Annotated in this window: 49 protein-coding genes (1 of these 49 only partly in view); 30 read left to right on the forward strand and 19 right to left on the reverse strand. The window is 75.2% G+C overall.

What is annotated here, in order from left to right; translation table 11 throughout:
- Positions 1–525: 525 nt before the first annotated feature.
- Positions 526–2,295 carry an aminodeoxychorismate synthase component I gene (gene pabB, locus ACI79Y_RS13835; RefSeq protein WP_457159030.1) on the reverse strand — a complete coding sequence of 590 codons (1,770 nt, stop codon included), beginning with the start codon at positions 2,293–2,295 and terminating at the stop codon, positions 526–528.
- A gap of 130 nt (positions 2,296–2,425) precedes the next feature.
- Between pabB and ACI79Y_RS13840 the strand changes: the two genes are divergently transcribed.
- The 7 genes from ACI79Y_RS13840 to ACI79Y_RS13870 all read left to right on the forward strand — a co-directional run bounded on the left by ACI79Y_RS13840 (position 2,426) and on the right by ACI79Y_RS13870 (position 11,049).
- Entirely contained in the window at positions 2,426–3,640 is a 1,215-nt protein-coding gene (locus tag ACI79Y_RS13840) for an ROK family transcriptional regulator (RefSeq protein ID WP_457159031.1), read from the forward strand.
- A gap of 219 nt (positions 3,641–3,859) precedes the next feature.
- On the forward strand, positions 3,860–5,434 hold the full coding sequence (locus ACI79Y_RS13845; protein WP_457159032.1) for a sugar ABC transporter ATP-binding protein: 1,575 nt from the start codon (positions 3,860–3,862) through the stop codon (positions 5,432–5,434).
- Positions 5,434–6,600 (forward strand): ABC transporter permease, encoded by a 1,167-nt coding sequence (locus tag ACI79Y_RS13850; protein ID WP_457159033.1) that lies wholly within the window; start codon positions 5,434–5,436, stop codon positions 6,598–6,600. The genes ACI79Y_RS13845 and ACI79Y_RS13850 overlap by 1 nt, the downstream gene beginning before the upstream one ends.
- Before the next feature lie 96 nt (positions 6,601–6,696).
- Positions 6,697–7,752: a substrate-binding domain-containing protein gene (locus tag ACI79Y_RS13855; RefSeq protein WP_457159034.1), complete on the forward strand. Its 1,056-nt coding sequence runs from the start codon at positions 6,697–6,699 to the stop codon at positions 7,750–7,752.
- A gap of 70 nt (positions 7,753–7,822) precedes the next feature.
- Entirely contained in the window at positions 7,823–9,022 is a 1,200-nt protein-coding gene (locus ACI79Y_RS13860) for a Gfo/Idh/MocA family protein (protein WP_457159035.1), read from the forward strand.
- Entirely contained in the window at positions 9,022–10,029 is a 1,008-nt protein-coding gene (locus tag ACI79Y_RS13865) for a sugar phosphate isomerase/epimerase family protein (RefSeq protein WP_457159036.1), read from the forward strand. Before ACI79Y_RS13860 ends, ACI79Y_RS13865 begins: the two co-directional genes overlap by 1 nt.
- Positions 10,030–10,083: 54 nt before the next feature.
- The gene (locus tag ACI79Y_RS13870) at positions 10,084–11,049 is read left to right on the forward strand and encodes a threonine/serine dehydratase (RefSeq protein WP_457159037.1); all 966 of its coding nucleotides are present in this window, start codon (positions 10,084–10,086) and stop codon (positions 11,047–11,049) included.
- Between the two features lie 30 nt (positions 11,050–11,079).
- On the opposite strand, the gene ACI79Y_RS13875 is transcribed toward ACI79Y_RS13870, so the two are convergent.
- The gene (locus tag ACI79Y_RS13875; RefSeq protein WP_457159038.1) at positions 11,080–12,342 is read right to left on the reverse strand and encodes an FAD-binding protein; all 1,263 of its coding nucleotides are present in this window, start codon (positions 12,340–12,342) and stop codon (positions 11,080–11,082) included.
- Positions 12,343–12,879: 537 nt separating this feature from the next.
- Here ACI79Y_RS13875 and ACI79Y_RS13880 point away from each other — a divergent pair.
- Both ACI79Y_RS13880 and ACI79Y_RS13885 read left to right on the forward strand, forming a co-directional pair.
- The gene (locus tag ACI79Y_RS13880; protein ID WP_457159039.1) at positions 12,880–13,908 is read left to right on the forward strand and encodes an Atu2307/SP_0267 family LLM class monooxygenase; all 1,029 of its coding nucleotides are present in this window, start codon (positions 12,880–12,882) and stop codon (positions 13,906–13,908) included.
- Between the two features lie 87 nt (positions 13,909–13,995).
- Complete coding sequence (locus ACI79Y_RS13885; RefSeq protein ID WP_457159040.1) at positions 13,996–14,580, forward strand: hypothetical protein; 585 nt, start codon at positions 13,996–13,998, stop codon at positions 14,578–14,580.
- Positions 14,581–14,662: 82 nt separating this feature from the next.
- Here ACI79Y_RS13885 and ACI79Y_RS13890 read toward each other — a convergent pair whose 3' ends face one another.
- Positions 14,663–16,201 (reverse strand): ATP-dependent DNA ligase, encoded by a 1,539-nt coding sequence (locus ACI79Y_RS13890; protein ID WP_457159041.1) that lies wholly within the window; start codon positions 16,199–16,201, stop codon positions 14,663–14,665.
- A gap of 74 nt (positions 16,202–16,275) precedes the next feature.
- On the opposite strand from ACI79Y_RS13890, the gene ACI79Y_RS13895 reads away from it, so the two are divergent.
- From ACI79Y_RS13895 to ACI79Y_RS13905, 3 genes are read left to right on the forward strand one after another with little or no spacing between them, the layout of a single operon-like run.
- Complete coding sequence (locus tag ACI79Y_RS13895; protein ID WP_457159042.1) at positions 16,276–16,926, forward strand: class I SAM-dependent methyltransferase; 651 nt, start codon at positions 16,276–16,278, stop codon at positions 16,924–16,926.
- The gene (locus tag ACI79Y_RS13900; protein WP_457159043.1) at positions 16,923–17,498 is read left to right on the forward strand and encodes a hypothetical protein; all 576 of its coding nucleotides are present in this window, start codon (positions 16,923–16,925) and stop codon (positions 17,496–17,498) included. Before ACI79Y_RS13895 ends, ACI79Y_RS13900 begins: the two co-directional genes overlap by 4 nt.
- A complete protein-coding gene (locus tag ACI79Y_RS13905; RefSeq protein WP_457159044.1) occupies positions 17,495–17,872 on the forward strand; it encodes a DUF4267 domain-containing protein in 378 nt (125 codons plus the stop codon). The genes ACI79Y_RS13900 and ACI79Y_RS13905 overlap by 4 nt, the downstream gene beginning before the upstream one ends.
- A gap of 214 nt (positions 17,873–18,086) precedes the next feature.
- On the opposite strand, the gene ACI79Y_RS13910 is transcribed toward ACI79Y_RS13905, so the two are convergent.
- Positions 18,087–19,082 carry a helix-turn-helix transcriptional regulator gene (locus tag ACI79Y_RS13910; protein WP_457159045.1) on the reverse strand — a complete coding sequence of 332 codons (996 nt, stop codon included), beginning with the start codon at positions 19,080–19,082 and terminating at the stop codon, positions 18,087–18,089.
- 90 nt (positions 19,083–19,172) lie between these two features.
- On the opposite strand from ACI79Y_RS13910, the gene ACI79Y_RS13915 reads away from it, so the two are divergent.
- Positions 19,173–19,925: an alpha/beta fold hydrolase gene (locus ACI79Y_RS13915; protein WP_457159046.1), complete on the forward strand. Its 753-nt coding sequence runs from the start codon at positions 19,173–19,175 to the stop codon at positions 19,923–19,925.
- A 13-nt stretch (positions 19,926–19,938) separates the two neighbouring features.
- Here the strand turns inward: ACI79Y_RS13915 and ACI79Y_RS13920 are convergent, their stop codons facing one another.
- Positions 19,939–20,118, reverse strand: a complete 180-nt coding sequence (locus ACI79Y_RS13920; RefSeq protein ID WP_457159047.1) for a hypothetical protein — start codon at positions 20,116–20,118, stop codon at positions 19,939–19,941.
- Positions 20,115–20,267, reverse strand: a complete 153-nt coding sequence (locus tag ACI79Y_RS13925) for a hypothetical protein (protein WP_457075582.1) — start codon at positions 20,265–20,267, stop codon at positions 20,115–20,117. The genes ACI79Y_RS13920 and ACI79Y_RS13925 overlap by 4 nt, the downstream gene beginning before the upstream one ends.
- A 75-nt stretch (positions 20,268–20,342) precedes the next feature.
- Between ACI79Y_RS13925 and ACI79Y_RS13930 the strand changes: the two genes are divergently transcribed.
- From ACI79Y_RS13930 to ACI79Y_RS13940, 3 genes are all read left to right on the forward strand, one after another.
- The gene (locus ACI79Y_RS13930; RefSeq protein WP_457159048.1) at positions 20,343–21,995 is read left to right on the forward strand and encodes a bifunctional 3'-5' exonuclease/DNA polymerase; all 1,653 of its coding nucleotides are present in this window, start codon (positions 20,343–20,345) and stop codon (positions 21,993–21,995) included.
- 171 nt (positions 21,996–22,166) lie between these two features.
- Positions 22,167–23,270, forward strand: a complete 1,104-nt coding sequence (locus ACI79Y_RS13935; RefSeq protein ID WP_457159049.1) for a glycosyltransferase — start codon at positions 22,167–22,169, stop codon at positions 23,268–23,270.
- Positions 23,267–24,007 carry a GDSL-type esterase/lipase family protein gene (locus tag ACI79Y_RS13940; RefSeq protein ID WP_457159050.1) on the forward strand — a complete coding sequence of 247 codons (741 nt, stop codon included), beginning with the start codon at positions 23,267–23,269 and terminating at the stop codon, positions 24,005–24,007. Before ACI79Y_RS13935 ends, ACI79Y_RS13940 begins: the two co-directional genes overlap by 4 nt.
- Here ACI79Y_RS13940 and ACI79Y_RS13945 read toward each other — a convergent pair.
- Both ACI79Y_RS13945 and ACI79Y_RS13950 read right to left on the reverse strand, forming a co-directional pair.
- Positions 23,993–24,964, reverse strand: coding sequence for a patatin-like phospholipase family protein (locus ACI79Y_RS13945; protein WP_457159051.1), 972 nt, complete (start codon positions 24,962–24,964; stop codon positions 23,993–23,995). The two genes, ACI79Y_RS13940 and ACI79Y_RS13945, sit on opposite strands and share 15 nt — an antisense overlap.
- 195 nt (positions 24,965–25,159) lie before the next feature.
- Positions 25,160–25,378 (reverse strand): hypothetical protein, encoded by a 219-nt coding sequence (locus ACI79Y_RS13950; protein ID WP_457159052.1) that lies wholly within the window; start codon positions 25,376–25,378, stop codon positions 25,160–25,162.
- Positions 25,379–25,623: 245 nt separating this feature from the next.
- Between ACI79Y_RS13950 and ACI79Y_RS13955 the strand changes: the two genes are divergently transcribed.
- From ACI79Y_RS13955 to ACI79Y_RS13970, 4 genes are read left to right on the forward strand one after another with little or no spacing between them, the layout of a single operon-like run.
- Positions 25,624–28,092, forward strand: a complete 2,469-nt coding sequence (locus ACI79Y_RS13955) for a molybdopterin oxidoreductase family protein (protein ID WP_457159053.1) — start codon at positions 25,624–25,626, stop codon at positions 28,090–28,092.
- Positions 28,089–28,571 (forward strand): hypothetical protein, encoded by a 483-nt coding sequence (locus tag ACI79Y_RS13960; RefSeq protein WP_457159054.1) that lies wholly within the window; start codon positions 28,089–28,091, stop codon positions 28,569–28,571. The genes ACI79Y_RS13955 and ACI79Y_RS13960 overlap by 4 nt, the downstream gene beginning before the upstream one ends.
- Positions 28,571–29,254 carry a hypothetical protein gene (locus tag ACI79Y_RS13965; RefSeq protein WP_457159055.1) on the forward strand — a complete coding sequence of 228 codons (684 nt, stop codon included), beginning with the start codon at positions 28,571–28,573 and terminating at the stop codon, positions 29,252–29,254. The genes ACI79Y_RS13960 and ACI79Y_RS13965 overlap by 1 nt, the downstream gene beginning before the upstream one ends.
- Positions 29,255–29,288: 34 nt before the next feature.
- Positions 29,289–30,641 (forward strand): DUF2254 domain-containing protein, encoded by a 1,353-nt coding sequence (locus ACI79Y_RS13970; RefSeq protein ID WP_457159056.1) that lies wholly within the window; start codon positions 29,289–29,291, stop codon positions 30,639–30,641.
- Between the two features lie 28 nt (positions 30,642–30,669).
- On the opposite strand, the gene ACI79Y_RS13975 is transcribed toward ACI79Y_RS13970, so the two are convergent.
- On the reverse strand, positions 30,670–31,266 hold the full coding sequence (locus ACI79Y_RS13975) for a copper chaperone PCu(A)C (protein ID WP_457159057.1): 597 nt from the start codon (positions 31,264–31,266) through the stop codon (positions 30,670–30,672).
- A gap of 157 nt (positions 31,267–31,423) precedes the next feature.
- On the opposite strand from ACI79Y_RS13975, the gene ACI79Y_RS13980 reads away from it, so the two are divergent.
- Together ACI79Y_RS13980 and ACI79Y_RS13985 are read left to right on the forward strand one after the other, a co-directional pair.
- A complete protein-coding gene (locus tag ACI79Y_RS13980) occupies positions 31,424–32,971 on the forward strand; it encodes an LLM class flavin-dependent oxidoreductase (protein WP_457159058.1) in 1,548 nt (515 codons plus the stop codon).
- Between the two features lie 347 nt (positions 32,972–33,318).
- On the forward strand, positions 33,319–34,203 hold the full coding sequence (locus ACI79Y_RS13985; protein ID WP_457159059.1) for a hypothetical protein: 885 nt from the start codon (positions 33,319–33,321) through the stop codon (positions 34,201–34,203).
- A 318-nt stretch (positions 34,204–34,521) separates the two neighbouring features.
- On the opposite strand, the gene ACI79Y_RS13990 is transcribed toward ACI79Y_RS13985, so the two are convergent.
- The gene (locus ACI79Y_RS13990) at positions 34,522–34,815 is read right to left on the reverse strand and encodes a hypothetical protein (RefSeq protein ID WP_457159060.1); all 294 of its coding nucleotides are present in this window, start codon (positions 34,813–34,815) and stop codon (positions 34,522–34,524) included.
- Between the two features lie 112 nt (positions 34,816–34,927).
- Here ACI79Y_RS13990 and ACI79Y_RS13995 point away from each other — a divergent pair, with 112 nt between their 5' ends.
- Complete coding sequence (locus ACI79Y_RS13995) at positions 34,928–36,691, forward strand: DUF2207 domain-containing protein (protein WP_457159061.1); 1,764 nt, start codon at positions 34,928–34,930, stop codon at positions 36,689–36,691.
- Between the two features lie 38 nt (positions 36,692–36,729).
- Positions 36,730–38,193, forward strand: a complete 1,464-nt coding sequence (locus ACI79Y_RS14000) for a protein adenylyltransferase SelO (protein WP_457159062.1) — start codon at positions 36,730–36,732, stop codon at positions 38,191–38,193.
- A 4-nt stretch (positions 38,194–38,197) separates the two neighbouring features.
- On the opposite strand, the gene ACI79Y_RS14005 is transcribed toward ACI79Y_RS14000, so the two are convergent.
- Both ACI79Y_RS14005 and ACI79Y_RS14010 read right to left on the reverse strand, forming a co-directional pair.
- Positions 38,198–39,232, reverse strand: a complete 1,035-nt coding sequence (locus ACI79Y_RS14005; protein ID WP_457159063.1) for a 5-methyltetrahydropteroyltriglutamate--homocysteine methyltransferase — start codon at positions 39,230–39,232, stop codon at positions 38,198–38,200.
- Between the two features lie 42 nt (positions 39,233–39,274).
- A complete protein-coding gene (locus ACI79Y_RS14010; RefSeq protein WP_457159064.1) occupies positions 39,275–39,949 on the reverse strand; it encodes a M23 family metallopeptidase in 675 nt (224 codons plus the stop codon).
- Between the two features lie 162 nt (positions 39,950–40,111).
- Between ACI79Y_RS14010 and folP the strand changes: the two genes are divergently transcribed.
- Positions 40,112–40,984 (forward strand): dihydropteroate synthase, encoded by an 873-nt coding sequence (gene folP, locus ACI79Y_RS14015; RefSeq protein ID WP_457159065.1) that lies wholly within the window; start codon positions 40,112–40,114, stop codon positions 40,982–40,984.
- Positions 40,985–41,174: 190 nt separating this feature from the next.
- On the opposite strand, the gene ligM is transcribed toward folP, so the two are convergent.
- The 5 genes from ligM to ACI79Y_RS14040 form a co-directional block, all read right to left on the reverse strand.
- On the reverse strand, positions 41,175–42,572 hold the full coding sequence (ligM, locus tag ACI79Y_RS14020) for a vanillate/3-O-methylgallate O-demethylase (RefSeq protein WP_457081269.1): 1,398 nt from the start codon (positions 42,570–42,572) through the stop codon (positions 41,175–41,177).
- A gap of 85 nt (positions 42,573–42,657) precedes the next feature.
- Positions 42,658–43,524: a methylenetetrahydrofolate reductase gene (locus tag ACI79Y_RS14025; RefSeq protein ID WP_457159066.1), complete on the reverse strand. Its 867-nt coding sequence runs from the start codon at positions 43,522–43,524 to the stop codon at positions 42,658–42,660.
- Between the two features lie 201 nt (positions 43,525–43,725).
- Entirely contained in the window at positions 43,726–44,583 is an 858-nt protein-coding gene (gene folD, locus ACI79Y_RS14030) for a bifunctional methylenetetrahydrofolate dehydrogenase/methenyltetrahydrofolate cyclohydrolase FolD (protein WP_457159067.1), read from the reverse strand.
- Complete coding sequence (gene purU / locus ACI79Y_RS14035; RefSeq protein ID WP_457159068.1) at positions 44,583–45,491, reverse strand: formyltetrahydrofolate deformylase; 909 nt, start codon at positions 45,489–45,491, stop codon at positions 44,583–44,585. The genes folD and purU overlap by 1 nt, the downstream gene beginning before the upstream one ends.
- Positions 45,492–45,730: 239 nt before the next feature.
- A complete protein-coding gene (locus tag ACI79Y_RS14040; RefSeq protein WP_457159069.1) occupies positions 45,731–46,438 on the reverse strand; it encodes a class I SAM-dependent methyltransferase in 708 nt (235 codons plus the stop codon).
- Between the two features lie 178 nt (positions 46,439–46,616).
- Here ACI79Y_RS14040 and ACI79Y_RS14045 point away from each other — a divergent pair, with 178 nt between their 5' ends.
- Positions 46,617–47,894: a Na/Pi symporter gene (locus ACI79Y_RS14045; RefSeq protein WP_457159070.1), complete on the forward strand. Its 1,278-nt coding sequence runs from the start codon at positions 46,617–46,619 to the stop codon at positions 47,892–47,894.
- A 487-nt stretch (positions 47,895–48,381) separates the two neighbouring features.
- Positions 48,382–50,442 (forward strand): DEAD/DEAH box helicase, encoded by a 2,061-nt coding sequence (locus ACI79Y_RS14050; RefSeq protein ID WP_457159071.1) that lies wholly within the window; start codon positions 48,382–48,384, stop codon positions 50,440–50,442.
- Positions 50,443–50,829: 387 nt separating this feature from the next.
- On the opposite strand, the gene ACI79Y_RS14055 is transcribed toward ACI79Y_RS14050, so the two are convergent.
- Positions 50,830–51,033, reverse strand: a complete 204-nt coding sequence (locus ACI79Y_RS14055; protein WP_457076956.1) for a cold-shock protein — start codon at positions 51,031–51,033, stop codon at positions 50,830–50,832.
- Between the two features lie 791 nt (positions 51,034–51,824).
- Between ACI79Y_RS14055 and ACI79Y_RS14060 the strand changes: the two genes are divergently transcribed.
- The gene (locus tag ACI79Y_RS14060; RefSeq protein ID WP_457159072.1) at positions 51,825–52,532 is read left to right on the forward strand and encodes a GAP family protein; all 708 of its coding nucleotides are present in this window, start codon (positions 51,825–51,827) and stop codon (positions 52,530–52,532) included.
- A gap of 215 nt (positions 52,533–52,747) precedes the next feature.
- Here ACI79Y_RS14060 and ACI79Y_RS14065 read toward each other — a convergent pair whose 3' ends face one another.
- On the reverse strand, positions 52,748–53,350 hold the full coding sequence (locus ACI79Y_RS14065; protein ID WP_457159073.1) for a nitroreductase family protein: 603 nt from the start codon (positions 53,348–53,350) through the stop codon (positions 52,748–52,750).
- Positions 53,351–53,553: 203 nt separating this feature from the next.
- Between ACI79Y_RS14065 and ACI79Y_RS14070 the strand changes: the two genes are divergently transcribed.
- Both ACI79Y_RS14070 and ggt read left to right on the forward strand, forming a co-directional pair.
- The gene (locus ACI79Y_RS14070) at positions 53,554–55,113 is read left to right on the forward strand and encodes a phospholipase D-like domain-containing protein (RefSeq protein WP_457159074.1); all 1,560 of its coding nucleotides are present in this window, start codon (positions 53,554–53,556) and stop codon (positions 55,111–55,113) included.
- 148 nt (positions 55,114–55,261) lie between these two features.
- Positions 55,262–57,039 carry the 5' portion of a gamma-glutamyltransferase gene (gene ggt, locus ACI79Y_RS14075; RefSeq protein WP_457159075.1) on the forward strand. It continues 70 nt past the right edge of the window, so 1,778 of the gene's 1,848 nt are visible here — the first part of the coding sequence; the start codon lies at positions 55,262–55,264; its stop codon lies beyond the right edge, outside the window.

Below are 57,039 nucleotides of genomic sequence, written 5' to 3' on the forward strand. Positions count from 1 at the left end.
CCCCCCCCCCCCCCCCCCCCCCCCCCCCCCCCCCCCCCCCCCCCCCCCCCCCCCCCCCCCCCCCCCCCCCCCCCCCCCCCCCCCCCCCCCCCCCCCCCGTTCTCGACGCCGGCGGCACCGGATCAGAACTGGAGGACCGGCGATGCGGGCGTACTGCAGGGCGAGATGCCCCAGCCCGCCGATGCCGACGACCGCCACGGGCTCCGCCGGGGCCACCCCGGCCACCTTGCCCGCCTTGTAGGTGATTCCCCCGGCGCAGGTCAGCGGCGCGGCGTCGGTGCTGGAGACGCCCGCGGGCACCGGGGTGGCGAAGGCGGCCGAGACGACGGCGTACTCGGCCAGGGCACCGTCGACGGAGTAGCCGGAGTCCTGCTGGAACTCGGGGCGGTCCTGCAGCCGGAGGGGGGAACCGAGCTCGGTGCCGACTGGCGCTCTCCGTTCGGAGGTGAGTGGCTGTCGTCGCCCAGCCTGCTCAGCGGCGGGCAGCCCCGGAGAGCCGAACGCCCCGGACCCGCGGGCCGCTGGTCAGCTGCGGGACGTGGCGTCCACCAGCACCGCGGGGCGCCAGCCGCGCAGCGAGCTGACCAGCGCCAGCTCCTCGGCGCCGGCCAGGTCGGCGAGGCGCAGCACCCGCTCGCGCAGCACGCCGGCGTCCAGCAGCCGGCCGCGCTCCACCCCGGGCAGGCAGCCGACGTCGACCGGCGGGGTCCACCAGGTGCCCCCGATCCGCACTGCCAGCGACGCGACCGTCGTCTCGGTGACCTCGCCGCGCTCGTTGACCAGCACGACGTCGTCGGCCTCCGGGTGCCGCGCGGCCCGCGCGGTGTACACCTCGCGCCGGGTGGTCTTGTGCTGCAACCAGCGGCTGCCGGAGTCGACCGGTTCGGGGTCGACCACCAGTCGCACCGGCCCGGGCGCCGCCGTCGGGAGGTCGGCGAGCTCCACGGTGACCACCCCCGCCCGGTCCAGCAGCAGGCGGACCCGCGCCCCCGTGCTCCGCCCGGCCACGGCTCCGGCCACCGCGCCGCGCACCCGGTCCGGATCGCAGGCGAACCCGAGGAAGGCGGCCGAGTCGGCCAGCCGGGCCAGGTGCCGGTCCAGGTTGCGCACCGCACCGTCCTGGAACGCCATCGTCTCGATGAGGTGGTGCTCGCCGACCGGCTCGGTCAGCACCGCGGCCTTGGCCCGCACCTCGGCGCGCTCGGCGGCCGGGTCCGAGCCCCAGGTGATCCCGCCACCGACGCCGTAGACGGCCGCGCCGGTGCTCCGGTCGACCACCACCGTGCGGATGGCCACGTTGAACCGGGCGCGGAACGGGGCGCCGGGAGGAGCGACCAGGCCGACCGCACCGCAGTACACCCCGCGCGGGCCGGGCTCCAGCTCGGCGATCAGCTGCATGGTGCGCCGCTTGGGCGCCCCGGTCACCGAGCCGCAGGGGAACAGCGCCCGCAGCACGTCGACCAGCCCGACGTCGGCCCGGGTGCGCCCGGTGACCTCCGAGGTCAGCTGCCACACCGTGGGGTAGCGCTCCAGGGCGAAGAGCTCCGGCACCGCCACGCTGCCCACCTCGGCCACCTGGGCGACGTCGTTCCGCAGCAGGTCGACGATCATCAGGTTCTCCGCCTGCTCCTTGGCGCTGGCCCGCAGCGCGGCGGCCTGGACGGCGTCCTCGGCGGTGGTGCGGCCGCGGGCCGCGGTGCCCTTCATCGGCCGGGTCCGCAGCCGTGCGCCGTCCCACTCGAAGAACAGCTCGGGGCTGGCGCTGGCCACCACGAACCGGCCGAGGTCCAGGAACGCGTTGTGGGCGCCCCGCTGGGCGAGGGCGAGGTCGGCGTAGAGGCGCTCGGGGTCGCCGGCGTCGCGGGCGCGCAGCCGGTCGGTGAGGTTGCACTGGTAGGTCTCGCCGGCGGCGATGTGTTCGCGGACGGCGGCCACTGCGGCGGCGTGCTCGTCGTCGGTCCAGTCCGGCGCCCAGTGCACGGGCGGCCGCTCCCCGGGCGACGGCGCGACCGGCGGCACCTCCTCGGGCGCGCCGCCGAGTCCGAACCAGGCCAGCGGCAGCCCGTCGCCGGTGGACGGAGCCACGGGCAGCGCGCGGTCCAGGCCGGCCGCCGCCTCGTAGGCCAGGTAGCCGAACGCCCAGCTGCCGGCCGCCGTGGCGCGCTCCACCTCGGCCAGCACGCCGGGCACCTGGTCGGCGCGCTCGGCCACCAGCACCCGGTCGGGGGGCGGGCAGCGCAGCGCGGTGCCGGTGACCAGGTCGTCGAACCGGGCGCCCGGCGCGGTCGCGGTCACGGCTGCCCTCCTCCGACGACGACGGTGTCCCGGTGATCTTCGCCCACGGGCTCCCGTGGCCGGGACCGGGTGTGCCGAACCGGTCGCTCGGAGGAGTCGACCGCGGCTCCGGCGTGCGACGATGGCAGCCGTGGCGCACCCCTCTGCCTCGGCCGGCGCACTGCTGCGGCACGTGCGCGCCGGCCGGGCGCGGAGCCGGGCGGAGCTGGTCGCGCTCACCGGGGCGGCCCGCAACACGGTGAGCGCGCGCGTCGACCAGCTGATCGCCGCCAACCTGCTGGAGGAGGGCGGCCGCGGCTGGTCCACCGGCGGCCGGCCGCCCACCCTGCTCCGCTTCAACAGCCGCGCGGGGTGCGTGCTCGCCGTCGACCTCGGGGTCACCAGCGTCGACGTCGCGGTCACCGACCTGTCCGCGCAGATCCTGGCCACGGTGGGGCACCCCATCGACATCGGTGAGGGGCCCGGCCCGGTGCTGGCCGAGGTCGACCGGCTGGCCCAGCAGGTGCTCGCCGAGGCCGGCCTCACCACCGCCGACGTCTGCGCCATCGGCGTGGGCGTGCCCGGCCCGGTCGAGTTCTCCACCGGCCGGCCGGTGCACCCGCCGATCATGCCCGGCTGGCACGACTTCTCCATCCCCGGCGCCTTCGCCCGCTACGGCTGCCCGGTCTTCGCCGACAACGACGTCAACGTGATGGCGCTGGGCGAGATGGGCATCGCCGGGTCGGACGAGGACGTGCTGGTCGTCAAGGTGGGCACCGGCATCGGCTGCGGGATCGTCGTCGACGGCCAGGTCTACCGGGGTGCGCAGGGCAGCGCCGGGGACATCGGGCACATCTCGGTGCCCCCGCCCGGCGGACGTGCGGTGGTGTGCCGCTGCGGCAACGAGAACTGCCTGGAGGCGATCGCCGGCGGCGGGGCGCTGCTGCGCCACGCGGTCGCCGCGGGCCTGCCGGTGACCACCACCCGCGAGCTGGTGCAGCTGGCGGCGCACGGCGACGGGCCGGCGCTGGAGCTGGTGCGCAACGCCGGGCGGACGATCGGCACGGTGCTGGCCAGCCTGGTGAACTTCTTCAACCCGCACCGGATCGTGATGACCGGTGGCGTGGCCCAGGCCGGGCCGCCGTTGCTGGCCGGGATCCGCGAAGCGGTCTACGGCCGGTCCCTGCCGCTGGCCGCCCGCGCGCTGGAGATCACCGTCAGCGATGCGCCGGACCTCTCCGGTCGGCTGGGTGCGGCGCTGATGGCGATCGAGGGCTTCCTGGACGAGGAGTCCGTGTACCAGGGCACCCGCAGCGACCTCCCGGTCGCCGACGTGCCGGTGGCCGGCGCGCAGTCCGCCCGCTGACCGACCCGCTCGGCCACCCGCCCGGGGTGGTCCGCGGCTACGCCGACGCCGGGGTGGTTGCGGTTCGGTAACGCGGCACCGTTCCGCCGCACCTCTCCCTTGACCCTCCTGTGACGCCGGACATAGTCTGCCGCTGCGCGTACTTCTGTTCAATGATGAGCAAAAGTCAGGAGAGTCCTCGATGGCCGTCGTCCGGTTCCCCGCCCCGGGAGCGCCCGCGTGAGCGCGCCCGCCGCGCCACAGCAGCAGCAGCTCGGGACACCGCTCCTGGAGATGCGCGGCATCGTCAAGCAGTTCCCCGGCGTCCGGGCCCTGGACGGCGTCGACCTCGACGTCCGCGCCGGGGAGGTGCACTGCCTGCTCGGCCAGAACGGCGCCGGCAAGTCGACCCTGATCAAGGTGCTGGCTGGCGCCCACCAGCCCGACGAGGGCGAGATCCGCTGGGACGGCGAGCCGATCATCCTGGGCGACCCTCAGGCCGCGATGAGCCGGGGCATCGCGACGATCTACCAGGAGCTCGACCTGGTCGCCGGCCTGACCGTCGCCGACAACGTCTTCCTCGGCCGGGAGCGGTCCCGGCTGGGCCTCACCCGGCCGGCCCAGGCCAACCGGGCCGCCGGTGAGCTGCTCGCCCGGCTCGGGCACCCGGAGATCCGGCCCACCGCCGAGGTCGGCTCGCTGTCGGCGGCTGCCCAGCAGATGGTCAGCATGGCCCGCGCGCTGTCCCAGGACGCCCGGCTGATCGTCATGGACGAGCCCTCCGCGGTGCTCGACGGCGAGGAGGTCGACCACCTGTTCCAGGTCGTCCGCGACCTCACCGCCGACGGCGTCGCCGTCATCTACATCTCCCACCGGCTGGAGGAGATCCGCGAGGTCGGCGACCGGATCACCGTGCTCAAGGACGGCCGGACGGTGGCCACCGGGCTGCCGGCGCGGGAGACCTCCACCGGCGAGGTCATCACGCTGATGACCGGCCGCACGATCGAGTACGTCTTCCCGGAGCGCCGCGAGTCCGCCGGCCAGACCAACGAGCCGGTGCTGGAGGTGCGGGACCTGTCGCTCGCCGGCACGTTCAGCGGCGTCTCCTTCGACGTCCGGCCGGGGGAGGTGCTCGGCCTGGCCGGGCTCGTCGGCTCCGGCCGGTCGGAGATCCTCGAGACGATCTACGGCGCCCGGCGGGCCACCACCGGCACGGTGCACGTCGCCGGACGCCGGCTGCGGCCCGGCGACGTCGCGGCCGCCGTCGGCGCGGGGGTCGGGCTGGCGCCGGAGGAGCGCAAGAGCCAGGGCCTGCTGCTGGGGGAGCCGATCTACCGCAACATCACGCTGTCCAGCCTGGCCCGGTTCGCCCGCGGCGGGTTCCTGGGCGGAGGGCCGGAGCGGAAGGCCGCGCGCGACCAGGCCGAGGCGCTGGACCTGCGGCCGGTCGACGTCGACCGCGAGGTCCGCACCCTCTCCGGCGGCAACCAGCAGAAGGTCGTGCTGGCCCGCTGGCTGCTCCGGGACTGCAGGGTGCTGTTGCTCGACGAGCCCACCCGGGGCGTCGACGTCGGGGCGCGCTCGGAGATCTACGCGCTGATCCGGGCGCTGGCCGACCGCGGGGTCGCCGTGGTCGTCGTCTCCAGCGAGATCCCGGAGGTGCTCGGCCTCGCCGACGAGGTGCTGGTGGTGGCCGACGGCGCCGTCATCGCCCGCCGTCCGGCCGACGAGCTCGACGAGCACCAGGTGCTCGACATGGTCATGGAAGGAGCGGCCCCGACTGCGGGTGCCGCACGCGAAGGAGACGTGGCGTGATGAGCGAGACCACCACGGCGGCACCGCCGTCCGGCAGCGCGGCCGGCGCCGAGGACGGCGGCCGCGGCAAGGGTCCGGGCCTGCTCGCCGGCCCGCTGGGGCGCAACCTCGGGCTGGTCGTGGCCCTGGTGCTGCTCTGCGTCGTCGGTGCCGTCACCGCCCCCGGGCGCTTCGTCGACGTCGACAACGTGCTGACCATCCTGCGGCTGGCCGCCGTCGTCGGCGTGGTGAGCATCGGGATGACCTTCGTGATCATCGGCGGCGGGATCGACCTGTCGGTGGGGGCGCTGGTCGCGCTCTCCTCGGTCTGGGCCACGACGCTGGCCACCCAGGCGATGGCCGAGGACTTCCACTGGATCGTCATGGTGGGCACCGCCGTCCTGGTCGGCGCCGGCGCGGGACTGATCAACGGGATCGTCATCGCGTACGGGAAACTGGTCGCCTTCATCGCCACCCTGGCGATGCTCGCGGCCGCCCGGGGCCTGGCGGAGATCATCGCCAACCGGCGCACCCAGATCGTCCAGGACCGCGGCTTCATCGAGTTCTTCGGCGGCGACGTCCTCGGCGTCCCCACGCTGGTGATCGTCTTCGCCCTGGTCGCCGCGGCCGGCTGGGTGCTGCTCAACCGCACCACGTTCGGCCGGCGCACCTTCGCCGTCGGCGGCAACGCCGAGGCCGCCCGGCTGGCCGGCATCCGGGTGCAGCGGCACACGGTGTGGCTGTACGTGCTGTCCGGGGTCACCTGCGGCATCGCCGCGGTGATGCTGATGGCCCGGACGACGACCGGCAGCTCGACCCACGGCACGCAGCTCGAGCTCGACGCGATCGGCGCCGTCGTCATCGGCGGGACGCTGCTGGTGGGTGGGCGCGGCACCATCGTCGGCACCGTCCTGGGCGTGCTGATCTTCACCACGCTCGGCAACGTCTTCACGCTGAACAACCTGTCCAGCTCCGCGCAGGCGGTGGCCCGCGGCGTGATCATCGTGCTCGCCGTCCTGCTGCAGCAGCGGCTGGCCGCCGGTGGGGCCCGCCCCCGCAAGAAGGCCCGCGGGGGCGGTGCCGCGGCGCCCGGCAACCCGGCCGGCGCCCTGCCCGGCGGCTCGGCCGCCGCCGGTGGGCCGGCCGGCGCTCGCCCCGGCGACTCCAGCGGCCGCCCGCCGGCCTGACCCCACCCCACGACCACCGGCAGGCCACCCGGCCCGCCGGCGCACCACCCGACTCCCTGGCGGCACAGCCAGGGCGGCGATCTGCGAGGAGAGAACATGTCTGCAACGAAGCAGCGTCCGTACGGTCGCCTGCTGTCCACCGCCGTCTGCCTGGTCGGCGCCGGTGCCCTGGTGGCCGGCTGCACCAGCAACACCCCGGAGAGCTCCGGGTCCTCCGACGGCGGCAGCAACGTCGCCAGCTCGAACGACGAGACCGGCGAGACGGTCCGGATCGGCTTCTCCGCGCCGGCCGCCGACCACGGCTGGATGGCCGGCATCAGCAATGCCGCCCAGGCCGAGGCCGACCGGCACGAGGACGTCGACCTGATCGTCGCCGAGGGCACCAACGACGTCAGCGCGCAGATCGCCCAGGTCGAGACGTTCATCAACGAGGGCGTCGACGCGATCGTGCTCCTGCCCTTCGACGGCGCCGCGCTGACCCCGGTCGCGCTGCGGGCGATGGAGGCCGGCATCCCGGTGATCAACGTCGACCGGGAGTTCTCCAGCCCGTTCGCCGCCCGGGCCACCATCCTGGGCGACAACTACGGGATGGGCGTCTCCGCCGGCACCTACATCTGCTCCCGGCTGAGCGACCAGCCCGACGCCGTGGTCGCCGAGATCGCCGGCATCGACTCGCTGCCGCTCACCCAGGAGCGCAGCCAGGGCTTCGCCGACGCGCTCGCCGACTGCGGCCTGGACGTCGACAACCGGGTGGCCGCGGAGTTCACCGTCGAGTCCGGCGAGGAGGCGGCGGCGAACCTGCTGCAGGCCGCCCCGGAGATCGACGCGCTGTGGAACCACGACGACGACCAGGGCGTCGGCGTGCTGGCGGCGATCAACAACGCCGGTCGCGACGAGTTCTTCATGGTCGGCGGGGCCGGTTCGGCCAACGCGATGCGGGACATCCAGTCCGGTGACTCGGTGCTGGAGGCGACCGTCATCTACCCGGCGACCCAGGCCGCCGACGGCATCGCGCTGGCCCGACTCGTCGCGCAGGGCAAGAGCCTGTCCGACCTGGTGTCCCAGGAGGTGCCGCGGGAGATCGTGCTCAACGCGCCGGTGGTCACCAGCGAGAACGTCGACCAGTACATCGACGACGCGTTCGAGTCCTGACCGCATCCCCGGTGCCGCCGGTGACCACCTCCGGTCACCGGCGGCGCCGGTCCCATCCCTGGAGCCTGCAATGACCCACCCCGCCCGGGCGCCGTTGCGCGTCGGCCTCATCGGCTACGCCTTCATGGGCGCCGCCCACTCCCACGCCTGGCGCACCGCGCCACGCTTCTTCGACCTCCCGCTGGATCCTCAGCTGACCGTGCTCGCCGGCCGGGATGCCGCCCGCGTCGCCGAGGCCGCCGACACGCTCGGCTGGTCGTCGACCGAGACCGACTGGCACCGGCTCCTCGAACGCGACGACGTCGACCTGGTCGACATCTGCACCCCCGGCGACACCCACGCCGAGATGGCGATCGCCGCGCTTGCCGCCGGCAAGCACGTGCTGTGCGAGAAGCCGCTGGCCAACTCCGTGGCCGAGGCCGAGGCGATGGCCGCCGCGGCGGAGCGGGCCGCCGCCACCGGCGTCCGCGCCATGGTGGGCTTCACCTACCGCCGGGTGCCCGCGATCGCCTTCGCCCGACAGCTGGTCGCCGACGGGCGGCTGGGGGAGATCCGGCACGTGCGCGCCCAGTACCTGCAGGACTGGATCGCCGACCCCGCCGCCCCGATGTCGTGGCGGCTGCAGAAGGAGAAGGCCGGCTCCGGCGCGCTCGGCGACATCGGCGCGCACATCGTCGACCTCACCCAGTTCATCACCGGCGAGCGGCTCACCGGGGTCAGCGCCGTCCTCGAGACGTTCGTCCGCGAGCGCCCGCTGCCGGCCAGCACCGGGAAGCTGGGCGGGGTCGGCGGCCAGGGGATGGGTGAGGTGACCGTGGACGACGCCGCGGTGTTCCTCGGCCGCTTCACCGGCGGGGCGCTGGCCACCTTCGAGGCGACCCGGTTCGCGCTGGGCCGGAAGAACGCCATCCGGATCGAGGTCAACGGCTCGGCCGGCAGCCTGGCGTTCGACTTCGAGGACATGAACGTCCTGCACTTCTTCGACGGCGCCGACCCGGCCGAGACCGCCGGCTTCCGCCGGATCGTGGTCACCGAGCCCGGGCACCCCTACGTCGGCGCCTGGTGGCCGGCCGGGCACGGGCTGGGCTACGAGCACGGCTTCACCCACCAGGTCGTCGACCTGGTCAGCGCGCTGGCCGCCGGTGAGCAGCCCACGCCGTCGTTCGCCGACGGCCTGCAGGTGCAGCGGGTGCTCGCCGCCGTCGAGCAGAGCGCTGCCGACCGTTCCACCTGGACCGAGATCGCCACCGACCACCCGGGAGAGAACTGATGCCCCGTCCCGTCACCCTGTTCACCGGCCAGTGGGCCGACCTGCCGTTCGAGGAGGTGTGCCGCCTCGCCTCGGGCTGGGGGTACGACGGCCTGGAGATCGCCTGCTGGGGCGACCACCTCGACGTCGCCCGGGCCGCCGAGGACGAGTCCTACGCCCGGGGCCGGCTCGACCTGCTCGAGCAGCACGGGCTGCAGGTCTTCGCCATCTCCAACCACCTCAACGGCCAGGCGGTCTGCGACGACCCCATCGACGAGCGGCACCGCGGCATGGTGCACCCCCGGGTGTGGGGCGACGGCGACCCCGAGGGCGTGCGGCAGCGGGCGGCGGAGGAGATGAAGCTGACCGCCCGGGCTGCGCGGGCGCTGGGGGTCGACGTCGTCGTCGGCTTCACCGGCTCGAAGATCTGGAAGACCGTGGCGATGTTCCCGCCGGTGCCCGAGTCGATGATCGATGACGGCTACGCCGACTTCGCCGCCCGCTGGAACCCCGTCCTGGACGTGTTCGACTCCGTCGGCGTCCGGTTCGCGCACGAGGTGCACCCCTCGGAGATCGCCTACGACTACTGGACGACGGTGCGCACGCTGGAGGCGATCGGGCACCGCGAGGCCTTCGGGCTGAACTGGGACCCCAGCCACTTCGTCTGGCAGGACCTCGACCCGGTGGGCTTCCTCTGGGACTTCCGGGACCGGATCTACCACGTCGACTGCAAGGACGCGAAGCGCCAGGTGGGCAACGGCCGCAACGGCCGGATGGGCTCGCACCTGCCCTGGGCCGACCCGCGGCGCGGCTGGGACTTCGTCTCCACCGGCCACGGCGACGTGCCGTGGGAGGCGTGCTTCCGGATGCTCAACACCATCGGCTACACCGGTCCGATCTCGGTGGAGTGGGAGGACGCCGGGATGGACCGGCTGGTCGGCGCACCGGAGGCGCTGGGGTTCGTGCGCCGGCTGGCCTTCGACCCACCGGCGGCCGCCTTCGACTCGGCCTTCGCGAGCGGGAACTGAGCGTCCGTGCCCGGGTCCCGGCTGGGGCCCGGGCACGGTCCTAGCCTCGTCGGCGTGACCGCCGAGGAGACCGCCCTGCCCGCACCGCTCACCCGGGCGGAGGTCGAGGCGGCGGGCGTGCGGCTCGGTGGACGGGTGCGGCGCACCCCCACCGTCGAGTGGGAGGCGCCGCTGGCCGGGCGCCGGCTGCCGGTGGTGCTCAAGCTGGAGCAGCTGCAGCACACCGGGTCGTTCAAGGCCCGCGGCGCGTTCCACCGCCTCCTGGCCGCGCCCACGCTCCCTGAGCTGGTGGTCACCGCGTCCGGCGGCAACCACGGCCTGGCCGTCGCGCACGCCGCCCGCGAGCTCGGCGTCCCGGCGGAGGTCTACGTCCCGGAGACCGCCCCGCCGGTGAAGATCGCCGGCATCCGGCAGCGCGGTGCCACCACGGTGCTGGCCGGCGCCTCCTACGCCGAGGCCGCCGCGGCCAGCAGCGCCCGGGCCTCGGCGCCGGGCGCGCTGTACGTGCACGCCTACGACGATCGGGACGTCGTCGCCGGGCAGGGCACCGTCGCCCGCGAGCTGGCCGAGCAGGCCCCGGACCTGGACACCGTGCTGGTGGCCACCGGCGGCGGCGGGCTGATCGGCGGGATCGCGGCCTGGTATGCCGGCTCGGTCCGGGTCGTCTCGGTCGAGACGCAGGGGACCCCGACCATGTCGGCCGCGCTGGCCGCCGGGCACCCGGTCGACGTCGAGGTCTCCGGCCTGGCCTCGGACTCCCTGGGTGCCCGGCGGATCGGCGGGCACGGCTTCAGCACCGCCCTGGCCACCGGCGTGCGGTCGGTGCTCGTCGACGTCGACGCCGTCCGCGCCGCCCGACACCTGCTCTGGCAGGACCTGCACGTCGCCGCCGAGCCCGGCGGGGCGACCGCGCTCGCGGCCCTGGTCAGCGGCGCCTACGTGCCGACGGCGGGGGAGCGGGTCGGCGTCGTCGTCTGCGGCGCCAACGCCGACCCGGCCGATCTGGGCACCGGCGTCTGAGCCGGCCCGCGCGAGGTGCTCCCGGCCGGCTCAGCCGGCGACGTACCGCTCGAACCAGTCGTTGCGGAAGGCGCCTCGGGGGTCCAGCCGCTCGACCAGCGACACGAAGTCGCCGTGCCGCGGATAGCGGGCGGCGATCGTCGCGGCGTCGGCGAGGAAGAGCTTGCCCCAGTGCGGCCGGGGGCCGAACGGCTCCAGCGCCGCTTCCAGGTGCACCAGCAGTTCCTCGACGGCGGCCTGGTGGGGCAGCCAGGTGAAGTGCAGCGCGACGCTGGGCTCGTCGTGGGCGGTGCTCATCCAGAGGTCGTCGGCGGCGATGGTGCGGATCTCGCAGGTCTGCAGCAGCGGGCGGATCCGGTCGCCGAGCGAGCGCACCGCGTCGATCGCCGCCACCGCGTGCCGGTGCGGCACCAGGTACTCGGACTGGATCTCGTCGCCGTTGCTCGGGGTGAAGCCCATCCGGAAGTGCGGGAGCCGGTCCGACCACGGCCCGGGCACCCCCTGCTGCAGGGTCGCCGGGCCGGACGGCAGTCCGGGGATCGGGTGCCGCTCCCCGTCGGCCTCCGCTGCGCCGAACAGCTCGCCCGCCGGGCCCTCGCCGGCGTCGGTGCGGGACTTCACCCAGACCATGTCCACCGCGTCGCCGAAGAGGGTGAACAGGCTGACGCTGTACCCGGCCGACATCACCTCGTCGAACCGCTCGGCCAGGGTCGTCCAGGGCAGCCCCTCGAACACCCGCTGCCGCACCTCGAAGGCCGGCTCGACGTCGAGCGTCACCCGCGTCACCGCGCCCAGCGCCCCGAGGCCCACCACCATGCCGGCGAAGTCGGCGTGACCCCGTGCGACCTGCACCACCTCACCGGTCGAGGTGACCAGCTCCAGCCCGGCCACCGCCCCGGCCAGGTTGCGGTTGGCCACGCCCGAGCCGTGGGTGGCGGTGGCCACCGCGCCGGCCACCGAGATGTGGGGGAGCGAGGCCAGGTTGTGCAGCGCCAGGCCCTGCTCGTGCAGCACCTCGGTCAGCTGGCCGTAGCGGACGCCGCCATCGACGGTGATCGTGCGCCGGTCGGGCGAGACGACGACGCTGCCGGTCACCGCCTCCAGGGAGAGCAGCTCGGCGGAGTCGGCGACGTCGGTGAAGGAGTGCCGCGAGCCCAGCACCCGCACCCGGGGTGCGGCGGCCACGATCTCCTGCACCTGTTCGACGCTCGACGGGCGGTGCAGCCGGGTGGCGCGGTAGGTGTAGTTGCCGGCCCAGTTGCGGGCCGCGGTCAGTTCCGCCGTGTCGGTCACGCCCCAGTGTCCCGCAGCCCCGGGCCGGCCGCCCGGAGAGCGGTCGAGTGACGTGCACCCCCTCTGCCACCGTCGCGGCCGACACCGGGGAGGCGTCGCGCGGGACCCGGTCGAGGAGGTCACCGGCGTGCAGCGCGCGGTGCGGCACCGGGGGAGCGCGGGGGCGCCGTCGTCCTGCGGCGCCGGTACGCCGCGCCGGTCACCGACGTGTGGCGGGCGATCACCGACCCGGAGCGGTTGCGCCGCTGGTACATCGAGGTGGTCGAGGACCCCCGGACCTGAGAGGTGAGCCCGGAGGTGCAGCGGGCGGCGGCTGCGGCGATCGAGCACTGGGCCCTCGCCGTCGGGGACGCGGCGACGCCGAGGAGGTCGCCGGGCACGGTGCCGTGGGCCCGTGCCCGGTTCGCGCCCGACGTGGCGGCCGAGGGGAGCGTCCGGGAGGCTGACGCCCGGCCACGGAACGCTCGGTCTGGTTGACTGTGGTTGAACGTTGAACCTGATCGGTCCGGTCCGCGCCCCACCCACCTGGAGGACCCCGTGCACCTCGGCGTCGACAGCTTCGTCTCGGCCGTCACCGACCCCTCGACCGAGCGCCTCATCGGCCCCGAGGAGCGGTTGGAGCACCTGCTGGAGGAGATCGCCCTCGCCGACCGGGTGGGGCTGTACTCCTTCGGCATCGGTGAGCACCACCGCGCCGAGTACTACGACTCCGCGCCGCCGGTGATCCTCGCCGCCGCCGCGGCGCGCACCTCGCGGATCCGGCTGGGCAGCGCGGTCGCCGTGCTCAGCGCCGCCGACCCGGTGCGGGTGTTCCAGCAGTTCGCCACGCTCGACCTGATCGCCAAGGGGCGGATCGACCTGGTGGTCGGGCGCGGGTCGTTCACCGAGGCGTTCCCGCTGTTCGGGCTGAGCCTGGCCGACTACGACGAGCTGTTCGAGGAGAAGCTGGACCTGTTGCTGCGGATCCGCGACTCCGAGCACGTCACCTGGTCGGGCCGGCACCGCCCTGCGCTCACCGGGCAGGGCGTCTACCCCCGCCCGCTGCAGGACCCGCTGCCCATCTGGGTCGGCGTCGGCGGCACGCCGGAGTCCTTCGTCCGGGCCGGGCTGCTGGGGCTGCCGCTGATGGTGGCGATCATCGGCGGGGAACCCCGCCAGTTCGCGCCGCTGGTCGACCTCTACCGGCGGGCCGGTGCCCAGGCCGGGCACGCCCCCGAGACGCTGCAGGTGGGGCTCCACGTGTTCGGGTACGTCGCCGAGAGCACCCAGGCGGCCGCGGACACCATCTACCCCGGCTGGCACCAGATGTTCACCTCGGTCTCCCGTGAGCGCGGCTTCGCCCCGCCGACCCGCGCCCAGTTCGACGCCACCAGCGGCCCGAACGGCGCCTTCTTCATGGGCGACCCCGACACCGTGGCCGACAAGCTGGTGCGGGTCTCCGAGCAGCTGGGCGGGGTGCAGCGGATCTCGCTGCAGATGACCAACCCGCGGCTGGCGCACGCCGACCTGCTGCGCGGCATCGAGCTGCTGGGCACCGAGGTCGCGCCGAGGGTGGCCACGGCCTGACTGGTCGCGGTGTGTGCGCGGCCGGGTGCGGGTAGTCGACGGGGGTCTGAGCCCACGGACACCCGGCCGACAGAGGAGGCCGCACGCATGAGCACCAGCGACAACCACGTCCTCGCGCAAGCCGTCCACGACCTGGGCTCCGCGCTCTGGTTCGGGGGCACGGTGATGGGCGTCGCCGGCGTGAACAAGTCCGGCGCCGACCTGGAGCAGGGGATCGACCGGGTGCGGGTGGCCAGCGCCGCCTGGGGCCGGTTCGCGCCGGCGCAGTGGGCCGGCATCGGCGCCACCCTGGTCGCGGGGCTGCGGCTGACCCAGGTGGGCGGGCGCCGGGTGGCGCTGCAGAAGGGCTTCGGCACGGTGGGCGCGGTGAAGGCCGGCCTCGCCGTGGCCGGCGCGGGCGCCACCGCCTTCGCCGCCTACAGCGGAGCCCGGATCGGCCGGCTGGCCGAGGAGGCGGAGCGCCAGACGGGGTCCGTCGAGGTCAAGGACGCGACCATCCCCGCCGCCGGCACCCCGGCGGAGATCGCCACCTGGCAGCGGCGGCAGCGGATCACCCAGTTCGCGGTGCCGGTGCTGGCCGGGGCGAACATCGTCTGCAACTCCTGGCTGGTGCAGTCCTACCGGGCCGGTGCCACTCTCAAGGGCGTGACCAAGCGGCTGCTGCCCAGCTGAGCCCCCGACCCGACCGCGGCCACGGTGCGGGTCGACCCGCCCGCGGCAGGGCGGAGCCGCAGCTGACGGACGGCGCCGCGGCTCACCCTCCGGCGAGCAGGGCGCGGACCGCATCGAGGGTGTCCGCCTCGGCCGGCGTCTTGTCCGGGCGGTACCGCACCACCCGGGCGAAGCGCAGCGCGACGCCACCGGGGTAGCGGGAGCTGCGCTGGGCCCCGTCGACGGCGATCTCCACGACCAGCTCCGGGCGCAGGCGCACACCCCAGTCGGCCTGCTCCACGGCGGAGTCGGGGAAGGTGCGGGTCTGCCAGGCCAGCAGCTCGTCGGTCATCCCCTTGAACGTCTTGCCGACCATCACCGGCTCGCCGCCGTCGGGGTCGCGGGCGCCGAGGTGGATGTTGGACAGCGTGCCGGTGCGCCGCCCGTAGCCCCACTCGGCGCCGAGCACCACCAGGTCCAGGGTGTGCACCGGCTTCACCTTCTGCCAGGCGCGACCCCGGCGGCCGGCCGCGTAGGGCGCGTCCAGTGCCTTGACCACCACGCCCTCGTGGCCGTTCGCCAGGGCGTCGTCGAGCACCGCTGCGGCCTGCTCCGCGGTCGGCCGGCGCACCCCGGGCATCCGCAGCGGTGCGTGCTCGGGCGCGGCCAGCAGCCCGGCCAGCGCGTCGAGCCGCTCGGTCAGCGGTGCGTCGAGCAGGTCGCGGCCGTCCAGGTGCAGCAGATCGAAGAAGAACGGGCTCAGCAGCACGTCCGCCGGCCCCTCGCTGCCGAAGCGGCTCATCGTGTCCTGGAAGGCGCGCGGCCGGCCGTCGTCGTCCAGCGCCAGCGTCTCGCCGTCCAGCACGCAGGCCCGGCACGGCAGCGCGCGCACCCGGTCGACCAGCTCGGGCACCCCGTCGGTGACCTCGCGGAGCGTGCGGGTCCACACCCGCACCCGGTCGCCGTCGCGGTGCACCTGGATGCGCGCGCCGTCGAGCTTGAACTCCACGGTGACCTCGCTGCCGAGGTCGGTCAGCGCGGCGTCCAGCGACGAGCCGGGGCTGGCCAGCATCGGCCGCACCGGGCGGCCGACCCGCAGCTGCTCCGCGTCCAGCGCCGTCACCCCGCCGGTCAGCGCCGCGGCCGCCGTGCCCGGCAGGCTGCCCGACAGCATGAACGCCCGGCGCACGCTCGCGCCCGGGACGTCGGCCGCGGCGGCGATCGCGTCGAGCACGACGCCCTCCAGCGCGCCCTGCCGCAGCTCGCCGGTGAGGAGCCGGACCAGGAACTGCTGCTCGTCCGCGGTCGCCGCACCCAGCAACGCGCTCAGGGTCGCGTCCCGTCGCGCCGCGGAGCCGGTGCCCGACGTCGTCGCGAGCCCCTCCAGCGCGGCGTCGACGTCGCCGACGCCGAGCGATGGCGCCTCCGCCGGGTTCCCGGCCAGCCGGGACAGGGTCCGCCAGCCGACGCCGAGCCGGCCCTGGCGGGGCTCCCCGGCCAGCCACGCGGTGACCGCGCCGACCTCGCCGGCGTCTGCCCGCCGCAGCAGGTCGGCGATCACGGTGGCCTTGGCGGTGCGCGACCGGGTGGCCGCGACGGCGGCGGAGACGGCGACGACGTCGGCGAGCAGCACGCCGGCCATGGTGGCAGCCGGCCGGGGTGAGGCGCCCGGACACCGCACGGTTGTGCCCGCGGTCTCGCGGGCACCACCGGACCGTGCCCGAGACGCCTGGTCCTGCTGACTCCCGAGCCCCGGGGGTGCCGCCGACGTTCGTCGACGGCACCCGGCTGTGGGTGGACGCCCGGCTGCGGGCCCTCGTGCAGCGCCGCGCGGAGGCCGCGATCCTCCACCGGCTGGGCGGGGACGTGCCCGGTGGCCGGGCCCTGGAGCTGGGCACCGGCCGGCGCGGCACCGGCCTGCGGCTGGCGGTGGAGCGCTTCGGCGCCGAGCACGTCACCGGCATCGAGCTCTTCCCGGCCTCGGTGCAGGCCTCCCGCACGGCGACCCGCGACCTCGGCGACCGGGTCACCGTGCAGCAGGGCGACGCCACCGCGCTGACCCTGGACGACGCCTCCGTCGACGCGGTGTTCGGCTACCACGTGCTGCACCACGTCGGCCCGTGGCGCGACGTCGTCCGGGAGGCGGCCCGGGTGCTGCGCCCGGGCGGGCGCTTCTACTCCTGCGAGATGACCGCCCGGCTCATCGACAGCCGGCCGCTGCGCGCCGTCTCCCGGCACCCGGCCGACGGCGACCGCCCCACCCCGGAGGCGGTCGCGAGCGCCTGTCGGGACGCCGGACTCACCGTCGTCGCACAGGAGACGAGGCTGGCCGGCTGCTGGACCGGGCTGGTCGCGGCCCGCTCGTGACCGGCCCGGAGGCCCGCCCCGCCGCCACGCTGGGTGCCGCGCTGCGGCTGCTCGGCCGGCGGTGGCGGGCCGCCTACCTGGCTGCGCTCATCGCGGCGTCGGTGAACGCCGTCCCCGACGTGCTGCGGCAGGTGCTCGTCTGGGACGACCCGCGCTACGCCGCCGCCCTCGCCGTCGACGTCGTCGGCTTCACCACCGCGCTGATCGCCCAGCTGTGGGTCACCGGCGCGGTCGCCGGGCTGCCGGACGGCGGCCCGCTGCGGACCGGGGGTGCGCTGCACCGGGGCGCCGTGCTGGCCGTGCGGGCGGTGCGCCGGGCACCCGGCACGGTGCTGGCCGGAGTCGCCGCCGGGGGCGCGGTCTCCGCGCTGCTCACCATCCCGGCCTCGGTGGCCGCACTGGGGCTGGACCGGGTGATCGGGCCACTGGACTCCCCGGGCGTCGTGCCGTTCGCCGTCGCCACCGTCAGCGACTGGGTGGCCAGCACCGCCACCCTGCCCTTCCTGGCCCTCGTGCTCGTGCTGCTGGGTGCCGGTTGGCCGGGCCAGCGACCGGGCACCAGCCGGTCATGACTCGCGACTGGGACGTCACCCGCAAGACCATCGGCTCGCTGTCGGTGTGGCTGGGCACCGGCGCGCTGTTCGCGCCCCGGGCGATCGCCGGCGTGCTCGGCGTCCGCGAGCAGGCGGCCCGGAGCGACGTCGCGCTGCCGCTGCTGGTCCGCCTCATCGCCGCCCGGAACATCGCCATGGGCGCCGCGCTGCTCGTCACCCCGGCGCCGCAGGCCCGCCGGACCACGGAGGTGACCCTGCTGCTCACCGCGCTCGACGCCGCCGCGGTGCTGGTGGCCCGCCGCGGACGGGACGTGGCGAACCGCAGCGCCGGGCTGTCGCTGCTCGTGCTGTCGCTCGCGGCGGCAGGCGCGGTGCGCTGGCACCGCCGCTGACGGCGGCAGCCGGGAACCGCTAGGGCGTGTCTCTCACGTGCGGGTCCAGGCAAGGACGGCGGCCAGAACGACGGCGCCGCGCGGCCAGCACCGACAGGGCAGCGATGAGGACCGTCGCGATCCGGGTCTCCCTCCCGCCCTCGGTGGCGTCAGGTCGAGGGCTTGGGCCTCGGCGCGTTGTGCGGGGGCCCCGCTGTGCGGGCGGGTGGTGTCCTCAAGGACTCTGCGGCGTCACTGTGGTGGCGGCGACGGCGCCGCGCACCGCGCTGACTCGGAGGCGGTCGGACAGGGCGAGGACCTCGTCGCGCAGGGCGTCCGGGGTGATCACCTCGAAGTCCCAGCCGAGCCCGGCCAACATGCGGGCCATGCCGTCGAGGTGCTCGGCGCGCGTCTCGAGGAGCACACCGTCGACGTGCTCGCTCAGCCGTCCCGCGCTCCGGGGCAGTCGCTCGCCCGCATCCGCAAGGGTGGTCCGCAGCAAGACGGAGACTTCGTGCGACCACCTGACCGCCGCGATGCCCGACACGACCCGCGTCCTGGCGTCGAAGTCAGCGGGCACGACGTAGGAGCCGTCGTGCTGCTTGACTGAGGCGATGCGGTCCAAGCGGAAGGTCCGCACGTCATCACGGCCGTGGTCGTGTCCGGTGACGTACCACCGGCCGGAGTGGAACACCAAGCCGTAGACATCGAGCTCACGCTGCGACTCCCGCCCGTCCCAGGCGGTGTACGCGATCACGACGGTGCGCCGCGCTTGCGCAGCCGAGGCGAGACCAAGCAGCGTGTCGGCGCCGGCGGGAGCGGTGGCGCGCACCGGGGTCGTGAACTGTGCGGTCGAAAGCAGGCTGTCGAGCCGCTGGCCCAGGGCCCGCGGCAGTACACGCGACACCTTGGCCAGTGCGCTCGCCGTCGCGGCGTGGTCGGTGGTGGCAAGCCCCGCGCGTTCCGCGGCCCTGAGCCCCAGGACCACGGCGACGGCCTCGTCGTCGGTGAGCATGAGCGGCGGCAGCTTGTAGCCCGGTGAGAGCCGGTAGCCGCCGTACCTGCCCCGCTGCGCCTCGACGGGGATGCCGAGGTCGGCGAGGTGCTCGGCATAACGCCGCACCGTGCGCTCGTCGACCCCAAGCCGAGCAGCGAGATCGCCGACGGTGCGCTGCCCGCCCGTCTGGAGCAGCTCCAGCATGGCCAGCACGCGAGCGGTCGGGCGGGTCACGGCCCTCCTCGGCGCTGCTGGGGAAGAACTGCGATGCAGACCCGGCATACCGGGCGGAACCTGTCCACAAGCCAACCTAGCGTCGTGGCCATGAACACCGCCACCTACGTCCTCGTCCCCGGCTTCTGGCTCGGCGCCTGGGTCTGGCGCCCCGTCGCAGACTCGCTGCGTGAGCGCGGCCACGTCGTGCACGCCGTCGACCTCTCAGGAATGGGCGAGCGCGCCCACCTCGCCTCGCCCGAGACCGACCTGACGACCCACATCGACGACGTCGTGCACCTGCTCGAGCAGCGGAACCTGCACGACGTCGTGCTCGTCGGCCACAGCTACGGCGCCCTCGTGACGACCGGTGCGGCGGACCGCGTGCCTGAGCGCGTGGCGCGCCTGGTCTACGTCGACTCGGGGCCCCTGCCGGACGGCATGGCACAGGCCGACTTCGAGGGACCCGACGCGCGCGCGGCCAACGATGATCTGGTCATGACACACGGCGAGGGCTGGAAGCTCCCGCCGCCGCCCTGGGCCGTACTCGCCGCCGAGGTGGCCGAGGTCGACGACGCTGCCGTCGCCGCGCTGGTCGAAGGCTCGCAGCCGCAGCCCTGGCTCACCGCCACCCAACCGGTCGCGCTCACCGGCGCCTGGGAGCGGCTGCCACGGACGGGTGTGCTGTGCAGCTTCAGCCTTGAGCAACTGCAGCAGATGGCGCCACACGCACCGGTGTTCGCGCACATGGTCGACGGCGACTGGACTTACGTCGAGCTTCCGACGTGGCACTGGCCGATGATGAGCCGACCGGCGGAACTCGCCAAGGTGCTGGAGTCGGTCAGCCGCCTGGCACCAACCTGATGGCCGGGTACACCTAGGCGGGCACGCCGTCCGGGTCGTCCGGCCCCTCGGGATCGACGGTGGGCTCGACCGGCAGGTCCGGCTCGGGTGGGGCCGGGGGCAGGTCCTCGGGGGTGTCCGGCAGCAGCGGACCGGGGTCGTCCGGCATCGGCGCGTTCGGGTCCAGCGGCGGGTACTCCGGGTCGGCGGTCACAGCAGCCGGTCCAGGTCGTCGGGGCCGGGGCCCGTGCCGCCGGAGTCACGCAGCGGGGAGGTCTCGGGCAGGTCGTCGTCCGGCGGCTCGGTGGCCACCGGACCCTCGGCGTACAGGGTGTCGGGGTCCCTCGGGTCGATCTCGGTCATCCGCCTGCCCTACCCGGCCGACGCGCCCTGACGCACGGTGGCGCCGTTGTCGGACCCCTCGGCGAGACTGGGCGGGTGGAGCGGCTCCTGCTGGTGCGGCGGGGCGGGGACGTCGAGGTGCAGGCGCAGGCCGGCGGCGAGACGCAGGTGACCCGGCTGCCGGCCGCGGAGCTGCCCGGCTTCATCGCCGAGCGAGACGAGGGTGGGCCGGTCCGCTGGGTGTGGGACGACACCACCCGCTGGTACCCGGCGTTGCTGGACGCCGGCGTGCGGGTGGCGCGCTGCACCGACCTGCGGCTGTGCCACGCCGTGCTCCGGCGCTCCCCGTTCGTCGACCAGGCACTGCTGGCCGGCCCGGACACCGCGGGCTGGGACGCGCTCCAGCCGGTCGTCGCCGCCGACCCCGCGCTCTTCCCCCTCGCCGACCCCGCCGACGCGCTCGACCCGGCGGCCGAGGACGGGCGGCAGCGGGCCGCGCTGGCGGCCGCCGCCCAGCGCGGCCGGCTGGGGCTGCTGCTCGCCGCGGAGTCCTCCGGCGCGCTGGTCGCCGCGGAGATGACGCACGCCGGCCTGCCCTGGCGGACGGACCTGCACGAGCGGCTGCTGACCGACCTGCTCGGTCCCCGGCCCCCGGCAGGTCAGCGTCCGGCGGTGCTGGAGCGGCTGGCCGCCGAGATCCGCAGCGCACTGCGGGCGTCGGAGCTCAACCCCGACTCCCCGGGCGGGCTGCTCCGGGCGCTGCAGACCGCCGGGCTGCCGGTCGAGGACACCCGCTCCTGGACCCTCGAGCAGCTCGACCACCCCGCCGTTCCCGCCGTGCTGGAGTACAAGAAGCTGTCCCGGCTGCTGGCCGCGAACGGCTGGAACTGGCTGCACACCTGGGTCCGCGGCAACCGGTTCCGGTCGGTCTTCGTGCCCGGCGGGGTGGTCACCGGGCGCTGGGCGTCCAACGGCGGCGGCGCCCTGTCGGTGCCCACCCAGATCCGCCCGGCGGCGGTCGCCGACGAGGGCTGGCGGTTCGTCGTCGCCGACGTCGCCCAGCTGGAGCCGCGGGTCCTGGCCGGGATGAGCCGGGACGCCGCGATGGCCCAGGCGGCGCGGTCGGCCGACCTGTACGCCGGCATGGTCGCCGACGGCACGGTGGTCACCCGGGCCGAGGCGAAGGTCGGCATGCTGGGGGCGATGTACGGCGGCACCCGCGGGGAGAGCGGGCGGATGATGCCGCGGCTGACCCGCCGCTACCCGCGGGCGATCGGGCTGGTCGAGGAGGCCGCCCGGGCGGGCGAGCGTGGCGAGGCGGTGCACACCCTGCTCGGCCGCGGCGCGCCGCTGCCCACCGGCTCGTGGGCGGAGCAGGCGGCCGACCTGGGGGAGCCGCCGGAACCGGCCGGATCGCGGGAGGACACCGACCGGCGCCGCCGTGCGTGGGGTCGGTTCACCCGCAACTTCGTCGTGCAGGGCACCGGCGCGGAGTGGGCGCTGTGCTGGCTGGCCGACCTGCGCAACCGGCTGTGGGCGCTCGGCGAGGGCGCCCTGACCGACCGCCCGCACCTGGTCTTCTTCCTGCACGACGAGGTGCTGGTGCACACCCCGGCGCAGCACGCCGATGCCGTCGCCGTGGCCGTCCGGGCCTCGGCCGCCGAGGCGGGCCGCCTGCTGTTCGGGGAGTTCCCGGTCGACTTCCCGCTCGACGTCGCCGTCGTCCGGTCCTGGGCCGACGCCGGCTGAGTGGGTGACCGGCCGCTGTCCGGCAGGTCGTTCCAGCGCCGGTCACGCAGAGTTCGCCGGGGCTTCAGCGCCGCCGGGGCCGTGCGCGGTGGGGGACCGGCCGGCCTCCGGGCAGGCTGCGGGCATGCCCGGTGCACCCATCCCGGATCCCCACCGCGGGAGCCCCGCCCGATGAGGGTCCTGCAGGCGGCCAACTTCGTCTCGGCCACCTCGGGAGGGCTGCGCACCGCCCTGGACCACCTCGCCGAGGGCTACGCCGCGGCCGGCCACGAGGTGGTGCAGCTCGTCCCGGGAGCCGTGGACGGGGTGGTCGGCACCGACTGGGGACGGCGGATCCTGCTGCGCGCCCCCGCCCTGCTGGTGGCGCCCGGGTACCGCGCGCTGCTGGACCGCCGACGGGTCCGGTCGGTGGTCGAGCGGATCGCCCCGGACGCGATCGAGGTGCACGACCGGACCACCCTGCGCTGGCTGGGGCGCTGGGCCCGGGACGCCGGTGTCCCGGCGCTGGCGGTCAGCCACGAGCGGCTCGACCGGTGGGTGCGGCAGTGGACCCGGTTGCCCGGTGCGGCGGTGGCGGACCGGGTCAACGCCGGCCTGGTCGCGGACTTCGACGCGGTGGTGTGCACCACCCAGTGGGCGGCCGAGGAGTTCCGCCGGGTCGACGCGGGCGGCCTCGCCGTCGTCCCGCTGGGCGTGGACGCCGACACCTTCGTCGCCCGCACCGGCGAGCGGTCCGAGCGTGCCGGGGAGGTGCGGCTGGTCATGGCCAGCCGGCTCTCCTGGGAGAAGCGCCCGGACCTGGCGGTGAGCACGCTGCGCGCGCTCCGCCGCCGTGGGGTGCCCGCCCGGCTCGTCGTGGCGGGGGAGGGGCCGCTCCGCCGCCCGCTGCAGGCGGCCGCGCGCGGCCTCCCGGTCGAGTGGCTGGGCTACGTCCCCGGCCGGGACCGGCTGGCCGGGGTGCTGGCCGACGCCGACGTCGCGCTGGCCCCCGGGCCCATCGAGACGTTCGGGCTGGCGGCCCTGGAGGCGCTGGCGTGCGGGACCCCGGTGGTCGCCGCGTCCGGTTCCGCGCTGCCCGAGGTGCTGGGCCCCCAGGCCGGACGCGCGGCGCCGGGCACCGGTACCGCCCTGGCCGACGCCGTGCAGGACCTGCTCACCGTGCCGGAGCAGGTCCGCCGCCGGGCCGCCCGGTCCCGGGCCGAGCAGTACCCGTGGGACGCCACGGTGCGCGGGTTCCTCGCGGTGCACGGGGCGGCCGCGCGGGCAGTGGCATGACGGTCGTCGCCGCGCTGGGGGACAGCCTGACCTGCGGGGAGGGCGTCGGACTGCGCATCGAGCCGGAGGCCACCTGGGTGGGGCTGGTCGCCGCGGCCCTCCCGGGGGCGCGGCTGGTGCCGCTGGCGGTCGCCGGGGCACGGGTGGCCGACGTGCGCGACCGGCAGCTGCCCCTCCTGGAGGACGAGGTCCCCGGCGAGCTGGACCTGGCCACGGTGCTGGTCGGGCTCAACGACGTGGCCCGCTCGGGCTTCGACCCCGGCGCCGTCGGTGCCGGACTGCTCGGCATCGTCGCCGCGCTGCGGGCGCGGCGGGCGGAGGTGCTGGTCGGCCGGCTGCACGACCCGGCCGCCGTGCTGCGGCTGCCCGGCCCGGTCGCCCGGGCGGCACGCCGGCGGACCGCCGTGGTCAACGCCGCGGTCGACGCCGCGGCCGGGCTCCCGGGGGTGTACCGGGTCGACCTGGCGGCGGTGCCGGTGCTGACCGGTGCCGCGGGGTGGGCCGCCGATCGGGTCCACCCCAGCCGGGCCGGCCACCGGGGCCTGGCGGTCGCCGCGACCGGCGTCCTCCGGGCGGCCGGCTGGGCTCCGCAGCCGGTGGGCGAGCCGCCGCCGGGCCGCGGACCGACGGGTGCGGACCGCGCCTGGTGGGCGGTGCGCCACGGACTGCCCTACGCGGTCGGTCACGTCCGCGAGCTGGGTGGGCCGGTGGCCTCAGCGGTCCTACGCTGCGGCTGAGGCCGCCCAGGGGCGCCCGGCCAGCCAGCGCTCGGCCACCGCCCGGCCGGCGCGCAGCAGCCCGGCGGTGCTCCGGACGTCGCGCGGGCCGGCCGGCAGCGTCTCCAGCAGCCCCGCCGCCCACGCGTCGGCCACGTGCGGGACGACCTCGACCCGCGGGTCGTCCAGGGCGTCGCGGACCGCGGCGCGGTTGGCTGCCGCGCGGGCCACGGTGAACGACTGCAGCACCGTGTCCAGTGCCCCCGGCCCGCTCTCCACCGGTGCCACGTAGGGGGCGCGGCCCTCGGTGACCGGGACGCCGCAGGCCAGGGCCGGGACGACGTCGGACGCGGCGGCGCAGACGTCCACCCGGCCGGTCACCGGGGCGAGACCGCAGTCGAGGACCAGCACCCGGTCGTCGGGGCCGGCCACCTCCAGCGCAGCCGACACCGGGACCCCGTCGAGGATGCCGCCGTCGACGTGGCGGTGACCGTCGGGCAGCAGCACGGGGCGGAACAGCCCGGGCAGCGCCGAGCTGGCCACCAGGGCGTCACCGACCGGACCGGCGCGGTGCCGCTGGGCGGTGCCGCAGTCCAGGCAGGTGGTGGTCACCGTGACCGGGACCGACAGCTCGGCCAGGTCGTGCGCCGGCACGTGGGTGGCGATCATCCGGCGCAGCGGCCGGTCGTCGAGCAGGGCCCCACCGTGGCGCAGCGAGCGGGCCAGACCGGCGGTGCGGGAGCGCCACCCCGGGCGCAGGACGGCGGTCAGCGCCGGGTCCTGCCACAGCCGCGCGAGCTGGTCCGCGCGGGCCGCGTCGGGCCGGACGGCGAGGAACGCGGCGTTGATCGCGCCGACCGAGGCCCCGTGCAGGTGGTCGACGGCGATCCCGGCGCCCAGCACGGCCTGCAGCGCGCCCGCCTGGAAGGCCCCCAGTGCCGCGCCACCGCCGAGCACGACGTGGGTCCGCTGGGGCACGCGGTACCTCCCTCGTCGGTCCGGGTCGTGGTGGGCGCGGCGTGGCGGTGCGGGTGGGCACCGGCCGGCCGGGAGCGCCCCACGGTACGCGCGGACCGGCGGCCCGTGGCCGGCGGCGCAACGGCAGCGGGCCCCGCGGTCGGGTGACCACGGGGCCCGCTGCGGGCCGTCGCCGGCGAGGCGGAGGCGTATGCGTCAGGCGAGGCCCTCGTTGTGCGGCTCGATGCTCACCGACGGGTCGACGCCCTCGTCGGCCGCAGGCTGCACCGGCCCCTCGCCGGGCTTCGAACCACTGCCGGCGGCCGTGTTGCGCGAGGAGCGCTCCGGGTCGGTCACGTCGGTGGTGGTCGGCGCCTGCCCGATCCGCTTGGCGGCCTCGCCGGTGCCGGTCTCCTCGAGTTCGTGCTCGCTCACGTCTCCTCCATCCGTCGGGTGCGTGCGGGCCCCGCCCCTACCCCGGGACCGCTGGAGCACACGTGCACGGCGGGGCAGGGCCGTGCCGCGGGCCCCTCCCGGCCGTGCAGGAACCGGTGCTCCCGGCCTGCGCCCGGAGCCACCTGCGGCGATGTCAGGGGGATGCCGCACCCCGTGAGGTGTGACGTCCGGGCGGTCGGGCACCGCACGTGCGGGAGCCACGCCGAACGAGCAGGAGGCCGCTGATGTCACGGACCGACCGCATCGCCGAACCATGGGGCACGCGCACGCCGTACGGACCGGGGGACGACTGGCCGGTGCGGGTGGACGCCCACCTGGCCGAGGGGGTGGGAGAGGCCGACGTCGACCGCTGGGTGCAGTCGGCGACGATCCTGCACTCCAACGGCGACGGGCTGGACATCGCCGTCAAGGACGGCGAGATCGTCGGCGTCCGCGGCCGCGCCGACGACCGGGTCAACCACGGCCGGCTGGGTCCCAAGGACCTGTTCGGGTGGCAGGCGAACAAGTCGCCGGACCGGTTGACCAAGCCGCTGATCCGGCGCAACGGCGAGCTGGTGGAGACCGACTGGGACACCGCGATGGACGCCGTGGCCGGCCGGGCGAAGGAGCTGCTGGCCGAGCAGGGCCCCAGCGCGATCAGCTTCTACACCACCGGGCAGCTGTTCCTCGAGGAGTACTACACCCTCGGCCTGATCGCGCACGGTGGCATCGGCACCAACCACGTCGACGGCAACACCCGGCTCTGCACCGCGACCGCGGCCGCGGCGCTGAAGGAGTCCTTCGGCAGCGACGGACAGCCGGGCTCGTACACCGACATCGACCACGCCGACGTCATCGCGCTGTTCGGCCACAACATGGCCGAGACGCAGACGGTGCTGTGGACCCGCGTCCTGGACCGCCTCGCCGGCCCGAACCCGCCGCACGTGATCTGCGTCGACCCGCGCGAGACGCCGGTCGCCCGGGCCGCGACGGTGCACCTGGCGCCGCGGCCGGGCACCAACGTGATGCTGATGAACGCCCTCCTGCACGAGGTGATCGCGAACGGCTGGGTGGACGAGGAGTACGTGCAGGCCCACGCCGTCGGGTTCGCCGAGCTGCAGGAGCGGGTTGCCGACCACCCGCCGGAGCTGGCGGCCGAGATCTGCGACGTCCCCGTCGAGCAGATCCGCGAGGCGGCCCGCATCCTGGGCACCGCCGAGCGGCTGATGTCCAGCGTCCTGCAGGGCTTCTACCAGTCCCACCAGGCCAGCGCGGCGGCCACGCAGGTCAACAACCTGCACATCATCCGCGGCATGCTCGGCAAGCCCGGCTGCGGCCTGCTGCAGATGAACGGCCAGCCCACGGCGCAGAACACCCGGGAGTGCGGCGCCGACGGTGACTTGCCGGCGTTCCGCAACTGGTCGAACGAGGAGCACGTCAAGGACCTCGCGAGGGTCTGGAACCTCGACCCGATGCAGATCCCGCACTACTCGCCGCCGACGCATGCCATGCAGATGTTCCGGTACGCCGAGGAGGGCTCCATCCGGTTCATGTGGGTGCAGGCGACCAACCCGGCGGTCTCGCTGCCGGAGCTGGGCCGGATCCGGGAGGTCCTGGCCCAGGAGCGGCTCTTCCTCGTCGTGCAGGACATCTTCCTGTCCGAGACCGCCCAGCTCGCCGACGTGGTGCTCCCCGCCGCCACCTGGGGCGAGAAGACCGGGACGTTCACCAACGTCGACCGGACCGTGCACATCTCGGACAAGGCGGTCGAACCGCCGGGTGAGGCCCGGCCCGACCTGGACGTCTTCATCGACTTCTCGCGTCGGATGGACCTGCGCGACAAGGACGGCCAGCCGCTGGTGAAGTGGGACGACCCGGAGGGCGCCTTCGAGGGCTGGAAGGAGTGCACCCGCGGCCGGCCGTGCGACTACACCGGCATGAGCTACGCGAAGCTCCGGGGTGGCAGCGGCATCCAGTGGCCGTGCAACGACGAGCACCCCGACGGCACCGAGCGCATCTACGTCGACGGGCAGTTCTGGGCCGCGCCCGACTACTGCGAGAGCTACGGCCGGGACCTGGTGACGGGCGCGCCGGTGTCGCAGACCGAGTACGAGGCGCTCAACCCGCACGGCAAGGCGGTGCTGAAGGCCGCCGAGTACCTGCCGCCGCACGAGATCGTGAGCCAGGACTTCCCCTTCCAGCTGATCACCGGGCGCACGCTGTACCACTTCCACACCCGGACGAAGACCGCCCGGGCGCCCCAGCTGCAGAAGGCGGCGCCCGAGGTCTGGGTGGAGCTCTCCGCCAGCGACGCCGCCGACCGCGGCCTCGCCGAGGGAGACCTGCTGGAGATCAGCACGCCCCGTGGCCGGGTCGAGGCCCGGTTGCGGATCAGCGGCATCCGTCCCGGGGTGGCGTTCCTGCCGTTCCACTACGGCTACTGGGACTCCCCGTCCGGGCACGAGCCGGACGGGGAGCGCGGCCGGGCGGCCAACGAGCTGACCATGACCGACTGGGACCCGGTCTCCAAACAGCCGCTGTTCAAGTCCGCCGCCGCCCGCATCGAACGGCTCGCGAAGGGCGACGGCCGTCCCTCGGCGGCCCCGACCACGACCGGCTCCCGGCCGGTGACGGGTGACGTCCCGCCGACCGTGGGCGGCCCCGCCGCCGAGAGCACCGAACAGTTCGCGACCGTCACCGGAGGTGCACGATGAAGCTCGGCCTCGCCATCGAGGAGCTCCACCGCTCGGAGAACCACCTGGCCGGGGCGCTGCTCGCCGCCTCGGACCGGCACAAGGCCGACCACGAGGTCTTCTACGTCGCCCGCGACATCGCCCGCTGGTCGCAGGACCACGTGCAGGCGCTCGCCGCGATCGGGCACGACCACGGCGTGCAGCTCGACCCCGAGCCGGAGGGCGACCCCAGCCTGCTCGCCACCCTCCGTCAGCGGGCGTCGGACGCGGTGGGCCGGCGGTCGGAGCCGGGGATGCTGTTGCTCGCCGACCTGCGGCACATCCACCGCGAGGCCGCCGGGGTGTCGCTGGACTGGGAGCTGCTCGCCCAGGCCGCCCAGGGGGCCAGGAAGCCCGATCTGCTCCAGCTGGCCCAGCGCTGCCACCCGGAGACGCTGCGGCAGATGCGCTGGGCCAACGCGAAGCTCAAGGAGTCCGCGACCCAGGCACTGGTCAGCTGATGCCCGACCCGGACCGGGACGCCACCCCGCCGTCGACCCGGGTGGTCCTCCGCCCGCTGGCCACCCCGCTGCCGCTCGGCTTCCTCGCCCTCGCCCTGGCGACCACCGTGTTCAGCGCCGTCCAGCTGGGCTGGGTGGGCCCGGACCAGGGCCGGGTCGCCGGGATCACCGCGCTGGCCGCGACCGTGCCGTTGCAGCTGCTGGCCTCGGTCTTCGGCTTCCTCAGCCGGGACCCGGTGGCGGCCACCGGGATGGGCGTCCTCAGCGGCACCTGGGCGGTGGCCGGGTTCACCACGCTGACCCTGCCGCCGGGCAGCACGAGCTCGGGGCTGGGCGTGTTGCTGGTCGTGGCCGGGCTGGCCATGCTCGTCCCGGCGGCGACGGCGGTGAGCAGCAAGGTGCTGCCGGCGCTGGTCATGGCGGTCGCCGCCACCCGGTTCGGAACCACCGGGGTGTACGAGATGACCGGGTCGGCGGACTGGAAGGCGGTGGCCGGGTGGGTGGGGATCGCGCTCGCCGCGGTGGCGCTGTACGCCGCCCTCGCCCTCGAGCTGGAGGGTGCGCGGGAGAAGACGGTGCTGCCGGTCGGCCGGCGCGGCGCCGGGCGGTCGGCGATGGACGGCCGGGGTCCACTCGACCCGGGCGCCCTGGCGGCCGAGGCCGGCGTCCGGCCACAGCTGTGACCCCGGCCAGCGGTGCGACCGGGCGGGGCCGCCGGTGAGCGGGCTGCGCGACAGCCCACTCGGTGACCTGGTCGACCGGGTACGGGGGTCGCTGTGGCCCATCCCGTTCATCGGCATCCTGGTCGCCGTCGGCCTGGGCGTCCTGCTGCCCACGGTCGACGGCTGGCTCGCCTTCGGGGACCACCCGCTGACCTTCGCCTTCGGCGGCGGGCCCGCCGCCGCGCGGGACCTGCTCTCGGCGATCGCCGGCTCGCTGATCTCGGTGACCGGGCTGGTCTTCTCCCTCACCGTCCTCGCGCTGCAGCTGAGCAGCAGCCAGTACTCACCACGGCTGCTGCAGACGTTCGTCACCGACCGGGTCGTCCAGCTGACGCTCGCCCAGCTGGTGCTCACCTTCGTCTACGCCCTCACCGTGCTCCGCAGTGTGCGGACGGCGGACGCCACGACGGGCGAGTCGGCGTTCGTCCCCCGCCTGTCGATCGCCCTGGCGTTCGGGCTGACCCTGGGCAGCGTCGTGGCGCTGGTGCTCTTCATCGGCCACCTGGCCTCGGTGCTCCGGGTCGAGACGATGCTCCGCGACGTCCACGACGAGTCCAGCAGCACGATCGCCCGGGAGCTCGGCACCGGGGAGGAGTCCGGCCCGGCGGGGACCGAGGGCGACAGCCCCGCGCGCGGCCGGGAGGTGCTGCTGATCGCCCGGTCCAGCGGCTTCCTGGTGGGGCTCGACGCGTCGGCCGCGGTGGCGGCCGCCGCCGAGTGCCGCGTGGTCGTGGAGCTCGGGGCGCGGATGGGCGACTCGGTGGTCGAGGGCACCCCGGTGGCCCGGGCCCGGCTCGAGCCCGGCGCGGACCCCGACGTCGAGGCGCTCACCGGCCGGCTGGACGACGCGCTCCGGCTGCACTTCGAGCGGTCGGCCAGCCGTGACGTCGCCTACGGCCTGCGCAAGGTGGTCGACATCGCGCTGCGGGCGCTCTCCCCGGGGATCAACGACCCGACGACGGCGGTGCACGCCCTGTCCCACGCCTCGGCCTTGCTCGGCCGGCTCGCGGTCCACCCGGCCGACGAGCGGGTGTTCCGCGACGACCAGGGGGCCGTGCGGGTGGTCGTGCCGCCGTGGGACCTGCCGGCGCTGCTGCAACTGGCGGTGGAGGAGCCGCTGCAGTTCGCCGACGGGCAGCCGGCCGTCCTGCGCCGGCTGGCCGGGCTGCTGCGCGAGTTCGCCTGGCGGGCCCGCGGCCGCGGCGTCGACGACCTGGTGCTCGGTTATGCCGACGCCGTCGCCGAGAGCGCCCGGCGGTCCACCCAGGTCCCGGAGACGGAGACCCTCACCTGGCGCGACCGGGTCACGCAGGCGCTGGCCGGGGAGTGGCCCGCCGGTCCGCGCTGACCGGTGAGCCGTTCCTGGCCGTGCCGGCTCAGCCCTCCGACGGGGTCCCGCCCGAGGGGTCCTCGTCCGGGTCCGGGAAGTCGTAGGTCGGCAGCGGGTCCTCGTCCTCGGCCGAGACCATCGCGTCGATGGTGACCTCGCCGGCCCGCTCGAAGGTGAAGGTCACCGGGATCGACTCGGACGAGCGCAGTTCGGTCTGCAGGTCGACCAGGGTGATCGCCGGCATGCCCTCCGCCCCGACGTAGACGTTGTCGTTGGCGTCGACCTCCAGGGAGATGTCGTCGCCGCCGGCGCTGCCGTCGGGCCCGGCGATCCGGGCGTCGGCGAAGTCCGGACCGCTCACGTCGACGAGGGTGTCCGACTCGGTGCCGTCGTTGGCGATGCCCAGGAACAACGAGGCGTCCTCGCCGGCCTCGTACACGCCGTCCAGGGGGTACTGCAGCTGCACCTGCAGCAGCTTGATGTTCTCACTCACGTCCTCGTCGGGACCGACGGCGCCGCCCTGCACCTCGGTGCCCGGTGTCTCCCGCGGGGCGTCGTCGGAGCACCCGGCGGCGCCCAGCAGCGCGACAGCGGCGGCGGTCGCGAGTGCGCGTCGCCGGGGCGTGCGGTTGGTGGTGTCCACGGTGGTCTTCCTCCTCCGGTCGGTGACGGCCGGTCCGGCCGCCGTGGGACTCCCCGGCCACTACCCGGACCCGGCACCCGGTCGAGCTCTCGCCCCGGATCCGTGAGGGAACCGTGATGCGCGCAGGCGGGGCGGGGCGCCGTGCGAGAGTCGGCATGTGAGCGACCACGGTCACCCGCTGTCCTTCGGTGCCTTCCTGACCCCGGCCAACGCCGACCCCGACCGGACCGTCGCCCTCGCGGTGCTGGCCGAGCAGGTGGGGCTGGACCTGGTCACGTTCCAGGACCACCCCTACCAGCCCGGCTTCCTGGACACCTGGACGCTGCTGAGCTACGTGGCCGCGCGCACCGGCACGGTCCACCTGGCCGCCAACGTCACCAACCTGCCGCTGCGGCCGCCGGCCGTGCTGGCCCGCAGCGTCGCCAGCCTCGACCTGCTCAGCGGCGGGCGGGTGGAGCTGGGCCTGGGTGCCGGCGCCTTCTGGGATGCCATCGCGGCGATGGGTGGCCGCCGGCTGACCGGTGGGCAGGCGGTGCAGGCGCTGGAGGAGGCGATCGAGGTGGTCCGCCAGACCTGGGACGCCGACGCGCGGGGCGGCGTCCGGGTCGATGGGGAGTTCCACCGGGTGGTCGGTGCCAAGCGCGGCCCGGCGCCCGCGCACGACGTCGGCATCTGGCTGGGCGCCTACAAGCCGCGGATGCTCGCCCTGACCGGCCGCCGGGCCGACGGCTGGCTCCCCTCGCTGAGCTACCTGCAGCCCGGTGACCTGGCCCGCGGCAACGCGATCGTCGACGAGGCCGCGATCGCGGCCGGGCGGTCCCCGGCGGACGTGCGCCGGCTGCTCAACATCACCGGCACCTTCACCACCAGCGGACGCGGCCCGCTGCAGGGGCCGCCCGAGCAGTGGGCCGAGGAGCTCGCCGAGCTCGCCCTGGAACAGCGGATCGGCACGTTCGTGCTGGGCAGCGACGACCCCGACGACCTGCGCCGCTTCGCCGCCGAGGTGGCCCCCGCGGTCCGGGAGCTGGTGGCCGCCGAGGGCGCGGTCGTCGCAGGCCCTGCCCCCGCCGTGGAGGAAGCCGCGCCCGCGGTGGCCGGCGGGGTGTCGCCCTTCCCCGTCGTCCCCACGCCCGACGACGGGACCCGGCGCAGCGAGCGGCGGGTGTGGGACGAGTCGACCCGCCCGACCGGGCCGGCGCCGGACCCGGGGCGCAGCTACACGCCGGACGAGCTGGCCCAGGGGCAGCACCTGGTCGCCATCCACGACGGCCTGCGCGCCGAGCTGGCCCAGGTGCAGTCGCTGGTCGACCAGGTGGCCGCCGGCACGATGGACGTCGGGACGGCGCGGTCGCACATCAGCGTGCTGACCATGCGGCAGAACAAGTGGACGCTGGGCACCTACTGCGAGGCCTACTGCCGGATCGTGACCACGCACCACACCATCGAGGACCAGTCGATGTTCCCGCACCTGCGCGCCGGCGACGCCCGGCTGGGCCCGGTCATCGACCGGCTGGAGCAGGAGCACCACGCCATCCACGACGTGCTCGAGGGCGTCGACCGGGCGCTGGTCGAGTTCGTCTCCGCACCGGACGGGATGGCCGGGCTGCGCGCCGCGGTCGACCTGCTCAGCGACACGCTGCTGTCGCACCTGGCGTACGAGGAGCGGGAGCTGGTGGAGCCGCTCGCCCGGCTCGGCATGCACTGACCGCAGGGGCGCTCCCGCCTCCCACGCTCTCCGTGCGCAGTCCCCGCGCTGCCGCACGGGGGGAGCCCACGGAGACCGTGGGAGGTCCGAGCAGACGATCGGGGTGGGGGCGCTGGGACGCGAGGGGCGTCACTCGACGAATCGCCGACGGTGGATTGTCACGACTCCACAACACACCTACGGTGGCTGGGTCCGGTCGGCCGTCCCGCTCCCTGCGCGGCGAGGTCCGAGTGGACGCCACCGACGTCCGCCCCGTCATCGTGGGGACGGCGCGCCCGGTGGCCCACCGCAGCCCGCGGCGCCCCTCCCGGGGGCCCGCCGACCGCCGTCTCGGAGCCCTCCTGCTCATGCGCCCCCGTACCATCGCTGCCCGCCGTACCCCGGTGGCCCACCGCACCCCGCCCACCGGCCTGCGCCGCCCCTCGCTCTACCTGGCCGTCGCCGCCGCCGGCGCGGTCGGGATGAACGTGCTCGCCGGCCCGGAGCCCGTCGCCCAGGCGGAGGCGGCCCCCACCGAGACGGTGAGCGTGGCCGAGGCGCTCGGCCTGACCGCCGCCGCCCGCCCGGTCGACCCGGCCCGTGACCTGGCGCAGCTGGAGCAGCTGGCGGCCTCCCGCAGCAGCCGCGAGGACGCCCAGGTGGCAGCGCAGCAGGCGCAGGCCGCCGCCGACCAGGCCGAGGTCGACCGCCTGGCCGCCGAGGCCGAGGCGAGGGCCGCGGCCGAGCGGGCCGCCGCCGAGGAGGCGGCGGCGAAGGCCGCCGCCGAGGCCGCCGCGACCGCCGAGGCCGCCGCGCAGCGGGAGGCCGCACCGGCAGCCCGGCCTCGGGGCGGCACCGCCGCTGCTGCGACCCCCGCGGCCGCAGGCGGGGTGGCCCGGATCAGCAACAGCGCGGGCGGTGTCCGGCCCGTGGTCCAGGCCGCGGCGGACGCCGTCGTCTCCGCCGTGCCCGGCGCCGGCCGCATCACCCTCGGCGGCACCCGCGCCAGCGCGGCTGACCCCGGCGGACACCCCTCCGGCCTCGCGCTGGACTACATGGTGCTGAGGGACGCGGCCCTCGGGGACGCCATCGTGGAGTACCACCGCGCGCACTGGGCCGAGCTGGGGGTCGACTACCTGATCTGGGAGCAGCGGATGCTCTCCTCGCCGTCGGGCTCCTGGAAGGCCATGGAGGACCGGGGCAGCGGCACGGCGAACCACTACGACCACGTGCACGTGAACTACCGCGGCTGATCCCGCCGGGGCGTGCGGCCGTCCGCCCCGGCGCTGCCTGCGCAACGTCCCTGCCCCCGGCCGGCCGGGACGACGGGGCTCGGGGCACGGCCGCCACCGAGCAACTGGCCCGCACCCCTGCGCCGGCTCCGCAGCACGGCCTGCCGGTCACCGACGTCGTCGTGCTGCTCGGCGCCGACCGGGAGCGGGGCCTCACCGAGCAGGAGGCGGCCGGCCGGCGGGCCCGCATGGGCGCCGGCCGACGGGCACGTGCGGGTGGGGGAGAACGAGCCGCTCCACGAGCCGTCCTGACGCCGGGCGCCCTCCGCGCGGGTGCGGTCAGGGGCGCGGGTTCGTCCGCGTCCAGCCGCGCTCGTCCCGGCGGGCGCCCATGCCGGCCCGGCAGCGGCGGCAGACCTCGGCGACGGCGTCGGCGTGCCGGCCGGACTCCGGCTGCGCGTCGGCCCAGCTGACGTGCGGGAACCGGCGCAGCCGCGACCGGCTCAGCGACAGGCCGCAGACCGTCTCGTTGCGCCCCTGCTGCCAGGCGTGCACCTCACCGGCCGGCCGGCGGATCCCGTCGGGATCGGTCCACTGGTCCGCGGCGGCGACCGCCGCGCTCCCTGTTCCCATGCGGTCCGCCCTACCCACTGCGCGAGCCCCACGCACGGCCCGCCGCGTTGACCGGCCGTCGCTGCACGGCGATCCTCGGTCGGCTGCAGGTGGCACGGAGGACGGGGCGCGCATGGACGGCACGGGTACACCGCGGGCACTCGCGACGGGCGGGCTGCTCGTTCTCGGAGCGGTGCTGCTGGGCGGCTGCACCGGCGACGGACCGGCGGAGGCGATCCGCTCCTACGACGTGCGGGTCGAGGCGGCCGCCGACGGCTCGCTGCGGATCACCGAGACGATCGACTACGACTTCGGCGACGAGGAACGGCACGGGATCGAACGGCTGATCCCCGAGCGGCTGCCCCACGAGCAGACGCGCGACCGGCTGCACCCGGTCAGCGACGTCAGCGTCGACAGCCCCACCGGCGCCCCGGCGGACACCGAGCTGACCCGCGAGGACGGCGTGCTGACCATCCGGGTCGGCGACGAGGACACCGAGGTCAGCGGTCGGCACACCTACGAGATCGAGTACCGGGTCGCGGGCGTCGCCGACGCCGGCTCCGAGGTCGACGAGCTGCGGTGGAACGCCGTCGGCACCGGCTGGCAGGTGCCCGTCGACGACGTCGACGTCCGGGTCACCGGACCGGCGGGCGCCGCGCCGGTCGAGGCGGACTGCGTCGTCGGCGGCGAGGGGTCGCGCAGCCCGTGCGAGGTGGCGGTCGAGCCCGGCGGCGAGCTGCACGCGCAGGCGTCCGGGCTGGGGCCGGAGGAGGGCGTCACCGTCGCCGGGCGCTGGCCGGCGGGCACCTTCGCCGCCGCGGAGCCCGTCCTCGACGACACGTTCAGCCCGGCGCAGGCCTTCCGGGCGACCCCGGCCACGGTGGGCCTCTCTCTCGCCGCGCTGCTGGCCCTCGCCGGCCCGGTCCTGCTGCTGGCCCGCCGCGGGCGTCCCCGCGGGCCGTCCGGCCCGGTGCCGCCGCAGCTGACCCCGCCGCAGGACGGGCGTCCCGCGCAGCTGGGCACCGTGCTCGACGGACACGCCCAGCGGCACGAGGTGACCGCCACGCTGCTCGACCTGGCCGTCCGGGGTCACCTGCGGATCGAGGAGACCGGCGGCGTCGCAGCCGACGACGAGCGGGAGGACGCCGACGACGCGCCGGCGGACTGGCGGCTGGTGCGCACGGCGGCCGACCCGCGGGGCCTGCGCTCCTACGAGCGGCTGCTGCTGGACGGAGTCTTCGCCGAGGGCGACGTCCTCACCCTGTCGGACCTGCAGCCCCGGTTCGGCGGGCTCGACGGACGGGTGCGTTCGGCGATCTACGCCGACGTGGTCGAGCTCGGCTGGTTCACCGCCAGCCCAGCGGCCGTGCGCCGCCGCTGGTACGGCCGGGGCGCGGCGCTGCTCGGCCTCGGCGTCGTCCTGACCGTCGTGCTCGCGGCGACCACCACCTGGGCGCTGGCCGGTCTGGGCGTCGTGCTGGCCGGGCTGGTCGTGCTCGCCCTCGCCGGGCGGATGCCGCAGCGGACGGCGGCCGGCGCGGAGGTGCACCAGCAGGTGGTGGCGTTCCGCGAGACCCTGGCCGCGTCGGACGGGCTGGCGCAGGTGGCCGCCGGCCGGGTCGACGACCTCGCGGGCGACCCGCGCGCCCGGTACCTGCCGCACGCGGTCGCGCTGGGCGTCGCGAAGGAGTTCGCCCGGACGCTGGAGGCGGCCGGCCCGGCACCGGCGCCGGAGTGGTACGTGCCCGCGCACGGCGCCGGGTACGCCGGGATGTGGCCGGCCATGGTCGCGTTCTCCTCCCCGGACAACCCGGTGCTCTCCCCGCCGGTGAGCAGCGGCGCCGGCGCGACCTCGGTGGGCGGCGCGGCCGGTGGAGGTGGCGGCGGCAGCTGGTGACCCGGCCGGGAGCCGCGCACGCTCGTACGCTGGACGAGGTGAGCATCGCCCCGGGACCGACCGTCCGCCTCGACGACCGATTCGCCCGCGAGCTGCCCGAGCTGGCGCTCCCGTGGCAGGCCGAGGAGGCGCCCGCCCCGACGCTGCTGGTCCTGGACGAGCAGTTGGCCGGGGAACTCGGCCTGGACGTCGACTGGCTGCGCAGCCCCGAGGGCGTGCGCTTCCTCGTGGGCAACGCCGTGCCCGAGGGGGCGCACCCGGTGGCGCAGGCCTACTCGGGCCACCAGTTCGGCAACTACTCACCCCGGCTGGGCGACGGGCGGGCACTGCTGCTCGGTGAGCTCGTCGACGACGGTGGCCGCCCGCGCGACCTGCACCTGAAGGGGTCCGGCCGCACCCCGTTCGCCCGGGGCGGCGACGGGCTGGCCGCGGTCGGGCCGATGCTGCGCGAGTACGTGGTCAGCGAGGCGATGCACGCCCTCGGCATCCCGACCACCCGCTCGCTCGCCGTCACCGCCACCGGGCGGGACGTGCGCCGGGAGACCCTGCTGCCCGGTGCGGTGCTGGCCCGGGTGGCCAGCAGCCACCTGCGGGTGGGCACCTTCCAGTACGCCCGCGCCACCGGCGACGTCGACCTGCTCCGCCGGCTGGCCGACGTCGCGATCGCCCGGCACCACCCCGCCGCGGCCGACGCCGAGCAGCCGTACCTGGCGCTCTTCGAGGCGGTCGTCGCCGCCCAGGCGTCGCTGGTGGCGCAGTGGATGCTGGTCGGTTTCGTGCACGGGGTGATGAACACCGACAACGTCACGATCTCCGGCGAGACGATCGACTACGGCCCCTGCGCGTTCCTCGACGGCTACGACCAGGCCACCGTGTACAGCTCCATCGACACCGGCGGCCGCTACGCGTACGGCAACCAGCCGCTGGCCGCGGAGTGGGACCTCGCCCGGCTCGCCGAGGCGCTGCTGCCGCTGCTGCACGACGAGCAGGAGCAGGCCGTGCCGATCGCGGTCGAGGCCCTCGGCCGGTTCCGCGCCGAGTACAACGCCGCCTGGGCGGCCGGGATGCGCGCCAAGCTGGGCCTGCCCGAGGGGCTCGACGACGTCGCGGTGACCGCGGTCGTCGACGAGCTGCTGCCCCTGCTGCAGCAGAGCCGGGTCGACTGGACGTCGTTCTTCCGCGCGCTCGGCGCCGCCGCGCGCGGCGACGCGGAGCCGGCCCGCCGGCTGGTGCTCGACCTGGCCGCGTTCGACGCCTGGCTCGACCGCTGGCGCGCGCTCGCCCCGGACGCCGACCTGATGGACCGCACCAACCCGGTGTACGTGCCGCGCAACCACCTGGTCGAGGAGGCCCTGGACGCCGCCACCGCTGGTGACCTGGCCCCCTTCCAGGAACTGGTCGCCGTCGTGAGGCGGCCCTTCGCCGAGCGGCCCGGCCTCGAGCGGTACGCCGCACCGGCCCCGGACACGTTCGGGCCCTACCGCACCTTCTGCGGCACCTGACCCGCTACAGCTCGGCGCGCAGCACCGCCGCGGCCTCGGCCAGCGAGCGCATCTTGCCCGCCGCCGACTCCCGCGGCAGGTACTTCAGCCCGCAGTCGCTGGACAGCAGCAGCCGGTCGACGTCGACGGAGTCCAGCGCCCGGCGCACCCGGTCGGCGACCACCTGCGGGGTCTCCACCTCCGGGGTGGAGAGGTCGAGCACGCCCAGGGCGATGCCCTTCCCGCGCAGCGGCCGGAGCGTCGCCGGGTCCAGGTGCGACTGGGCGGTCTCGACCGAGACGGCGGCGACCGGGACGTCGGCCAGCTCGGGCAGGAACGAGTAGCCGGCCGGCCGCTCGGCGACCATCGCGGCGTAGCCGAAGCACAGGTGCACGTGCACCGGGCCGGCGGCGCCCTCCACCGCGCGGGTGAGCGCCTCGGCGCCGTACTGCCGGGCGATCTCCGGGCGGGCCTGCAGCCACGGCTCGTCGACCTGCACGATGTCGGCGCCGGCAGCGAACAGGTCGGCGATCTCCTCACGGACCACGTCGGCGTAGGCGAGCGCCAGGGCCCGGTCGTCGGGGTAGTGGTCGTTCTGCGCCTGCTGCGCCATGGTGAACGGCCCGGGCACGGTGATCTTCACGGCACGGTCGGTGTGCGCGCGGAGGAACCGCACGTCGGCGACCTGCACCGGCGCCGGCCGCCGCAGCTCGCCGGTCACCCGGGGCACCGGGATGTCGATGCCCGACCGGTTGCGCACGTGCCCGGGGTCGTCGAGGTCCAGCCCGGCCAGCGCGGTGGCGAAGTGGTTGGAGTAGGACTCCCGACGGATCTCCCCGTCGGTGACCACGTCCAGCCCGGCTTCCTCCTGGGAGCGGAGGGCCGCCAGCGTGGCGTCGTCCTGTGCCTCAGCGAGGTGCTCGACGGGGATGCGCCACAGCTCGGCGGCCCGGACCCGCGGCGGGAACTGGTGGCCCAGGCGGTCGCGGTCGATCAGCCAGTCGGGCTGCGGCAGGCTGCCGACGACCATCGTGGGCAGGGGCGGGAGCTCGCGCGGCATCCGTCCATCCTGCCGGGCGGGGCGGTGGGGCGCCCGCCCGGGTCAGCGCGGCTCGACCACGTCGTGCTCGCCGGGCACGCCCCGCGCGAGGTCGACCGGCGGCCCGCCGCCCGCCGGCCAGATCCGCAGGTCGGCGAAGACGATCGGCAGGCCGCGGGCGCGGAACGGGTCGGCGTCGTCCATCACCTGCAGGTGCACGTGCGGCTGGGTGGAGTTTCCCGAGTTGCCGCACGCGCCGACCTGCTCGCCGGGTTCGAGGTGCTGGCCCGCGCGCACGCCGACCGACCCAGCGCGCAGGTGCGCGAGGACGACGAAGGCACCGTCACCGGCTGCCAGGACCACGTGGTTGCCCGCCAGCGCCCCCGCGCCGCCCCGGGCCCGCGACGCCTGGGTGAGCGCGTACGACATCCGGGCCGGCGCCGACCGCCGCGCCGCGTGGTCGGGCTCGCCGTCGTGCACGGTGACCACCCGGCCGGCGGCGGGGGAGAGGACCGGCTGACCGAAGGCGACGAACCGCTCCGGAGGCTCGGTGGCCAGCGCCGTCCGCCAGTCGCGGGTGCGGGCGGTGTCCTGTCCGGCGAGGGCGACGAAGTCGATCGCGTAGGTGGTGGCGAACAGGTGGCTGCCGTGGCTGGGCACCCGTCGCGCCGGGCTGTTCACCGCACGCCAGGTGCCGCGGAACGGCAGCCGCAGGACGGCGGGCTCGGATCTGGGCATGCGGCTCCTCGGGTCCGGCGTGGGGCACCCCGAGCATCCACCGGGAACGGGTCATCTGTCTCGGTCCGGGTGAGGCAGCGGCCCGATCCGCCGGGCACGGTGGCTCCGTAGCGTCGACGGATCGGCGGCCGCCCGGCGCCGCCCCGTCCCAGGGAGCACCGCGTGGCCACCGTCGTGAACTCGCCCAGTGCGCCGCCGCTGGCCCACCCGCTGCTCCGTCGGTCCGGCCGGTGCGCCGTGCTCGGCGTCCTCAACGTCACCCCGGACTCGTTCTCCGACGGCGGGCTGTGGTCGACCCCGGACGCCGCCGTGGCCCACGGCCTGGCGATGGCCGCCGACGGCGCCGACGTCGTGGACGTCGGTGGTGAGTCGACCCGCCCCGGCGCCGACCGGGTGGCGGTCGCCGAGGAGCTGCGCCGGGTGGTGCCGGTGGTCGCCGAGCTGACCGCGGCCGGCGTGGCGGTCAGCGTGGACACCACCCGGGCGGCGGTGGCCGAGGCGGCGATCACCGCGGGTGCGGTGCTGGTCAACGACGTCAGCGGCGGGCTGGCCGACCCGGCGATGGCCCGCGTGGTCGCCGACGCCGGGGTGCCCTGGGTGCTCATGCACTGGCGCGGCCACAGCCGGGACATGTACGCCGCGGCCCGCTACCGGGACGTCGTCGCCGAGGTCCGCCGGGAGCTGACCGCGCGGGCCGACGCCGCCGTCGCGGCGGGCGTGGACGCCGGCCGCCTGGTGCTCGACCCCGGGCTGGGCTTCGCCAAGCGCCCGGAGCACGACGTCGCCCTGCTGCGGCACCTCGACGCGCTGGTCGACCTGGGCCTGCCGCTGCTGGTGGGCGCCTCGCGCAAGCGGTTCCTGCAGGCCGTGCTCACCGAGCAGGGCGGGGTCACCCGGACGGCGGAGCAGCGCGACCCGGCGACCCTGGCCACCTCGGTGCTGGCCGCGCAGGCCGGTGCCTGGGGTGTGCGCGTGCACGAGGTGGCCGGCACCGCCGACGCCCTGCGCATCCTGGCCGCCGTCACCGGGAGCTGATCGCGGCGCCGGGCCGGCGCTGGTGCGTGATCACATCGGGCCCAGCGGGGCCTCGGAGCCGGGATGACCCCGATGGGCGCGGGGTGATCACGAGGGCGAGCGGCCGGTGGCCTGCGCCCGCAACGACCAGGGGCCGGGGAACGCTGCGGCTGCAGCGCTCCCCGGCCCCTGGTGCGACCGGCCGGTCAGGTCAGTCGCCGGTGCGCCAGCCGGGCTGGTAGCTCTCGCGGGCCATGGCGGTGTACGGCGCCGGGCTCACGATGGCGCGCACGCTGAACTGCTCGTGCGGCTCGACGGTGGTCTTCTTGCTGCCGCCGTTCGGCTCGCCCCAGATGACCCGGACCTCGGCGCCGTGGGGGACGCTCGGGTCGACGGTCGCCAGGGACAGCGCGACCCGCTCGTTGGAGCTGTAGCCGGTGAACATCGACAGGCCCAGCAGGCTCCCGTCGGCGTCCTCGACCCGGTCGAAGCTCGACGAGCCGTAGTTGGCGTTCGGCAGGTCGAAGAACTGGTAGCCGGGGCCGTTCTTGTCGACCGGCGAGGCCAGCAGCTTGGCGACGTCCTCGGCGTTCCACTCCAGCGTGACCTTGCGGCGCTGGCTCTCCTTGTCCACCGCCTCCAGCGCGTCACGGCCGATGAAGTCGTGGTCGAACTTCACGAAGCCGCCGTAGCCCAGCTCCCACGGGTTCTGGTAGTAGTCCTCGATGTTGTCCGACACGTAGCTGCCGGCGAGGGCGTTGGTGGCCTCGTAGCCGTCGGCGGGCAGCCACTCGCGGTACTCGCGCAGGCCCTCGCTGGTGTAGACGGCGGGCAGCGGCGACGGGATCCAGCCCGACTCCAGCGTGTTGCTGGAGTAGGCGCGCGAGCCGCAGGGCTCGATGCCGAACTCCTGGCCCGCCTCGAGGATGGCCTCGCGGGTCTGGTCGTAGGTCTCGTACGGGCCCCAGATCTCCAGACCCGGGGCGCCGGCCATGCCGTGGCGCAGGGTGCGCACCTGGTTGCCGGCGATGTTCATGGTGCTCATCCGGAAGAACTTGAGCTGCTCGACCGGGCCGCCGTTCAGCTTCTCGATGACGTCCCAGGCGCGCGGGCCCTGGATCTGGAAACGCCAGACGCTGCGGGTCACCTGCTTGCCGTAGGGGCGCGAGGGCGAGCGGGGGTCGTTCTCCAGCTCGACGTCGTAGCCCTTGCTGCCGTGGAACATCAGCCAGTTGGCCACCGGCGCGCGGCCGACGAAGACGAACTCCTCCTCGGCCAGGCGGAAGAGGATGCCGTCGCCGATGACGCCGCCCTCGGGCGAGACCGGCACGAACTGCTTGGCGCTGTTGACCGGGAAGTTCGCCGTGCTGTTCACGCCGGTGTCGGTCAGCAGCTTGAGGGCGTCCGCGCCGCGGACGTAGGTGTTGAACATGTGGTGCGACTGGTCGAACAGCACGGCGGTGTTCTGCCAGGACTTGACCTCACGCCGGAAGTTGGTGAACTCCGCCGGCACCACGGGGTAGATGTAGGCGCCGATCTGCGAGTCGCGCAGCAGCTCGACGGTGTTGCCCTTCTGGTCCAGCAGTTCCTGCAGGTTCTTGGCGCTCATCTGGGTCCGTTCGTCGTTGAGTTTTCCCGGTGCCGTCCAGGAGGGCGGCGGGGCTGTGCGGGCGGGATGGTGCGGTGGTGCCGGCCTACTGATCCGCGAGGCGGGCGAGCATCTGCTGCCGCCACGCCTCGGTCGGCGCCAGGTCGTTGAAGGTGAAGACGTGGAACTTCTCGATCCGCTGGTCGGACGCGCCGATCGAGGGGGCCAGGCCGCGGATGATCCCGTCGGGGCTGTAGCCGCCGGGCAGGAAGAACCGCCACAGCAGGTTCTGCTGCTTCTTGAGGAACTTCGCCGACTCCCCGACGCCGAGCCCGTTGGAGACCCGAAGCAGCTTCTGCCGGGTCACCGCGCCCGGGATGCCGATGTGGATGGGCAGGTCGATGCCGCGCCGGCGCAGCTCGCGGGCCCAGCCGAGGATCTGCTTGCTGTCGAAGCAGATCTGCGTGGTGATGTGGTGGGCGAAGGGCGCCTTGTCGGCGAGCGCGCCGTAGAGCACGTCGTCGGAGACCGACGGGTGGCCCTCCGGGTGACCGCCGATGCCCACCTCGGTGAACGGGTGGCCGATCTCCTTCATCGCCAGCAGCAGCGCGTGCGCGTCCCGGAACTCGGTGGGGGTGTCGGTGGGGTCACCGCCGACCACGAACACCTCGGTGATGCCGGCCTCGCGCACCTGGGCGATGACGTCGGTCAGGTGCGCCCGGTCGGAGATCTGCTGGGCGCTCAGGTGCGGGGCGACGGTGTAGCCGGCCTTGGTCAGCCGGACGGCCAGGTCGACGGTGGCCCCCATGCCCTTGGCGGGGGAGGCGGTGACCGTCAGGCGCACGTCGGTGGGCACGTGCTCCTGGACGTCGTCCCCGGTCTTCTTGAACGGGATGACCTCGTAGCCGAGGGTCTCGAAGGTCCGGCGCAGGGCAGCGCGGGTGTCGGGATTGCGCGGAAGCGACCTGTTCACTCCGTGTCCCTTCCTCGTGTGGTGCGCGCCCGGGGTCGGGGCGCGGGCGGCGGGGTCTGGGCGGGCCGGCCGGTGCCGTTCGTCCTACGGTCACCATAGGGACGACCTTGTGACCGGCGGCACAGTGCAATGGCGGGACCGCTGCGGCCGGGTGCGGCAGCCGCGGACGGGTCAAATGTCGCGCGGGTGGGCACGACCGCCTCAGCCGGCCTCGGCCTGGGCGCGGGCGGCGACCAGCGTGTTGTGCAGCAGCATCGCGATGGTCATCGGGCCGACGCCGCCGGGCACCGGGGTGATCAGCGAGGCCCGCGCTGCGGCGGCCTCGGTGTCCACGTCACCGACCAGGCCGGAGTCGGTGCGGTGGATGCCGACGTCGACCACGACGGCGCCGTCCTTGACCCAGTCGCCCTGCACCAGTCCGGCCTTGCCGGCGGCGGCGACGATGACGTCGGCGCGGCGGCAGACCTCGGCGAGGTCGCGGGTGCGCGAGTGGCAGACGGTCACCGTGGCGTTGCGCTGCAGCAGCAGCTGGGCGACCGGCTTCCCCACCAGCTCGGAGCGGCCGATGACGACCGCCTCGGCGCCCTCGAGAGGCACGTCGTGGGCGTCGAGCAGCTCGATCACCCCGGACGGCGTGCACGGGCGCAGGCCGGGGCGTCCCTGGGCCAGCAGGCCCGCGCTGAGCGTGGTCAGCCCGTCGACGTCCTTGGCGGCGGGGATGAGCTGGATCAGCGGGCCGGCGTCCAGACCGCTCGGGAGAGGCAGCTGCAGCAGGATCCCGGAGACCTCGGGGTCGGCGGCCAGCTCGGTGAGGACCGCGGCCACCTCCTCCTGGGTCGCCGTCGCCGGCAGGAGCCGGTGGTGGTCGGTCATCCCGGCCGCGACGCACTGCTTCCGCTTGCTGGACACGTAGACCGCCGACGCCGGGTCCTCGCCGACCAGCACCGTGGCCAGGCCCGGTGCGCGCCCGGTGCGCGCGGTGAACTCGGCGACCTCGGCCGCCGTCCGCTCACGTACCCGGGAAGCCAGCGCCTTGCCGTCCATCAGGGTGGCGGCCATCAGAGCACCACCGTCGCGTTGCCGTGCCGGAACACCCGGTCCTCGCAGTGCCAGGCGACGGCACGGGCGAGCACGGAACGCTCGACGTCGGCGCCGCGGCGCTGCAGCTCCGCCGAGGTCTGCGCGTGCGACACCCGGGTGACGTCCTGCTCGATGATCGGCCCCTCGTCGAGGTCCTGGGTGGCGTAGTGCGCCGTCGCGCCGATCAGCTTCACGCCGCGGGACTTCGCCTGCACGTACGGGTTGGCGCCCATGAACGCCGGCAGGAACGAGTGGTGGATGTTGATCACCGGGCAGCCGACGTTCTCGAGGAAGGTGCTGCTGAGGATCTGCATGTACCGGGCCATGACGACCAGGTCGACGTTGCCGCGCAGCAGCTCCAGCTGCCGGGCCTCGGCCTCGGCCTTGGTGTCCTTGGTCACCGGGACGTGGATGAACGGGACGCCGAAGGCCCGTACCTCGTCGGCCAGGTCGGCGTGGTTGCTGACCACCATGATCGGGTTCATCGCCAGCTCGCCGCGGCCCACCCGCCACAGCAGGTCCAGCAGGCAGTGGTCGTAGCGGGAGACCATGATGCCCACGCGCTTCGGCTCGTCGGCCCGGGTGAGCGACCAGTCCAGCTCGAACCGGGCGGCGACCTGGGCGAACTCGGCCTCCAGCCGCTCCTGCTGCGCGGAGAGCCCGTCGAGGTGGAAGACCGTGCGCTGGAAGAAGCGCCCGCCCTCGGGGTCGGTGGAGTACTGGCCGAGCTCGATGATGTTGGCCCCGTGCTCGGCCAGGAAGGTCGAGACCGCGGCGACGACGCCGGGGCGGTCGTCGCACTGCACCAGCAGGCGGCCGACGTCCCGGGTTCCGGGCATCGGGGACGCTGCCGCACGCGGGGCGCCGAGGGTGACCATCTGGCTCATGGGGGAGGCTCCTGGCAGGGGTCGCTGGGACGGCGGTGGGCGGCCGGGATCGACCGGCCACCTCTCTCAATGCACGGTAGGAATGAGCTGCGTCACTCCGGATCGCGCGGATGACGGGAACGGGGCGCGCACTCGTCGCGGGCGCACCGAGACAAGTGACGTAGTCGAGGAACGACGTGGTCGACGAGCGGCGGGGCCGGCCGGACGGTGGCACACCTGGGGCGTCCGGTGCGCGGCGGTCACGCCGCGACCGCGGTGACGAACGTGCAGACGCCCTCGCCGTCGGCCGCGCGGTGCCGGAGCCCGATGAGCCGGAGGGCGGCGATCTCCACCCGGTGGGCCAGCTGCCGGAGCCCGCGGTACTCGGTGCTGCCGGCCGTGGTCACCTCGATCCGGCCGAAGCCGGCCTGACGCACGTGCTCGGTGAGCATCCAGTCGGGCAGGATCGTGATGTGCCCGGGCTGGTAGTAGTGCTCCGGGCCGAAGATGTACGGGGCGCCACGGAGGAACATCTTCAGCCGTGAGTGCGGGTGCGTCACGTTCGGGGTGCTGACCAGCAGCCGATCGCCGACCCGCAGCAGGGACCGGATCGACCGGAGCACCTGGCGCGGGTTCTCCACGTGCTCCAGGGTCTCCACGCAGACCACCATGTCGAAGGGGCCTCGGGTCTCCTCGGTCCATTCCGGATGGTCCAGGTCCAGGCGGTGGATCCACTCGTGCGGCGGGTCCAGGTCGGTCGGCACCACGTCGAAGCCGGCGTCGCGGAGCCGGAGGGCCAGCGCCCCCGACCCGGCGCCCACCTCGAGGATCCGGCCGCCCTCGCGGAGCGCCGCGCGGACCAGCGTCACCGCGTACTCGTGCACGCCGGGCGCTGCGTGCACCGACTGGCCGCGGTAGGACCGCGTGCTCGCCGTCCGCTGGATCGTCTGCCGCGCCCCTGGCGTCACGAGCGCAGGTTCCCACGCCGGGGACGGTCGTGCTGGGCGAAGGAGCCGGGCGTCCCGGCCGCGACCCCCGGCGCTCCCGGCCCTGGGGCCGACACCCGCAGTTCGGCTCGACGTCACCCCGGCGTCGCCCGGGCGGGTAGCCCCCGGGGCGTCGAGGACCGACCCAGGGGGGACCGCTGTGACCGACCGGCAGCATGACGCACCGACGGACGCCACCGCACCGACGGACGCCACCGCACCGACGGACGCCACCGCACCGACGGACGCCACCGCACCGACGGGCGCCACCGCACCGACGGACGCCACCGCACCGACGGACGACGCCGCACCGACGGAGCGGATGAGCCGGGGGCAGGTGGTTGGCCGCGCCGCCCTGGCCATCCTGCTGCTCTACCTGTTCCTGGTCGGGGTGGGGGTGGTGGAGGACGGCATCGCCCAGATGGGCGAGGGGTTCAACGACGCGGTGCTCGCCGGGGTGAGCAACCCGCTGACCGGGCTCTTCGCCGGCGTGCTGGCGACCATCCTGGTGCAGTCCTCCTCGGTGTCCACGTCCGCGATCGTGGGCATGGTGGCGGCCGGGGTCATCCCGGTGGAGCTCGCCGTGCCGATGGTCATGGGCGCCAACATCGGCACCACCGTGACCAACACCCTGGTGACGATGGTGAGCATGCGGCGCCGGAACGAGTTCAAGCAGGTCGTCGCGGCGGCCACGATGCACGACCTGTTCAACTTCTTCGCGGTCCTCCTGCTGCTGCCGCTCGAGCTGCTCACCGGCTTCCTGTCCTCGGCGGCCCGCTGGCTCGCCGGCGTCGTCGCCGGTGCCGGCGTCGGCGGTGCGGAGTTGCAGAGTCCGCTCGCGATGGCGACCGACCCGGCCAATGCGGCGGTCGGGACGGTGCTGGGTGCGGTCATCCCCGCCGGTGCGTTCCTGGGCACCGTCATGCTGGTGCTCGGGATCGCGGCGCTGTACGTGACGATCCGCTACATCAGCAAGAACATGCGGGCGGTGGTCACCGGGCCGCTGCAGGAGAAGGCGAACCGCTCGGTGAGCAAGGCCGGCGGGCTGATGGGCATCGGCGTCGGCACGGTTGCGGCGATCCTGGTGGTGAGCTCCTCGATCGTCACGGTGACGTTGCTGCCCCTGGTGGCCGCCGGGGTGCTGACCGTGCGCAACGCCTATCCGATCACCATCGGGGCCAACCTGGGCACCACGGCCACGGCGCTGCTGGCAGCGCTGGCCACCGGGCAGCCGGAGGGGCTGGTCATCGCGCTGGTCCACGTGTTGTTCAACGTCTTCGCCGTCGCCCTGATCTACCCGGTGCCGAGGATCCGGTACATCCCGGTCCGGCTGGCGGAGGCGCTCGGTTCCTTCGTGGCCAGGCAGCCGTGGGCCATGCCGGCTTACGCCGGTGGTGTCTTCGTCGCGGTGCCGGTGGCGGCCGTCGCGCTGGGTTGACCGGGGGGACGACGGCCCGATGGTCGTCCCGGGGGTGGCTCCGGCCCTCCTGAGCACCGGCCGGGCGGTGCGCGCTGCCCGCGAGCCCGTCAGGCGGTAGCCTCGGGGGAGCACCGATCGCGCGGCACGTGCCGCGTGTCTCGCGACGACGTCCTGCGTGCGGATGTCGGCCCGATCGTCGACGGGCGGCTCCGGGTCCTCGTCGAGGGCCGGGCGTCAGGGCGCCGCGGCGTCGATCCCTCGCCGGATCCCCCGGGCCGGGTCACGGCTCGGGGTGGTCACCGGAGGCCGCCTCCGGGAACGACCGTCGTCCGGTCGCGGGACGGTGCGCGGCACCGTGCCGTGGGCCACTCGGCTCGCGGCACCCAGAGGAGGAGTCTTGGGCCGATCAGGCCAGCGCTCGACGGGCCAGCGACGTGCGGCCCCGCGGAACCAGCGACGGGTCCCCGGGGACGTGGTCACGCTGCTGTCCCGCACCGTCCGATCGGTGGAGGCCGCCGTCCAGGCGGGCCGCGTCACCCCTGCGGTGCGCACCAAGTTCCAGGTCGTCGCCCTGATGGTGCGCGAGGAGCACGCCCGGGTGCGCGCCGACGAGACGCTCAGCTCCGCCGCCCGGTCCGACCAGCTCAAGCGGATCGACGGGATCGGCACGATCCTGGCCAAGACCGCGGTGCGCGACCCGGGGCTCCTCGCGCTGCTGGCCGACGACGCCGTCGTCACCGGGGCCGCCCGGTCGCTGCAGCAGGAGATGCTCCGGTCGGTGGGGATCGAGCCCGAGCCCGAGCCCGACCCGGAGCCCGCGCCGGCTGCTGCGCCGGCCGTGGCCCCCGAGCACCGGGTGGTGCCGCAGTCGGTGATCTCCCGGCAGCTGGCGAACCCCTTCCTCGCCCCGGACTTCTCGGCGGCACCGCCGCCGGTGGCCCGGCCGCGCCGGCTGGCCGGCTGGGAGCTGATCGGCCCGCTGCTGAACTCCTTCGAGCGCGCCGGCGGCGGGGACGCCGCCTGCATGCCGCTGCCGGCACCGTCCGCCCGGCCCCTGCCGGGAGGTGCCGAGCTGATGCCGCACCAGGCGCAGCTGGTCGCCGCCGCGGCCGCCGGGCACCGCACCTTCCTGCTGGCCGACGAGCCCGGTCTGGGCAAGACGGCGCAGGCGCTGCTCGCCGCGGAGGCGGCCGACGCCTACCCGCTGCTGGTGGTCGTGCCGAACGTGGTCAAGACGAACTGGGCCCGTGAGGCCGCCCGCTGGACGCCGCGCCGCCGGGCGACGGTGATCCACGGCAACGGGGAGACCGTCGACGGCTTCGCCGACGTCGTCGTCGTCAACTACGAGGTGCTCGACCGGCACGTGGGCTGGCTGGGCGACTTCGGCTTCCGCGGCATGGTGGTCGACGAGGCGCACTTCATCAAGAACAAGACCTCGCAGCGGTCCCAGCACGTGCTGGAGCTCTCCGAGCGGCTCCGGACCCGCACCGTGCGGCCGCTGCTCATGGCGCTGACCGGCACCCCGCTGATCAACGACATCGAGGACTTCCGGGCGATCTGGCAGTTCCTCGGCTGGATCGACGACGCCAAGCCGCTGGGCGAGCTGATGAACGCGCTGGAGGAGGTGGGCCTGACCCCGGCCGACCCGGGCTTCTACGCCGCGGCCCGCCGGTGCGTGATCGACATGGGCATCGTCCGCCGCCGCAAGGTCGAGGTGGCCGCCGACATCCCGGCCCGCCGGATCGCCGACCTCCCCGTGGAGCTCGACGGCGCCGCCGGCCGGTCGATCCGGGCGGCCGAGCGCGACCTCGCCCGGCGGATGGTCGACCGGTACGAGACGGCCCTGGCGAACCGGCGGTCGGGTGAACCGGTCGAGGGCATCGACGCCGATCTGGTCCGCACGGTGGCCCGCTGGGAGCTCAAGGACGCGACGACCTCCAGCAGCGGCGACAACGTGTTCGGCATGCTCCGCCGCATCGGCCAGGCCAAGTCCGAGCTCGCCGCCGACTACGCCGCGCAGCTCGCGCGCAGCGCCGGCAAGGTGGTCTTCTTCGCCAAGCACGTCGACGTGATGGACGCCGCCGAGCAGGTGTTCACCAAGCAGGGGGTGCGGTTCTCCTCCATCCGGGGGGACCAGACGCCCGGCGTGCGGCAGCGCAACGTCGACGCCTTCGTCAACGACCCGGGCGTCGCGGTCGCCGTCTGCTCGCTGACCGCGGCCGGGGTGGGGCTGAACCTGCAGGTGGCGTCCAACGTGGTGCTCGCGGAGCTCTCGTGGACCGACGCCGAGCAGACCCAGGCGATCGACCGCAGCCATCGCATCGGGCAGACCGAGCCGGTCACCGCCTGGCGGATCATCGCCGCGCAGACCATCGACGCCCGGATCGCCGAGCTGATCGACAGCAAGGCGGGGCTGGCCGCCCGGGCGCTCGACGGCTCCGACGAGGAGGTGCAGTCGTCGGCGGACGTGCAGCTGGAGGCGCTGGTCGCGCTGCTGACCGAGGCGCTCGCGGCGCGGCCGGCGCCCGTGGCACCCCTGCCGCTGCCGGAGCCCGCCGGGGACTGACCCACCGGCGGTGGGCGCCCGCTCACCGCCGGTGGGCGGCGCTCACCAGCGCAGCGGCTCGACCGATCGGGAGTGGGCGGTGCGGCAGGCCCGGCAGTTGCCCCAGGTGACCAGCTGGAACGGCGTCGTGGGCCGGCCGCACTCCGGGCAGGGGACGACGTCGCCGGCCTGGGCGCGCGCCTCGTCGCGTTCGCGGGCGCGCTGCTCGTGGACGGCGGCGTCGCCGCGGCAGGTGCACCCGAGGTGGGCGTCGGCGCAGCGGGAGCGGGGGCTGGCGATGGGATGCCTCCTGGGTGGGCGGGCGGATGAGCACGTTCCGTCGGCCGGGCACCGGGCCCGGGAACGGACGAGGCCCCGGCGCGGAACGCCGGGGCCTCGTCACATCGCTCAGATCGGGCGGACGTTCTCCGCCTGCGGGCCCTTCTGGCCCTGCGTGACGTCGAACTCGACGCGCTGCGCCTCGTCCAGCGACTTGTAGCCGCTACCGCTGATCGCCGAGTAGTGGCAGAACACGTCGGGGCCGCCACCATCCTGCTCGATGAAGCCGAAGCCCTTCTCGCTGTTGAACCACTTCACGGTGCCCTGGGTCATGTCGTCCTCGTCCCGGTAGGGGTTGTCCGGTGCGACAGTCGTCGGACCGGGACCGCCGTACCGACCGGCAGGACCGAGAGGGAACGTCAGGCAGAGACGACTGCGGACGTCCGGGAACGAGGCAGAGGCACAACGGCGATCACCGGGAACTGTACGGCCTCGACGACCGGCCGTGGTGGGCGGCGCGGATCGAGGTGGTCGTCATCCCCGGTGGGCACCGGCAGGCTCAGCCGAGAGCGCGCACCCGCATCGTGGGCGGTGGGCCGTCGCGAGTTCGTCGGCCACCCATCGCGAGCGGTGGCGGCAACACCCGGCCGGGATCCCGAGAGCCCCGTCGAGCGGGGCGGTGGTCCACCGGGCGCACCATCAGCCGCGTGCCGGCGGTGCAGGCCGCACGGTCACGCCCACCGCTGTCCGGCGGCCGCAGCGCGGCGCCCAGGGCTCCCGGGTCGACCGGCGAACCAGGGCGGAGGCGGAGCGATCAGAGAGGCCACGACCCGCCCACTGGTACGGCGCGGCTCATAGGGTCCGGTGGCCACTGCCCGCCTGCGGACGGTCGGAGGAGCCCGCATGCCGCGTCGACGGCCCACCATCCCGGCCCGCACCGGCCTCACGCCGCCCCGGTCACCCCTCCCGGCCGGGGTGGCCGGGGGCAGGGGACTGGTCCCCGCGCGGCTGCGCGCCGCATCACTCCCTCCTCACAGCGGAGTGAGCGCCGCGAGTACGACCGAGCCACCGGTGCACCGGTGGCTCGCAGCCCCCGCCGACCACCCCGTACCCAGGACGGGCAGATGACCGTGCTGCTGCCCGTCCTGGGCCTGGCCGTCGTCGACAGCCTCAACCCGTCGGCGATCCTGGTGGCCATCCTCCTGACCCTGCGCGGGATCACCTCCGGGACCTCTCTCGTGAAGCCGGTGGGGGCCTACCTGGCCGGCATCGTGACCGCGAACGTCGCGCTGGGGGCCGCCCTGGTCCTCGGCGTCAGATCGCTGCTGTCGGCCACCGGTGGGCTGCCCGAGGGGCCCACGGCCTACCGGGTCCAGCTGGTCGCCGGACTGGTGCTCCTGGCCATCGGGGTCCTCACGCCGACCCGCCCCCGCAAGGCGAGGCAGGAGCGGTCCCTCGACCGTTCGGCGGTGAAGCTGTTCCTGCTGGGCGTCGCGATCACCCTGGTCGAGCTGACCACGGCCCTGCCCTACCTCGCGGCGGTGGGCCTCATCTCGAGCAGCGGGCTGCCCGCGTCCGCGTGGGTGCCGATGCTCGTCCTGTACGGGGTCGTGGTCGTCCTGCCGCCGCTGGCCATCGCGGTGCTGGGTGCCGCAGGGGGGCCACGCTTCCGGGAGTGGGCCGAGCGCAACGCCGCGCGGCTCCGCAACGGCGGTCGCGGCCTGGTCCTGACGGTGATCTTCCTCGTGGGCCTGTTCCTGACCGCAGACGCCGCCTACTACTTCGACTTCTTCGGGCTCGTCGACGTCGGGCAGGCGCACCCGGCCCGATGAGCTGTCCCCCGCCTGCGCATGCCGAGCAGGTGCACAGGCGGCCGGGGCAGGGTGTCCCCGACGTGGACGGTGTGCCCGTGCTCGTACACCACGGTGGTGGCGCGGCGCCCCCGGAGCGGGAGGCAGCGGTCCAGGAGGAGCACCTGCGCGTCGGGGTGAGTGGGGCGCCGCGACCGGGGAACCCGTGCCGAGGCGGCGCCCTGGAGCTGCTGGCCTCAGGCCTCGTCGTCGATCAGCTCGGCGGGGAGCGTCAGCAGCAGCGACTCGACCGGCAGCCGCTCCCGCGGGGCACGCTCCCGGGCCGCCAGCGCCTCGGGCAGCTCGGCCGCGTCGTCCCGGCGGCCGACGGTGAGGACGACGAGCGGCTCGACCGTGCCCGGCAGCTGGAGCAGCGCGGCGACCCGGTCGCGGTCGAAGCCGCCGAGCTGGTGGACCACGAGGCCCTCGTGCTGGGCCTGCACGTTCAGGTGGGCGACCGCCTGGCCGGTGTCGTAGGCCGCCCACGGGCGGGGACGGCCGTCCGCCCCGACGGTCTCGGCCGCCACGACGACGAGCACGGACGCCGCGTGCGCCCACAACTGGTTGCCCGGGGCCAGGGCGTCACGCACGGCGGCGAAGCCGGCGGTGCCCCGGCGGGTCACCGCGAACCGCCACGGCTGGGTGTTGCTCGCGCTCGGCGCCCAGCGGGCGGCCTCCAGCAGTGCGGCCAGCTGGTCGTCGCCGAGCTCGTGACCGGCGTCCAGCCCGCGGGGGCTCCACCGCTCCGCGAGGAGCGGGTGCAGGGGAACGGCGGTCACGGCGCTCTTGCTGACGGTCATGCCACGCGCAGCGTCGATCGCCGGTGCGGCCATTCCGTCACCTCGATCACGCCCGGCCGGCGCGGGCTGCCGGGACAGCCGATCGTGTGCGACGCCCCCCGGTCCGCGGTCGGTCGCGCCCGAGCCGGCCGCCGGAGGGCCCGGCCGACGCGCCGATCCGGTCCCGTGATCGGGGCGGCGCCGTCGGCGGGCACACTGCAGGGGTGACGGACCCCGGCCAGACCACGACCGAGCCCGGCACCGATCCCGGGCAGTCCGCGGTGCGCGGCGACGGCCCGACGGAGCAGAGCGCCCCGATGCTGATCCCCGGCGAGACGTGCTGGCGGATCGACCGGGCCACCCGGTTCGCGGTCTTCGTCGACGCGGCCGGCTACTTCGCCACCCTGAAGAAGGCGGTGCTGCGGGCCGAGCGGCGGGTGCTGTTCATCGGCTGGGACTTCGACCCGCGCATCCGGCTCGACCCGGTCGACGGCGGCCGGCCCGAGGAGGACCGGCTCGGGGCCGTCCTGGAAGGGGCGGTGCGCGCGAACCCCGACCTGGAGATCAAGGTCCTGCAGTGGGACCTGGGGATGCTGCGCGCGCTCGGCCGCGGGCTGCAGCCGATCGTCCTCCTCGACCGGCGCGCGCCCGACCGGCTCACCCTCGCCGTCGACACCCACCACCCGGTCGGGGGCGCGCACCACCAGAAGATCGTGGTGATCGACGACTGCCTGGCGTTCGCCGGCGGCATCGACGTCACCGCCGACCGCTGGGACACCTCCGACCACGCGGACGTCAACCCGCACCGGCGTCGTCCGGTCCCCGGTCGCGGCGACGGCCGGCCGACCGGGCCGTGGCACGACGCGACCAGCATGATGACCGGGCCCGCCGCGCGGGCGGTCGCCGAGCTCGCCCGCGAGCGGTGGCGGAGCGGCACCGGGGAGCGACTCGAGCCGCTGGTCGAGGAGCGGGACTGCTGGCCGGCGGAGGTCGAGCCGCTGTTCACCGACGTCGACGTCGCGGTCTCCCGCACCCGGCCAGAGCACGGCGGCACCGAGCTGGTGCACGAGATCGAGCTGCTGTGGCTGGCGACGATCGCCGCGGCACGCCGGATGGTCTACGTGGAGAGCCAGTACTTCGCCAACCCGCGGATCGCCGAGGCGATCGCGGCGCGGCTGGGTGAGCCCGACGGCCCGGAGTTCGTGGTGGTCAACCCCCGGGCGGCCGACGGCTGGCTCTCGGAGAAGGCGATGGGCACCGCGCGGGCCCGGGCCCTGCAGCTGCTGAGCGACGCGGACGTGCACGACCGCTTCCGGCTCTACACGCCGGTGACCGAGCAGCGCCAGGACATCTACGTGCACGCCAAGGTGACCGTCGTCGACGACCGGTTGCTGCGCCTGGGGTCCAGCAACCTGAACAACCGGTCGATGGGGCTGGACACCGAGTGCGACCTGGCGATCGAGGCGGTGGCGGACGAGCCGGGGGCCGAGGAGGTGGCCGCCACCATCACCGGTTTCCGGGACCGGCTGCTCGCCGAGCACCTGGGGTGCCACCCGGACGAGGTGGCGGCCGCGATCGCCGACACCGGCTCGCTGGTGCGCGGCGTCGAACGGCTGCGCCGGCCGACCGGCCGGTCGCTGGTGCTCTTCGAGTCGCCCGAGCTCGGTCCGGTCGACCGGTCGCTCGCCGAGACCGAGGTGCTGGACCCGGAGAAGACGCCGGACCGGTGGCGCCGGGTCGAACGCTTCTTCGCCCGCCGCCGGACGCCGCACGTGCGCGCCTGACCCGGTCCGGCCGGAGACGGTCGGGGCAGCCGCGGGGTCGGTTCGTGGCGGGTCGCCGCGGACACGCCGGGGCGCGCCCCTCCGTGGTTGCCCGGGTCGGGCCGCGGGTGTCCAGTGGGGTCGCCCGCTGGCGACCCGAGGAGCTCCCATGCCACGACGACGGTCCACCCTCCTGGCCCTCACCGGGCTCACCGCCGGGCTGGTCCTCGGCGGCCCCCTCGGGCCGGCGGCTGCTGACCCGGTGCCGGACCGGCAGCCGCTGGCGGTCGGCACCGGCGGCGCCGTCGCCACCGTGGACCCGGACGCGACCCGCGTCGGCCTGGAGGTGCTGGCCGACGGCGGCAACGCAGCCGACGCCGCGGTCGCCGCGGCAGCCGCGCTCGGGGTGACCGAGCCGTACTCGGCCGGGGTCGGCGGCGGCGGGTTCTTCGTCTACTACGACGCCGCCAGCCGCACGGTGTCGACCATCGACGGCCGGGAGACCGCACCGCTCGCGATGGGGGCCGGCGCCTTCCTCGACGGGGAGGGGGCGCCGCTGCCCTTCGCGGAGGCGGTGCAGAGCGGGCTGTCGGTGGGCACCCCCGGTACGCCGTTGACCTGGGCTCGCGCGCTGGATCAGTTCGGCACGCTCTCGCTGGGCGAGGCGCTGGAGGGTGGCACCAGGCTGGCCCGGGAGGGCTTCGTCGTCGACGAGACCTTCCGGGAGCAGACCGCGGAGAACCAGGAGAAGTTCGCCCGCTTCGCCGCCTCCGCCGACCTCTTCCTGCCTGGCGGTGCGCCCCCGGAGGTCGGCTCGGTGTTCCGCAACCCCGGCCTGGCGGGCACCTACGAACTGCTGGCCACCGAGGGCGTGGGCGCGTTCTACACCGGCGAGCTGGCGGGAGAGGTCGTGCGCACCGCGCAGGACCCGCCGGAGGCCGACGGCGCCGCTGAGGTGCGGGCCGGGCTGCTCGCCGAGGAGGACCTGGCGCGGTACGACGCCCCACGGCGCGAGCCGACCCGGGTCGACTACCGCGGTCTGGAGGTGTACGGCATGGCGCCGCCCTCCAGCGGCGGGTCGACGGTGGGGGAGGCGCTGAACGTCCTGGACCTGTTCCGGCTCAGCTCCCTGCCCGACGCCCCGGTGCTGCACACCTACCTGGAGGCCAGCGCGCTGGCGTTCGCCGACCGGAACACCTACGTCGGCGACCCGGCTTACAGCCAGGTGCCGCTGGCCGAGCTGCTGGACCCGGGGTTCGCCGCCGAGCGGGCCTGCGCCATCGACCCCGCGGCCGCGCTGGCCAAGCCGGTGCCGGCCGGTGTCCCCGACGGTGGGTACGGCCCGTGCCCCGCCGAGGACGCCGCCGCGGGCGAGAGCGGCACCGAGGGGCCGAGCACGACGCACCTGACCGTCGGTGACGCGGCCGGCAACATCGCCAGCTACACGCTGACGATCGAGCAGACCGGCGGCAGCGGGATCACCGTCCCCGGTCGCGGCTTCCTGCTGAACAACGAGCTCACCGACTTCACGTTCGCCCCCGCCGACCCGACCGTGCCCGAGCCGAACCTGCCCGCTCCCGGCAAGCGCCCGCGCAGCAGCATGGCGCCGACGATCGTGCTGCACGACGGCGAGCCGGTGCTGGCCCTCGGCTCGCCGGGTGGCAGCACGATCATCACCACGGTGCTGCAGACGCTGGTCAACCGGATCGACCGGAACATGGACCTCGCCGAGGCGATCGCCGCCCCGCGGGCGACCCAGCGCAACACCGAGTCGGTGCTGGCCGAGCCGGCGTTCCTCGCCGTCCACGGGGAGGAGCTGGCGGCGCTGGGCCACTCGTTCACCGAGACCCCGGAGATCGGCGCGGCCACCGGGATCGAGTACCTGCCCGGTGGGCTGCTGCTCGCGGCCGCGGAGTCCGAGCGGCGGGGCGGCGGGAGCGCCGGCGT

This window comes from Modestobacter sp. SYSU DS0875, from assembly GCF_054050915.1.

What these genes read in the sequence shown, in the direction of transcription:
- ACI79Y_RS13850 (WP_457159033.1), top strand. Translation starts at nt 5,434, where the DNA reads ATGAGCGAGACCACCACGGCGGCACCGCCGTCCGGCAGCGCGGCCGGC.
- ACI79Y_RS13855 (WP_457159034.1), top strand. Translation starts at nt 6,697, where the DNA reads ATGTCTGCAACGAAGCAGCGTCCGTACGGTCGCCTGCTGTCCACCGCC.
- ACI79Y_RS13860 (WP_457159035.1), top strand. Translation starts at nt 7,823, where the DNA reads ATGACCCACCCCGCCCGGGCGCCGTTGCGCGTCGGCCTCATCGGCTAC.
- ACI79Y_RS13865 (WP_457159036.1), top strand. Translation starts at nt 9,022, where the DNA reads ATGCCCCGTCCCGTCACCCTGTTCACCGGCCAGTGGGCCGACCTGCCG.
- ACI79Y_RS13885 (WP_457159040.1), top strand. Translation starts at nt 13,996, where the DNA reads ATGAGCACCAGCGACAACCACGTCCTCGCGCAAGCCGTCCACGACCTG.
- ACI79Y_RS13890 (WP_457159041.1), bottom strand. Translation starts at nt 16,201, where the DNA reads ATGGCCGGCGTGCTGCTCGCCGACGTCGTCGCCGTCTCCGCCGCCGTC.
- ACI79Y_RS13905 (WP_457159044.1), top strand. Translation starts at nt 17,495, where the DNA reads ATGACTCGCGACTGGGACGTCACCCGCAAGACCATCGGCTCGCTGTCG.
- ACI79Y_RS13915 (WP_457159046.1), top strand. Translation starts at nt 19,173, where the DNA reads ATGAACACCGCCACCTACGTCCTCGTCCCCGGCTTCTGGCTCGGCGCC.
- ACI79Y_RS13925 (WP_457075582.1), bottom strand. Translation starts at nt 20,267, where the DNA reads ATGACCGAGATCGACCCGAGGGACCCCGACACCCTGTACGCCGAGGGT.
- ACI79Y_RS13935 (WP_457159049.1), top strand. Translation starts at nt 22,167, where the DNA reads ATGAGGGTCCTGCAGGCGGCCAACTTCGTCTCGGCCACCTCGGGAGGG.
- ACI79Y_RS13940 (WP_457159050.1), top strand. Translation starts at nt 23,267, where the DNA reads ATGACGGTCGTCGCCGCGCTGGGGGACAGCCTGACCTGCGGGGAGGGC.
- ACI79Y_RS13955 (WP_457159053.1), top strand. Translation starts at nt 25,624, where the DNA reads ATGTCACGGACCGACCGCATCGCCGAACCATGGGGCACGCGCACGCCG.
- ACI79Y_RS13960 (WP_457159054.1), top strand. Translation starts at nt 28,089, where the DNA reads ATGAAGCTCGGCCTCGCCATCGAGGAGCTCCACCGCTCGGAGAACCAC.
- ACI79Y_RS13965 (WP_457159055.1), top strand. Translation starts at nt 28,571, where the DNA reads ATGCCCGACCCGGACCGGGACGCCACCCCGCCGTCGACCCGGGTGGTC.
- ACI79Y_RS13985 (WP_457159059.1), top strand. Translation starts at nt 33,319, where the DNA reads ATGCGCCCCCGTACCATCGCTGCCCGCCGTACCCCGGTGGCCCACCGC.
- ACI79Y_RS13990 (WP_457159060.1), bottom strand. Translation starts at nt 34,815, where the DNA reads ATGGGAACAGGGAGCGCGGCGGTCGCCGCCGCGGACCAGTGGACCGAT.
- ACI79Y_RS13995 (WP_457159061.1), top strand. Translation starts at nt 34,928, where the DNA reads ATGGACGGCACGGGTACACCGCGGGCACTCGCGACGGGCGGGCTGCTC.
- ACI79Y_RS14005 (WP_457159063.1), bottom strand. Translation starts at nt 39,232, where the DNA reads ATGCCGCGCGAGCTCCCGCCCCTGCCCACGATGGTCGTCGGCAGCCTG.
- ACI79Y_RS14010 (WP_457159064.1), bottom strand. Translation starts at nt 39,949, where the DNA reads ATGCCCAGATCCGAGCCCGCCGTCCTGCGGCTGCCGTTCCGCGGCACC.
- ligM (WP_457081269.1), bottom strand. Translation starts at nt 42,572, where the DNA reads ATGAGCGCCAAGAACCTGCAGGAACTGCTGGACCAGAAGGGCAACACC.
- folD (WP_457159067.1), bottom strand. Translation starts at nt 44,583, where the DNA reads ATGGCCGCCACCCTGATGGACGGCAAGGCGCTGGCTTCCCGGGTACGT.
- purU (WP_457159068.1), bottom strand. Translation starts at nt 45,491, where the DNA reads ATGAGCCAGATGGTCACCCTCGGCGCCCCGCGTGCGGCAGCGTCCCCG.
- ACI79Y_RS14055 (WP_457076956.1), bottom strand. Translation starts at nt 51,033, where the DNA reads ATGACCCAGGGCACCGTGAAGTGGTTCAACAGCGAGAAGGGCTTCGGC.
- ACI79Y_RS14060 (WP_457159072.1), top strand. Translation starts at nt 51,825, where the DNA reads ATGACCGTGCTGCTGCCCGTCCTGGGCCTGGCCGTCGTCGACAGCCTC.
- ACI79Y_RS14065 (WP_457159073.1), bottom strand. Translation starts at nt 53,350, where the DNA reads ATGACCGTCAGCAAGAGCGCCGTGACCGCCGTTCCCCTGCACCCGCTC.